Genomic DNA, 56,914 nt, shown 5'->3' on the forward strand with positions numbered 1-56,914 from the left:
GCGCGTCGCGCCCGGCACCCGCGACCTAGGGTGAGGGCATGCACCCGCTCGACGCCCAGGACCCGCTCGCGCACTGCCCCGAGCTGTTCGTCCGCACCCTCCGCCTCCTCCCGCCCGGAGCCCCGCGCATGAGGGTCACCGACACCAGCGACCTGTGGTGGCGCACCGCCGTCTTCTACAACCTCGACGTGAAGACGTTCATGGACTGGGACGACGACGGCGTCGGCGACCTCGAGGGCCTCGTCCACCGGATCGACTACCTGGCCGAGCTCGGCGTCAGCTGCCTCTGGCTCGCGCCGTTCTACCGGTCCCCCGGCCGCGACAACGGCTACGACATCAGCGACTTCTACGGAGTGGACGAGCGCTTCGGGCACCACGGCGACGTCGTCGAGGTGATCCGGACCGCCCACGACCGCGGGATGCGGGTGATCGTCGACCTCGTCGTCAACCACACCTCGGACCAGCACCCCTGGTTCCAGGCCGCCCGCTCCTCCCCCGACAGCCCGTACCGCGACTACTACGTCTGGCGCGACGAGCCGCCCGCCGATCAGCCCGCGAACGTGTTCCCGGACGCGGAGGACGGCGTCTGGTTCCGCGACGAGGAGGCGGGCCAGCACTACCTGCACCACTTCTACCGGCACCAGCCCGACCTCAACACCGAGAACCCGGCCGTGCGCGACGAGATCGCGAAGCTCATCGGGTTCTGGCTGCAGCTGGGCGTCGACGGCTTCCGGGTCGACGCGGTGCCGTACCTGATCGAGCCCGGCGCCCGCGACGAGCACGAGTGGCTGCGCCTGCTGCGCCGCTTCGTCTCGCGGCGCTCCGGCGAGGCGATGCTGCTGGGCGAGGTCAACGTGACCCGCGAGGAGCAGCTCGGCTTCTTCGGCGGCGAGGACGCGGACGAGCTGTCGATGCAGTTCGACTTCATCGGCAACCAGCGCCTCTACCTCGCGCTGGCCCGGGAGGAGGCGGCGCCGCTCGTCGAGGCGCTCGCGAGCCGCCCCGAGATCTCCGTCGGCAGCCAGTGGGCGAACTTCGCGCGCAACCACGACGAGCTCACCCTCGACCAGCTGAGCGACGACGAGCGCGACGAGGTCTTCGCGGCGTTCGCTCCGGAGCAGTCGCAGCGGATCCACGGGCGCGGCATCGTCCGCCGCCTCCCTCCGATGGTCGACGGCGACCCGCGCCGCGTCCGCCTGGTCCACAGCCTGGTCTTCTCGCTGCCCGGGACCCCGGTGCTCTACTACGGCGAGGAGATCGGGATGGGCGAGAACGCCGACATCCCGGGCCGCAGCGCCGTGCGGACCCCGATGCAGTGGAGCAGCGCCGCCAACGGCGGGTTCTCGCGCGCCGACGCCTCCGACCTGATCGCCGCCCCTCCCGGCGGCGGCTTCGGACCCGAGCACGTGAACGCGGCCGCGCAGCTCCAGGATCCGGACTCCCTCCTGGCCCACGTGAAGGGCCTCGCCTGGCTGTACCGGCGGTCGCCGGAGATCGGCTGGGGCGAGTTCACGCACCTCCCCTGCGACGAGCCGAGCGTGCTCGCGCACCGGATGTCCGCGTCGACCGGCACGACCGTCGCGGTGCACAACCTGGCGTCGAACCCGCGCACGGCGCACCTGACGCTCCCCGACACCCCCGCCGGGGCGCGGCTGGTCGACTCCCTCGGCGGCGAGTCGCTCCCGCTCGGCGAGGACGGCGCCGTATCGGTGCCCCTCGACGGCTACGGCGCGCGCTGGTTCCGCGTGGTCACGGAGGAGTCGCGCCGGCTGGTCTGAGCGGAGGGGCGGGGCTCTTCTCGACAGTCCAGGAGTCGTCGCAGTCGACCTCGAGTGCGGCGGCTCCTGCGTTCTCGCGCGAGCGAGCCGAGCGCGCGGCTCGAGAGTCCAGTAGTCGTCGCAGTCGCGCACGAGAGTGACAACTATTGGCGTTTCGAGGGGGGCGGGGCAGGAACGGAGGACGAAAGCACCCACCGCACGAAACGTTACGCTCATCGGTCCACAGCATCGTTGACGCCGCCACCCTCCCCCGCCTACCGTGAAGCGCAACGTTTCGCCCCCGCCGCCGCACCAGGAGGATCCGCATGGCCCCCACTCCGCCGAGCCACCGCGTCCTCGCCAGCGGCAGCCGCATCCCCGCCATCGGCGCCGGGACGTTCGGCTCCGACCGCTACGACGCCGAGACCGTCGGCCTCGCGGTCGAGCACTCCCTCCGCGCCGGCTTCCGCCTCCTCGACTGCGCCACCGTCTACGGCAACGAGCCGCGCGTCGGCCGGGCGATCGCCGACTCCGGAGTCGACCGCGACGAGCTCTTCGTCATGTCGAAGATCTGGAACGACGCGCACGAGCCCGCGGCGGCCGTCGCCTCCGTCGAGCGCTCGCTCGCCGATCTCGGCCTCGACGTGCTCGACGCCGTCTTCGTGCACTGGCCCTTCCCCAACCACCACCCGCCGCACGCCGAGACCGACGCACGCGATCCGCACGCCCGCCCGTACGTCCACGAGGCGTTCCTCGAGACCTGGCGCGCGCTCGAGAGCCTGGTCGACCGGGGCCTCGTCCGGCACCTCGGCACCTCCAACGTCACGATCCCCAAGCTCGAGCGGATCCTCGCCGACGTCCGCATCGCCCCGCAGCTGAACGAGATGGAGCTGCACCCCTGCTTCCAGCAGCCGGAGCTCTTCCGCTTCTGCCTCGACCACCGCATCCAGCCGATCGGCTACTCGCCGCTGGGCTCGCCGTCGCGGCCGGAGCGCGATCGGGTGGAGGGCGACATCGTCGACATCGAGCACCCCGCGGTGCGGGCGATCGCCGACGAGCGGGGCGTGCATCCGGCCGTCGTGTGCCTCGCCTGGGCGGTGAACCGCGGCCAGATCCCGATCCCGTTCGCGGTGAAGCCGGAGCAGATCGAGGCGAACCTGGCCGCCGCCTCCCTGGTGCTCACGGCCGAGGAGCAGGAGGCGCTGCGCGGCGCCGAGCGCAACAACCGCCTGATCAAGGGCCAGGTCTTCCTCTGGCCCGGCAGCACCGGCTGGCTCGACCTGTGGGACGCCGACGGCACGATCCCGGGCTGGAGCGGCTACGGCTCGCCCCGCGCCACCCTGTGACGTGGCCACCTACAAGGACCTGCAGCGGCTGACCGGCCTCTCGCTCTCGACCATCTCGAAGCACTACAACGGGCTCCCCGTGCGCCCCGAGAACCGGGCGGCGATCGAGGCGGCGGCCGCCGAGGTCGGCTTCCGGGTCAACGGCTTCGCTCGAGGCCTGCGCTCGCGGCGCTCCCGCACGGTCGGAGTGCTGCTGCCCGCCCTCGACAACGAGTTCCACCTCTCGATCATCGCGGGCCTCGAGCGGGCCCTGCGCGAGGAGGGCATCGGCGTGCTGGTCGGCGTGAGCCGCCCCGAGCCGGGAGCCGCGGTCGACCTGCTGCTCGAGAAGATGGTCGACGGGATCGTGGCGGTGCCGTCCGCGGGCGACGTCGACGCGCTGCGCCGCGCCTCCGAGCAGGGCACCCCCGTGGTGGCCGTCGACTGGATCGACGACGCACTGGTCACCGATCGCGTCGCGCTCGACAACGCGGGCGCCGGCGCCTCCGCCGCCCGCCACCTCCTCGACCACGGCCACCGCTCGATCGCGGTGCTCGGCGGGGAGGACGGAGTGTCCTCCACCCGGGAGCGGACCGCCGGCTTCCTCGCCGCACTGGCCGAGCGCGGCGTCCACCCCGCCGCCGACGCCGTGGTGCGCGGCCCGCTGACGGTCGAGAGCGGAGTCGCCGCCGTCGAGCGGATCCTCGCCCTGAGCCCCCGGCCGACCGCCCTGTTCGCGAGCAACCGCGAGCTGACGGTCGGCGCCCTGATCGCCCTCGGCGACTCCGGACTGCGCGTGCCGACGGACCTCTCCGTCGTCGGCTTCGACAACGTCGAGCTGGCCTGCGTGGTCCGCCCGCACCTGACCACGATCGCCCAGCCGACGGAGGCGATCGCCGCCGAGGCCGCCGCCCTCGTCCGCCTCCGCCTCGACTCCGGGGCGGAGCAGCCCGGTCCCCAGGAGCGGAGGCTCCCCGGCCGCCTGCTCGCCGGCTCGTCCGTCGCCCACCTCCACGACCTCTAGGAGCTCCTCTTGCTGACCACGACCCTCCTCCACCCCGAGATCCTGCACGCGCTCGCCCGCGCGGGCCACGGCTCCCGCGTCCTCATCGCCGACGGCAACCACCCCGTCGGCACCACGCTCGGACCGAACTCCGCGCTGGTGCATCTGAACCTCCGGCCCGACATGCTGACCGTCGACGAGATCCTCGACGCCCTGCTCTCGGCGATCGTCGTCGAGGAGGCGACGGTCATGACGCCCGCGCCCGGGATCGACGTCCCCGCGCAGGACGCCTTCCGCCGGTCCCTCGACGGCGTCCCCTTCACCTCGCTCGAGCGGCACGCCTTCTACGCCGAGGCGCGCACGCCCGACGTCGCGCTCACCATCGCCTCGGGCGACCGCCGCATCTACGCGAACCTCATCCTCACGATCGGCGTGCGCCCGGCCGACGCGTCCTGAGCGGGCGGACGGGCGGGCCTCGTCCCGCCCGACCCGCTCCCTGAGAGTCCACGAGGCGTTCTCACGGCCGGCATCCCTACTCTGGTCGGCGTGGATCTCGACACCCTCCTCAACATCGGCCTCGTCGTTCTGTTCGTCCTCCTCGGAGGCGTCTTCGCGGGCACCGAGATGGCCATCGTCAGCCTCCGCGAGAGCCAGGTCCGCGCGATCGAGGCCGGCAGCGAGCGCGGCCGGCGCATCGCCGAGCTCGTCCGCAACCCCAACACGTTCCTCTCCGCGGTCCAGATCGGAGTCACGCTCGCCGGCTTCTTCTCCTCGGCGTACGGCGCCTCGACCATCGCGCCCGACCTCGTGCCGCCGCTGCAGTCGCTCGGCCTCTCGGCCTCCGCCGCCTCGACCGTCGCCCTGATCCTGATGACCCTCGTCATCGCGTACCTCTCCCTGGTGCTGGGCGAGCTGGTCCCCAAGCGCCTGGCGATGCAGAAGTCCGTCGCGTTCACCAAGGCCCTCGCGCCCCCGCTCAACGCCCTCGCGCGCCTGATGCGCCCCGTGATCTGGCTGCTGTCCGTCTCGACCGACGCCGTCGTCCGCCTCCTCGGCGCCGACCCGCGCGAGAAGGGCGAGAGCGTCTCGGCCGACGAGGTGCGCGACATGATCTCCAGCAACACCGAGATCCACGAGGACAGCCGCCGGCTGCTCACCGACATCTTCCGCGCGGACGACCGCCGCGTCGCCGAGGTGATGCGCCCGCGCCCGGACGTCGACTTCCTCCGCGGCGCGCTCAGCGTGGCCGAGGGCTACGCGGCGGTCCTCGACCAGCCGCACTCGCGCTACCCGGTGGTCGGCGACGACTTCGACGACGTGCTCGGCTTCGTCCACGTGCGCGACCTGATGTCCGCGTTCCCGGAGGCGGGCCGCGCCGGCACCGCGAGCAGCGTCGCCGACATCACCCGCCCGATCCTCGCGGTCCCCGGCACGACGAAGGTGCTCGCGGCCCTGCGCACCATGCGCCAGGACGGCCACCAGATCGCCGTCGTCATCGACGAGTACGGGGGAACCGACGGCATCATCACGCTGGAGGACCTGCTCGAGGAGCTCGTCGGCGAGATCTACGACGAGTACGACGGCGCCCGCCAGGCGGTCGACGCGAAGGCGGCCGAGCAGCTGCACGACGTCGACGGCGGGATGATCCTCGAGGACCTGGCGGAGCAGCTGGGCATCGAGCTGCCCGAGGGTCCGTACGAGACGGTCGGCGGCTTCGTCCTCGACCGGATCGGCCGTGTGGCCGTCGTGGGCGACTCCGTGCTCGTTGGCGACCACCTGCTCCGCGTGGCCGAGACGGACCGCTACCGCATCTCGCGGCTGACCCTCGTGCCGCAGCCCGCGTCGGAGCCGAGCCCGCCGACGGCGCCCGCCGTCTGACGGGCGACCGGCCGCGCCTAGGGCAGAGGGCCCTCCACCCAGCGCGTGGCGGCGCGGCCGCGGGCTCCGGGCTGCGCGATCCACAGTCCGCCGGCGTGCGGATGACGCGCCCGCTCGTCCGCCGAGAGGTCGCGTGATGCGGAGGTGACGACCGCGAAGTCCAGGTCCTCGCCCGCGAAGGCGATGCTGGAGGAGTGCGGGGCGTCGATCCTGATGCCCTCGCCCTCGACCGGGCTGCCGTCGGCCTCGAACACGCGGACGCCGCTCCCGCCCCAGACCGCGACCCACACGCGGCCGTCGGCGTCCACGGTCAGTCCGTCGGCGAACACGCCCTCCTCGAGCTCGACGAACGGCTCGCGCGGGCCGTGCTCGGCGTCCGCGTAGGAGCGGCGGTGGATCACGCCCGACTCGGTGTCGGCCGAGTACAGCACAGAGCCGTCCGGCGAGAAGCCGAGTCCGTTCGAGAGCCGCAGGTCGTCGTCGAGCACGGTGACGGATCCGTCGTGCTCGATGCGCAGCAGGACGTCGTCGCCCGCCGACTCGCCGAGGGTCAGCGAGCCGACCAGGAGGCGCCCCTGCGGGTCGATCGTGCCGTCGTTGAAGCGGTGCCCCTCCGGCAGCAGCTCGGAGCCGCGCGTGAGGGAGCCGTCGACCTCCAGGATCGCGAGCCGCCGGGTCAGCGCGACGAGCGTCCGCCCGTCGCCCAGGGGCAGCGCGGCGCCGACCTGCTCGCCGACGTCGGTGCGCGAGATCGCTCCGATCCCCTCCGCGGTGACGGGGGCGGACAGGACCGCGCCGGCCTCGATGTCGACCCAGGTGAGGCGGGCGGTGTCCGGATCCCAGACGGGCCCCTCGCTGAGGACGTAGGTGGGGGTGCCCGCGGGCGTCGCGTCGATCATGCCTCCACGCTAGGCCGAGGAGGCGGGCGGTGTCAGGCCCCGCGGGACGGATCCGGGCTCGCGTCCACCGCGCCTCGCTCCGGATCCGTACCGACGAGCTCCGCGCCGCGCTCCGCCTCCGGGTGGGCACCGATCCCCGGGATACACCCGCTCGGCGGTCCCTGACAAGGGGTGAATAGCCCGGCGATATGGAGCCGCCCGCGGGTCTAGTGTCGTCTCGCCGCGCTCGGGACAGCGTTCCTCCGCAACGACGCCGGGGCGACAGGAAGGCGCTCGCCATGTCGACATCCACCAGTCCGCGCGGCCCGGTCCGGAGCCTCGTGCCCGCCCGCATCGACAGGCTCCCCTGGACCCGCTTCCACTGGTCGATCGTCGTCGGCCTCGGCTTCTCGTGGGTGCTGGACGGACTCGAGATCCAGATCGTCGCCTCCGCCGGCTTCGCGAAGGAGTTCGGGCTCTCGGCCTTCGAGGTCGGCCTGCTCGGCACGATCTACCTGTGCGGGCAGATCGCGGGCGCCCTGATCTTCGGGCGACTGAGCGACAAGCTCGGGCGGCGCAAGCTGTTCATCCTGACGCTCGTCATCTACCTGGTCGCCAGCGGCCTGGCGGGACTCGCGCCGAACTACGTCTTCCTCGCCGTGTTCCGCTTCTTCGCGGGCATGGGGATCGGCGGCGAGTACGCGGCGATCAACTCCGCGATCGACGAGCTCATCCCCTCCAAGTACCGCGGCCGCGTCGACATCGCGATCAACGGCACCTACTGGGGCGGCGCGGCTCTGGGTTCCGCGGCCAACCTATTCTTCCTGAACGACGCGCTCTTCGCCGAGAACGTCGGCTGGCGCCTCGGCTTCTTCCTCGGCCCGATCCTCGGACTGGCGATCATCTACCTCCGCCGCCACATCCCCGAGAGCCCCCGCTGGCTGATGACGCACGGCCGCGAGGAGGAGGCGGAGCGCACCGTCGACGAGATCGAGCGCCGGGTGAAGGCCGAGGGCGGTGTGCTCGAGCCGGTCGACGACGCGAAGGCGATCACCGTGAAGGCGACGGAGAGCATCCCGTTCCGCACCATCGCCCGGGTGCTGCTGCGGCAGTACCCCAAGCGGACGCTGGTGGGCGCGACGATGATGATCACCCAGTCGTTCCTCTACAACGCGATCTTCTTCACCTACGCGCTGGTGCTCGAGAACTTCTACGGAGTCGAGCAGAGTGCGATCTCGTACTTCTTCTTCCCGTTCGCGATCGGCAACCTCGTCGGGCCGCTGGTGCTCGGCCACCTGTTCGACGTGTGGGGCCGGCGGAAGATGATCTTCCTCACCTACGGCGTCTCGGGAGCGGTCCTGGCCGTCTCGGCGGTCCTCTTCAGCATGGACGTCCTGACCGCGACGACGCAGACGATCCTCTGGTGCGTGTCGTTCTTCTTCGCCTCCGCGGGAGCCTCGAGCGCCTACCTCACCGTGAGTGAGATCTTCCCGCTCGAGCTGCGCAGCCAGGCGATCTCGTACTTCTTCACCCTCGGCCAGATCGCCGGAGCGGTCGCCCCCGCCCTCTACGGCGCCCTGATCGGCGACGGCAGCGACCGCGGACCGCTGACGATCGGCTACTTCGTCGGCGCCGCCGTGATGATCCTCGGCGGCGTGATCGCCCTGATCTTCGGCGTGGACGCCGAGCGCCGCAGCCTCGAGAGCATCACCGAGCCCCTGTCGACCGTGAAGTCCTGAGGGCGGACCGCCGCCCGCCGGCCGAGCGCCGCCCGGAGCCGGCGTCTCGGAGCCGGCGTCTCGCAACCGGCCTTCCGGAGCCGACGTGAGCCGGCGTCAGTGGGCCGGGCGGTAGCCGGTCCGGTCGTCGGGGGTGATCGAGCGGAGGACGCGGGCGGGGACGCCGGCCGCGATGGTGAGCGGAGGGACGTCGCGGGTGACGACGCTGCCCGAGCCGATCACGGCCCCGTCGCCGATGGTGACGCCCTGGTTGATCGTGACGCCGCCGCCGATCCAGACGCCGTCGCCGACGACGACCGGCTTCGCAGTGCAGGCGCCGGCGGCGCGCTCGGCCGGGTCGAGGGCGTGGTTCGACGTGTAGATCGCGACGCGGGGGCCGAACAGCACGTCGTCGCCGATCGTGATGGGGGCGCCGTCGAGCAGGATGCAGTCGAAGTTCGCGTAGAAGCGGTCGCCGATCGTGATGTTGAACCCGAACTCGCAGCGGAACGTCGGCTCGAGGTGCGCGTCCGCGCCCACGGAGGCGACGAGCTCGCGGAGCAGTGCCTCCCGCTCGACCGGCGGACGCCCGAAGCTCGCGTTGTACGCGTTCGAGGCGAGGACCGCCCGCTCGCGCGCGGCGACCAGCTCGGGGGTCATGTCGTCGTACACGGCGCCGGTCAGGATGTGCGCGCGCTGGTCCTCGAGGGTCATCGTCGTCCGTTCGTCGGTGTCGACGCCCCGACGGGCGTCCGCGCCCACGCTACGGGGCCGCGCGCCGGGACACCGCTCCTCCGCCGACGCACCGCTCCTGCAGCGATGACTCGATGACGGAGCGGCGTCTCGGCGGAATCGCGCAGCAGGAGCGGCACCTCGGCGCCGCCACGCCCCGCCCCGCTGCAGGCGTCAGCCCACGTGCACGCCCGGTCGGCGGTCGCGGCGGGACTCCGCGCGGCGGAGGACCTCGCGGGTGACGGGGGCGACCTCGCCGGTGCCGGTGATGAGGAAGCGGAACATGTTCGAGATGGGGCCGCCCTCGGTCCACTCGAAGTAGACGTCCGGGATCACGCCGGTGAGGTCGCGGATCTCGAGCAGCACCGTGGCGATGGTGTTCGGGATGTTGCCGCTGGTCACCGTCAGCACGCGGAAGCCGTGGCAGACGCGGCCCTGCACGACCAGGTCCTCCTCGAAGTCGGAGGAGTCGGTGGTGTGCACCTCGAGGAAGAGCACCGGCCCGCGCATGGGCAGGTTGCTGTCGCGCTGCTCCTCCGCCAGCTTGTCCCGGTACTCCGCCTCGGAGCCGTCGTCGGGCTCGTTCGCGAGGATGCGGATCACGCCGTAGTCGTCGGCGTCCGTGGTGAGGAAGTCGATCGCGGCGGCGTCGAACACCACGGAGGTGGCGCGCAGCTGGAACGAGCGGTGCACCCGCGAGACGAGCGAGACCGCGAGGATGCCGACGATGAAGACCGCCGCGATCCGCACGCCGTCGGGCCTCTCGACCACGTTCACGACCGTCGTGTAGACGAAGACCAGCGCGATGACCGCGAAGCCCACGGCGCGCTTGCGCTGCTTCCTGCGCTTCGCCGAGAGGAACACGGCGACGGACGCGGAGGTGATCAGCACCAGCACGCCGGTCGCGTAGGCGCCGCCCTGCGCGTCGACGTCGGCGCGGAAGAGGATCGTGATGACGAAGGCCACGACGGTGAAGACCAGCACGAGCGGACGGACGGCGCCGGCCCACTGCGGAGCCATGCCGTAGCGGGGCAGGTAGCGCGGGACGATGTTGAGCAGGCCGGCCAGCGCGGAGGCGCCCGCGAACCAGAGGATGCAGATCGTCGCGACGTCGTAGACCGTGCCGAAGCCCTCGCCGAGGTACTCGTGCGCGAGGTAGGCCAGCGCGCGGCCGTTGGCCTCGCCGCCCGGCTGGAACTGCGCCTGCGGGATGAGCAGCGTGGTGACGAAGCTCGAGGTGATGAGGAACGCCGACATCGTGACGGCGGCGGTGATGAGCAGCCGCTTCGCCCCGCGGATGCGGCCGACCGGGGCGTCCTCGGTGTCGCCCGCGTCGCCGCGGATCTGCGGCATGACAGCAACCCCGGTCTCGAAGCCGGAGAGCCCGAGCGCGAGCTTGGGGAACACGATGAGCGCGATGCCGACCATGATCAGCGGATTCCCGTGCTGGGTCGTGAGCGCCGACCACCAGTCGCCGATGACGACGGGGTTCTCGGCCACGTGCCCGATCGCCACGGCGATCACGATCGCGTTGAGCAGGAGGAACACGGCCACGAGCACGACTGCGATCGAGATGGCCTCGCGGAACCCGCGGAGGAACACGATCCCCAGCAGGGCGATCAGCCCCAGCGTGAGCGGCACCTCCGCCCCGTGGAACCAGGCGGGAGCGAACGGGTTCTCGACCGCGTGCGCCGTCGCGTCGGCCGCCGAGAGGGTGATCGTGATCATGAAGTCGGTGGCCGCGAACCCCAGCAGCACCAGCACGAAGAGCTTGCCGCCCCACCAGGGCAGCAGGCGCTCGAGCATCGCGATCGACCCCTCGCCGCGGAAGCTCTCGCGGGCCACGCGGCGGTAGACGGGGAGCGCGCCGAGGAGCGTCAGCACCACCAGGACGATCGTCGCGAGCGGCGAGACCAGGCCCGCGGCGAGCGCCGCGATCGCCGGCTGGTAGCCGAGGGTGGAGAAGTAGTCGACGCCGGTGAGGCACATGACGCGCCACCACGAGTGCGTCCTGCCGGTGGCCGCGTGGGGGCCGGGGTGGGCTCCGGAGTCGTCGCGGAGGCCCTCGAGGAGCCACGCCTTCACCCCGCCCGCGCGCGCGGAGGAGAGAGGGGAGGGTTCGAGGGCGTCGGGGTCGCCACGGACGACGGAAGAGGTCACTGGATGTTTCTACTCGCCGTGAGGAGCGCGCCCGCCCGGAATGAGCGGATCCTCACGCTTTCCTCACGGGTAATCGGCTGGGGAGGGACGTCGACGCGCGATCCCGCGCCGTGAGGGCATCGTGAGCGTCGCGCGAGCGGACCGTGCGGATCGGCCCGGTACGCGTCCGCGTTCCGTCAGGATCCCCTCGCACCCGCCGTCGCGGGCCGACGATGGCGCTCGTGCACCTGCTCCTCCGCCTCCTCGACGCCGGCCCCCGCTGGGGCCGCCACACCGTCGGTGCGAGCCGCTACGGCGTCGTCCGGAGCGAGCTCGTCGTCTTCGCGCCCGGCACCTCCGTCGAGGAGCGGACGCGCCTCCGCCTGCACGCGGCCGGTCCGCAGCTGGTCGTTGCCGTGACGGCCGCCGGCGCCGTCGGGACGCTCGCGCTCGACCGGCTGCCGCTCCTCCTGCTGGCCGCGCTCGCCCTGCCGACCGCGTCGCTCCTGCTCCTCTCGGCCCGCGCGACCCGCCGCCTCCGCCGGGCCTGCGCCCGCCGGCTCGTGATCGCGGACGTCGACTCCCCCGCCGTCGCCGAGCAGGCGGCGATCGCGGCCGTGCTGCGGCGGGCCGACCGGCTGCTCGACGCCGGCGTCCTCACTCCGCTCGAGCACGAGGAGGTGTGGGCCTGCGCCCACGACCGGGTCGCGGGCCGCGTGGCTGACCGCCGCTCCCAGCCCCGAGCGGGAGGATCGGGGACGTCCGCCACCGATGGGAGCCCCTCATGACCACACCGCGCCGCGCACTGATCCTCGTCGACGTGCAGCAGGAGTACTTCAGCGGTCCGCTCGAGATCCAGTACCCGCCGCACGCGCAGTCGCTGCCGAGGATCGCCGCCGCCCTCGACTCCGCCGCCGCCGCGGGCCTCCCGATCGCCGTCGTCCAGCACAGTGCGGGCGAGGGAGCGCCGATCTTCGACCCGTCGGGCCCGTCCTTCGCGCTGCACCCGGAGATCGAGAAGCGCCGCTCGGACTCGTGGAAGAGCGTCACGAAGCGGTTCGGCACGGTCTTCGCGGGGACCGACCTGCTCGACTGGCTCCGCGAGCACGACGTCGACACGATCACCCTCGTCGGCTACATGACCAACAACTGCATCCTCGCCTCGGCCGCCGAGGCGGAGACGCACGGGCTCCGCGCCGAGGTCCTCTCGGACGCGACGGGCGCGATCGCGATCGCGAACGACGCCGGCTCCATCGACGCGCACTCCCTGCACACCACGCTGATGGCGCTGCTCAACTCGAACTTCGCCGCCGTCGCCCCGACCACCGTCTGGATCTCGGCGCTGAAGGGCGAGTACACGCTCCCGATGAGCAGCCTGCCCGAGTCGGCGACGGCGGGCGCCGCTCGCTGACCCCTCCGCGCGAGACGCCGCTCCGGTGCGGCCGGACACAGCGTGTCGCGGACCGGAGCGGCACCTCGCGGAGGGAGGACGGTGCGCCTCAGCGCAGCGACTCGAGCACGGCCTCCAGCTCGTCCACGGCGAAGTCGATCTCGGCGGCGGTGACCACCAGCGGCGGCGCCAGGCGGATCGTCGAGCCGTGCGTGTCCTTGGCCAGCACTCCGCGGGCCATCAGGGCCTCGCAGACGGCGCGGCCCGAGGCGAGCCCCGGGTCGATGTCGATGCCGGCCCAGAGTCCGGCGCCGCGGACGGCGACCACTCCGCGGCCGATGAGCGCCTCGAGGCGGGCGTGCAGCTGGGCGCCGCGCTCGCGGGCGAGGGCCTGGTACTCGCCGGTCGCGAGCATCTCGACGACCGCGAGGCCGACGGCGGCGGCGAGCGGGTTGCCGCCGAAGGTGGAGCCGTGCTGGCCCGGCTGCAGGACGCCGAGCACGTCGGCGTCCGCGACCACGGCCGAGACGGGGACGATGCCGCCGCCGAGCGCCTTGCCGAGCAGGTAGACGTCGGGGACGACTCCGCCCAGGTCGCAGGCGAAGGTGGCGCCGGTGCGGCCGAGGCCGGACTGGATCTCGTCGGCGATGAAGAGGACGTTGCGGCGCGCGGTGATCTCGCGGACGGCCGGGAGGTAGTCGGCCGGCGGCACGACGATGCCCGCCTCACCCTGGATCGGCTCGATCAGCACGGCGACGGTGTCGTCGTCGATCGCGGCCTCGAGGGCCTCCGCGTCCCCGAACGGGACCGTGCGGAATCCGGGCGTGAACGGGGCGAAGCCGTCGCGCGCCTCCGCGTCGTCGCTGAACGAGATGATCGTGGTCGTGCGGCCGTGGAAGTTGCCCGCCGCGACGATGATGTTCGCCCGGCCCGGAGCGACGCCCTTGACCCGGTAGCCCCAGGCGCGGGCGACCTTGATGCCCGACTCGACCGCCTCCGCGCCCGTGTTCATCGGCAGGACCATGTCCTTGCCGGCGAGCGCGGCGAGCGCCGTGACGAACGGGCCGAGGCGGTCGTTGTGGAACGCGCGGCTGGTCAGGGTGACGCGGCCGAGCTGCTCGCGGGCCGCCTCCAGCAGCACCGGGTGCGAGTGGCCGAAGTTCACGGCGGAGTAGGCGGCGAGGCAGTCGAGGTAGCGGACGCCCTCGACGTCGGTGATCCAGGCGCCCTCGCCGGTGGCCGCGACGACGGGCAGCGGGTGGTAGTTGTGGGCGGCGTGCTCCTCCTCCGCGGCGATGAGGGCGGTGGAGCGGGCGGTGTCGGTGTCGGTGTCGGTGATGCTCATGTCGTTCCTCCTGAGGGGACGATCGACTCTCCAGGAGTCGTCGCACTCGGCGTCGAGTGCGACGGATCGTGGACAGTGGAGGGTGGGTCGGCGCTGCGGGTCGCCGACCACGGGGAGTGGGTCAGCGGCGCAGCTCGAGCGTGCAGCACTTCACGCCGCCGCCGCCGAGCAGCAGCTCGGACAGGTCGACGCCGATCGGGTTGTAGCCGCGCTCGCGCAGCTGGCGCTCGAAGCCCGTCGCACGGGACGCGATGACGACGTTGAGGCCGTCGGAGAAGGAGTTGAGCCCGAGCACGGACGCGTCCTCCTCCGAGACGAGGATCGCGTCGGGGTAGAGCTCGCGGAGGGTGCGGTTGCCCTCCTCGCTGAACGCGCTCGGAAGGTAGGCGATGTTCGTGTCGTCGAGCACGGCGATCGCGGTGTCGAGGTGGTAGAACGACGGGTTCACGAGCTCGAGCGTGACGACCTCGCGGCCGAAGACGCGGGCGACCTCGGCGTGCGAGTCGGAGGCGGAGCGGAAGCCCGTGCCGGCGAGGATCCGCTCGCCGACGAGGAGGAAGTCGCCCTCGCCCTCGTTGACCTCCTCGGGGACGCGGACGTCGAAGCCGGCCGAGCGGAACCAGTCCATGTACGCCGGGCCCTCGGGCTGGCGCTCGGGGTAGGTGAAGGAGGCACCGTAGGCGATGCCGTCGATCACGAATCCGCCGTTGGCCGCGTAGACCATGTCCGGCAGTCCGGCCTCGGGCTCGATCAGCTCGATCGTGAAGCCGAGATCGGCGTAGGTGTCGTAGAGGGTCTGCCACTGCCGGACGGCGAGGGAGGTGTCGGTGGGGACCTGCGGGTCCATCCACGGATTGATGCGGTAGACGACGGTGAAGTGCTCGGGACGGCACATCAGGATCGTCTTCGCGACGGGAGTTCGGGCGGGTGCCTCTGCGAGCACGGCGGTATCGGTCATTCGAGTCCTCCTGCGAAAGGATGCGGATGAGCGGACCGGGTCCAGTGGCTCCGTGCCCCGCGCATGACGCAGCGGGATGGAGCACGCTCGCGCCCAGTCTTGCACGCGCCGATCGTGCGGTTCTCGCCGTAGAGCGCACGGAACGCGCGTGAACGGTGGGTGCAGCGCGGGAAACCACCGCGGCTCTCGCGCGGGGCACTGTGATGCCGCCGCGGATCCTCTTCCCCGCCCTGAGGCAGGGGCTTTCGGAGCAACGACGTTGCGCCTCTCGGCGAGAAGGCCTTATCCCTCTCTCTTGTCATCGCGCTGATGACATCTGTGGAATCCGCCGAATTCTGCCCTGAATGGGGGACTTAGTGCAGCGATAAGCGGCATGGGACGATCCCTCCGGCCCGACAGTCGTCGGCCTTCTCGCTCCGACGAATCCGGATGCCCTCCTCCATGCGAACGAAGACCCTCAGCGTCTCCCTTTTCCTCGCCCTGCTCCTCTCCCTCTTCGTCGCGACCCCGGCCCAGGCCGCGGGCTCGCCGGCTGCGCCGACGAACGTGACCGTGACCGACAACGACTGCACCGATGCGGTCACCGTCTCCTGGACGCCGTCCGCGTCGGCGACGGCCGGATATCGGATCCACGTGTCCGCCCGCTACTCGGCCTACTACTACGAAGACAACTACGGGAAGTCCTATTCGGTGAGCCTCGTCGAGACCGGGAAGACCACGACCGCCACGATCAACCTCCCCCGCTCGCAGAAGAACTATGCCTTCGAGGTGTCGAGCGTGACCGACCTCCGGGCGCCCTTCGCGGGCGGCACCGACGGCCTGCCGCTCGTTGCGTCGTCGACGCAGAGCTCGCCGAGCGAAGCCTCGTTCTTGCACTTCTGGGACGTCCCCGCACCGGGAGATTTGAGCGTTGCAGCGGACGCGTCCACGTATCTGGCTTCCGCCCGATGGGCACGACCGTCGGTCAATGGCCAGGCCTGCAACTTCGACGAGTACCGCTACACCATCAACGACTTGGCGTCATCCGACGACCCGACCGACCACGGCTACTTTGATGGCAGCCTTCCATTTACAGACACCTCCTACGACTTCCCGTACCTGCCCCACCACCGGTACGTCTTCTGCCTCTGGGCGACCTCTGAGAGCGAGGAGTCGTACGAAGGGGGAGACCACAACACCTATGCGGACTCTCCCGCCTCTTGCGCCACCTTCGGCGCCGACATCTCGGCGCCCTATTCGCCTGGCGGCGTGTACGCCGACTCCTCCGGCACCTCCATCACGGTCCAGTGGGACGCCCCGTACTACGACGGCGGCAGCCCCATCACGGGCTACAGAGTCAGCCGCAACGGCACAGACGCGGCCGGCAGCGGCCCCTGGTCGACCGTCGTCTCGGCCGACCGCCGCTCGCAGACCTTCACGAACCTCCGGCCCAACACGTCCTACTCCTTCACCGTCCAGGCCATCAACGCGCTCGGCAGCAGTTCACCGACGACCTTCGTCCAGACCGCCGACCCGTACGAAGCCCCGTCCGTTCCCACGCGCGTCGCCGGCACCACGAACGACAGCGTGCGATCCGCGACGATCTCCTGGGCGCCTCCGGAGTCGGCCGGCAACCCGGCGATCACCGGCTACCGCGTCTCGCGCAACGGCGTCGACAACGCGGGTGCCGGTCCGTGGTCGACGACGGTCGCCGCCACCGCCCGCTCCTTCACGTTCACGCACCTGGCTGCGGGCGCCACCTACACGATGAGCGTCAGCGCTATCAATGCCGGAGGCGACAGCGGGGCGGCATCGACCGTCGTGCGCATCGGCGGCACCGCCCTCACCGCCGCGACTCCGACCATCACCGGCACCGCCGCGGTCGGCTCGACGCTCACGGCGAGCGCCGGCACCTGGGGTCCCTCCCCCGTCGCCCTCGCCTACCAGTGGCGCGCGAACGGCACCGCGATCAGCGGGGCGACCGGCACCACGTACCGCCCGGTCGCGGGCGACGCGGGCAGGGTGATCACCGTCGCCGTCACGGGCTCGAAGTCGGGCTACGTCTCGACCACGCGGGTCTCCTCCGGGACCGCTGCCGTGACCGGCGGCGCGATCACCGCTGCGACGCCGACCATCAGCGGCACCGCGAAGGTCGGCTCGACCCTCACCGCCAAGCCCGGCACCTGGGGCCCCTCCCCCGTCGCCCTCGCCTACCAGTGGAAGGCGAACGGCACCGCTCTGAGCGGGGCGACGTCCGCGACGTACACGCCGACCGGCGCCACTCTCGGGAAGACGATCACCGTGACGGTCACGGGGTCGAAGTCCGGATTCACCGCCGTGACGAAGACCTCCGCGAAGACGAGCGCCGTGGTGGCGGGCACCCTCTCCGCCGCGACCCCGACGATCACCGGCACCGCGAAGGTCGGCTCCACCCTGACCGCCAAGCCGGGCACGTGGGGCCCCTCGCCGGTGGCCCTCACCTACCAGTGGAAGGCGAACGGCACCGCGATCTCCGGGGCGACCTCCGCCACCTACAAGCCGACCAGCGCCACGGTGGGGAAGAAGATCACGGTGACCGTCACCGGCAAGAAGGCCGACTACACGACGGCGACGCGCACCTCCGCCGCCACCGCAGCGGTCGTCAAGTAGGGGATCCGACCCGGGCCGCCGGGGGAGCCTGCTCGCGCGGACTCCTCCGGCGGCCCCGGGAATCCACCACCATCGTCCCCCGGACGGGGGCCCATCCCGCCGACACCCGCCCTCGCCCGGAGGCGGGCGGCGGCTAGCATTCAGACACCGTGTCCGCCGCGGCCTCCCGCGGATCCTGCCGAAAGGCCCGCCGTGCCCGCACGCCCCCTCGCCGCGATCGGCGTCTCCGCTCTCCTGCTGGCCGGCCTCGCCGCCGGTCCGGCCGTCGCCGCCCCCGACCTCCCGGGCGCGAGCGCCGCGCAGGAGGCGGCCGCCGAGGTCGTCCTGTCCGGCACCATCGCGCTCCGCGACGCCGATGAGGAGCACCCCGCCCCCGAGAACCCGTACTTCTACGTCCAGGTCGAGGACGCCGAAGGGGACGTGGTCGCCCAGGCGAACACGGGCGCGGACTTCTCCCTCCCCGTTCCCGGCGGCGAGCCCCTCACCGTCCGCGCGAACCTGATCGGCAGCGACGACTGGTACCCGACCTGGTTCGGCGACACCCCGGTCGCCGAGGCCGCGAGGACGACCCGGGGGACCGACGAGTCCGTCGCCATCTCCCTCCTGCGCAGCGCCGAGCTGTCCGGATCGGTCACCGCCGACGCGGTCCCGGGCGTCTCCTCCCCCTCCTTCGACGTGCAGGCCTGGTGGGTCGACGGAGGGACGTACTCGCTGCTCGACACCGTCCCCGTCACCGGAGCCCCCGGCGCCGCCCGCGCGTGGGACACGGGCGACCTCGCCCTGCCCGCCGGCGACTACCTCCTGCGCCTCGTGGAGCCGGGGTACCCCGCCTACGACGACCAGTACTTCTCGCGCCTGGCCCGCCTCGACGAGCGCGCGGTCGTCTCCGTGCCGCCGGGCGGCCGCAGCGGCATCGACTTCTTCCCGTCCGCCTACTCCTCCGACGTCGCCCGCCTCGCCGGGACCGACCGGTACGCGACCGCCGTCGCGGTGACCGCCTCCGGATTCGCCGACGGCGCCCCCGTCGTCTACCTCGCCAGCGGAGCGAACTGGCCGGACGCGCTGAGCGCCGGCCCCGCCGCCGCGAAGCAGGGCGGCGCCCTCCTGCTCACCGACCCGAGCGTCCTGCCCGCCGTGGTGGCGGCCGAGCTGCGCCGCCTCGCCCCGCAGCGGATCGTCGTGGTCGGCAGCGCCCTCTCCGTGAGCGAGTCGGTGCTCCAGCAGGTGAAGGCCCTCGGGATCCCGACCGAGCGCATCGAGGGCGTCGACCGCTACGACACCTCGCGCCGGATCGTCGAGGACGCCTTCCCCGACGGCAGCTACGAGAACGTCTTCGTCGCGACCGGCACCAACTTCCCGGACGCCCTCTCGGTCGCGCCGATCGCCGGCCGCCGCGCCGAGCCCGTCCTCCTCGTCGACGGCGCCCGCTCGCGCCTCGACCAGCCGACCCGTGACACCCTCGCCGGACTCGACCCCTCCTCCGTGCAGCTGCTCGGCGGTGCGCCGTCGATCTCGACCGCCGTGGAGGCCGACCTCCGCGCCGCGAAGATCGCCGACACCGTGTCGCGCATCGCCGGGACGGACCGCCACGACACCAGCCGATACCTCAACGACGTCTTCCCGCCGTCCGAGCTGGGCGACACCGTCTACCTCGCGACCGCCACCGGCTTCGCCGACGCGCTGGCCGTCGGCCCGGTCGCCGCGAAGCAGGGCGCCCCGCTCTACCTCAGCGAGCCGACCTGCCTGCCGCGCAGCACCCGTGTGAAGATGCAGGGCCACGACCTCGATCAGGTGCTGCTCCTCGGCAGCCCCCTGACCCTGTCGGCGCAGGTGCGCTCGCTGTCCGCCTGCTGAGACCCGAGACGCACCGCACGAGCCCTGGAGATCCATGAGCCCCACCGCCGACCGTCCCCTCCTCGTCGGCATCGAGACCGGGGGCACGAAGGTCGTCGCGGCGGTCGCCGACGCCGCTGATCCCGAGCGGATCCTCGCGACGACGACCCTGTCGACCCGCGGGCCCGCCGAGACTCTCGCCGATCTGGCCGGCTTCGTCAGCGGCCACGGAGTCGAAGGCACCGTCGCCGCGGTCGGCGTCGCCTCCTTCGGCCCGCTCGACATCGATCTCGGCTCGCCGACCTACGGGCACCTCACCTCCACGCCGAAGCTCGGCTGGGAGGGCACCGACGTCCTCGGCCCGATCGGCGCGGCCGCACCGGGCGCCCGGCTCGCGCTGGTCACCGACGTCAACGGAGCCGCCCTGGGCGAGGCCCGCTGGGGCGCCGGAGCCGGAGTCGACGACTTCGTCTACCTGACGGTCGGCACCGGAGTCGGCGGCGGCGTGATCGCGGGCGGACGGCTCCTCGCCGGCAGCGGCTGGCCCGAGGTCGCGCACCTGCTGCCCCGCCGCCACCCCGAGGACGGCTTCGCCGGCACCTGCCCGTTCCACGGCGACTGCCTCGAGGGCCTGGTCGCCGGTCCCGCGATCTCGGCGCGCTGGGGCGTCGACGGCTCCCGCCTCGGCCCCGAGGAGGCGGCCGCGAACCTCCGCTTCAGCTCCTACTACCTCGCGCAGCTCGTCACGACGCTCGCCTACGTCGCGGGCGTGCGGCTCGCGGTCGTCGGCGGAGGCGTGTCGAAGACGCCGGGGCTCGTCCCCGCGGTCGAGGCCGAGGTCGAGCGGCTGATGGGCGCGCCCGGAGCGACGGGGACGGGCGGCGGGCGGATCCGCATCGTGCGCCCGGCCCTCGGCGACGAGTCCGGGGTGCGCGGGGCGATCTCGCTGGCGGAGTCCCTGCTCGCCTGAGCTCTACCCTCGTCCCATGAGCGACCGACCCGTCGACCCCTCCGCCCCCGACTCCGGTCGCGACGAGACGGTGGAGGAGCGATCCGACCGCAACTGGAACGAGATCCTGCAGGAGCTGCGGGTCGTGCAGACCGGCACGCAGATCCTGGGCGGCTTCCTGCTGACGCTGTGCTTCCAGCAGCGCTTCGCCGACCTCGCGCCGCCGGACGTGGCGCTCTACCTCGTGCTCGTCCTGCTCGCCGCGTGCGTCACGATCCTGGCGCTGGCGCCCGTCATCGCCCACCGGCTGCTGTTCCAGCGGCGGAGGAAGGCCGAGCTGGTGCGGTTCGGCAACCGGGTGGTCACGGTGTGCCTCGCGGCGGGATCGCTGCTGTTCGTCGGAGTCGTGGGCTTCGTGTTCGACGTCGTGCTGGGCGGGCCGGCGGGCCTCTGGGCGGGCGGAGGCGTGCTGCTGCTGCTCGCCGTGGTCTGGGCGACCGCGCCGGTCCTCCTGCGGAGGCGCTGAGGGCGGCGGAGTCTGCCCGCCCCTCCCCCGCGAGTCAACGGGGTACCCGGCTCCGCCGCGCTCTTCCTACCGTGGCCGCGAGGCGCGCACCGCGCCGACGCGAGAGGAGCACCATGACCGACCGGACCGAGCAGCCGCAGGAGAACCCGCAGAACCACGACCACGTCGACGACGCGGGCGTCGACAAGCCCTCGCAGGCCGAGGGCGACGACACCGAGGGATCGGCCGGCTGATCGCCGCCTCGATCCCCGTCCTCCCCGCCGTTGACAGCAGCGCGGCCGTCCTCGCCGACGGCTACCTCTTCGGGACGCGGCGCTTCGACGACGTGGGCGCGGACGCGTTCCGCACCCGGATCCTCGGACGCCCCGTGATCATGGCGCGCGGCATCGAGGCGGCGCGCTTCTTCCACGAGGGCGGGCGCTTCGACCGCGAGGGCGCGCTGCCCGGCTCGGTGCTGCACCTCCTGCAGGACGAGGGCAGCGTGCAGACCCTCGAGGACGAGCCGCACCGGCGGCGGAAGCGGATGTTCCTGGATCTGGTGGAGGCGCCCGAGCAGCGGTCGAGGCTGGTCTCGGCCTTCGCGCGGGAGTGGCAGGCATCCGCCGCCCGGCTGACCGGCGAGCGGGTCCGCCTCCAGGACGTCGCCGCGGAGGTCCTGGGCCGCGCGGTCCTGTCGTGGGCCGGCATCGAGGCCGACGAGGAGGAGGTGCTGCGGCGCACGGACGAGCTCCGGGCGATGATCGACAACGCCGGGCGCTTCGGCCCGCCCAACTGGGCCGCACGACTCCGCCGCCGCTCGACCGAGCGGTGGGCGCGCGGCCTGATCGAGGCGAGCCGGACGGCCGGACCCTCCCCGACTCCCCTGCACCGGATCGCGCACGAGAAGGAGGACGGCGGCCTCCTGCCCGTCGAGGTCGCCGCGGTGGAGCTGATCAACCTGCTGCGGCCCACGGTCGCGGTGGGGCGCTTCGTGGTGCTGGCGGCGCTCGCGCTGCACCGGCATCCGGAGTGGCGGGAGCGGCTCGCCGACCAGGAGGAGCGCGTCGCGTTCGCGAACGAGGTGCGGCGCTTCTACCCGTTCTTCCCGATGGTCGGAGGAAGGGCCCGCCGGGAGCTGGACTTCCGCGGCGAGACGCTTCCCGCGGGGCAGTGGATGCTGCTCGACCTCTACGCGACGGACCACGGCTCGCACTGGGAGGCGCCGGGCCGCTTCGATCCGGAGCGGTTCCGGTCGCCGGTCGACCGCAACGGCTTCATCGCCCAGGGCGGCGGGCACTACGGAGGCGACCACCGGTGCCCGGGCGAGCCGGCGACCGTCGACCTGCTGTCCGCGGCGCTGGAGCTCCTGGCCGCGGGGCACCCGTACGACGTCGAGGACGGGCAGGATCTGCGCGTGAGCCTGCAGAGCTTCCCGACCGGGCCGGAGGACGGCTTCGTGGTGAGGTTCCGCTAGGGGCGGGCGGGCTCGGCGGGCGGCCTCGGCGGGGGCGGTCCTCCTCCACAGGCCGCGGTTCCGCGCGCTCTCCCCGGATCCGCTCGGGCACTCCCCGCCCGCCTCGCCCGACGAGCACGCTCGGGGGATGCAGAAGCCGAGTCAGTCCTCCGGAGCGTCGAGCTCCTCGAGCGCCCGCAGCGCCTCGCGGGCGCGCTCGAGCCGATCGGCCTCGGGCTCGTCCCACCATGCCGGTCCGCGCTCGCCCAGCCCGTGCTTGGCGAGCCCGACCCTCCTGCGCGCCAGCGCCTCCGCCTCCGCGTCCTCGTGCATCCTGGCCGAGCGCACTCCCGAGCGCCCGCGCCCGAGGTGCGAGGTGAGGACGGCGACCACGTCCTCCGGCAGCGAGGGGTCGGTGCGCCGCCACCGGCGGCCCTTCACCACGAGCCAGCGCTCGTCGTCCTCGTCGCTCACCCCGTCACCGCCGCCTCGGGTTGAGCCGGTCACCGGTGCTCGTGAGGTCCACCTGCTCCGGCAGCAGGAGCGCCTCGATCCGCCCCGCGGCGGAGAGCCGCAGCAGGTCGTCGACGAGGGCGCGCGAGCCGCCGATCAGCGTCGAGTCGAAGTCGACCTCGCTCGCGAGGTACCAGGCCCGGTCCTCCGGCCAGAGCGCGAGCGGAGTCTGCACGACGAGCCCGGAGGCGTCGGCGAAGCCCGCCGCGCGCGCCCACGCGGTGTCCTCGAGCACCCTGACGTCGAGCGAGAGCAGAGGCCCCTCCCGCCCCGGCAGCTCGACCGTCGCCGCGGCGGCGGTCTCGGGGTGCTCCCAGCCGGTCGGCCGGGTGTCGCTCATCCACTCGGGCAGCTCATCCGAGGCGTCCGAGCGGGAGATCAGGATCCGCGACCCGCCGCTCAGCACGCCGAACCCCTCCCAGAACACGGCGAGGCAGTCGTCGGGGGTGCTCGTGTGCTCTGCGAGCACGGCCGCGACGGCCGCGAGCTCGTCGAGCGGGAGCACTCCGAGGCGGGGCTCCGCGTACTCGTCGGGACGCTCGCCGGTGAGCGAGTACCACTGCGCGAGCGGATGCAGGAGCGTCCCCTCCCGCTCGGCGACCTCGCGCCAGCGCCGGGGCGGGTCGTCGGAGGGGTGCAGGATCCGCACGGCCGCCTCGAACAGCGGAGGGACGATCCCCTCGAAGCGCCCGAACGGGCCGAGAGCAGCCAGCATCGGCTCCGCCCGCGCGGCGTCCCGCTCGGCGCGCAGGGGCGCGTCCCGGGGTGTCGGCTCGACCATCGGCCCAGGCTAGCGCTGGACGGTCGCTCCGCTCAGGGCGGAGAGGGCCCGCTGCGGTCCCGTCTCGCGGGCGAGGGCCTCGGCGAGCGCCGTCAGCCGTTCCCGGGCGGGAGCGTCGAGTGCGAGCATCCGCCGCGCAGCCTCCGCGAGCTGTCCCGCGGATGCGGCGTTGGGGTCGAGCACGGCGGCGAACCCGGCGTCCTCGAGCGCGGCCGCCCCCGCGAACTGGTCCGTCGAGAACGGCAGGACGACGAGCGGCACGCCCGCGGTCATCGCCTCCGTGACGCTGTTGTTGCCGCCGTGGCTGACCGCGAGCACGGCCCGGCGCAGGAGCGCGACCTGCGGCAGGAAGCCGCGGACCAGCCAGCCCTCGGGGATTTCGCCCAGAGCCGAGCGCTCGGTCGCGCCGGAGGCGAGAGCCACCCGGACGGGCCTGCGCCCGACCTCGACGCCGGCCAGGGCCTCGACGACCCGGGCGAGCACGTCGTCGCGCACCGAGAGGAAGCTGCCGAAGCTCACGTAGACGACCGGATCCTCGGACGCGGCGAGCCACTCCTCGACCTCCGCGTCGTCGGGCTCCTCGCGGACGGCGGAGCCGAGGAACGCGTGCGGCGGCAGCTGAGCGGTGCGGGCCGAGTCGTGGAGCTCGCCCGGGTAGTTGAGCAGCAGGACGTCGCCGCTCTCGGCGAAGGCGTCGGCGCTGGGCGCCGCCCCGGGGTCGAGGGTGGTGAGGGCGGCGTTCCACTCCGCGGTGAAGGAGTCGCGCACACGCTCGCAGAGGGCGCGGAGCGTATCGAGGTCGTCCGGCTCCGGAGCGAAGGCGTCCGGCCAGACCGGAGGGAAGCCGTAGACCTCGCCGGGCACCGTGAGCGCGCTGGGGTGGCCGAGAACGACGTCGCCGTAGGGCACGCGGAGTGCCTTCAGCGCCACGCGCGCGGTGAAGGCGAGGTGGTCGACCACGATCGCGTCGGGCTGCACCTCGTCGAGGATCACGCGCAGGCGCGCGGCGACGCCGGACGGATCCCAGAGCAGGTCGGTGAGCCGCTCCCGCGCCTGGGAGGCGAGAGTGGGGACCATCCCGCGCCGGGTGGCGTCGAAGAAGCCGCGGAGGGACGCGCCCTCATCGGGCGCCTGCTCCTCCGCGCGGATCGTGCCCGGGTTGGAGCCGCGCCCCAGCCGGAGTGCGATGTGCTCGAATCCGAAGCCGTCCACGATGGAGCGCGTCGCGTCGCCGGTCGCCACGACGACGCGCTCGCCCGCCTCCTGCCAGGCCGTGCCGAGGGTCGCCAGCGGCAGCAGGTGCGACGCGTAGTCGGGGCTGATGATCAGCAGGGTCACGAGGCCCCCAGCACGAGCGGCGAGCGGAGGGGACGCTCCTGGTCCGCGGTCGCGTGCGCGTAGACGCCCGAGAGGGCATGAGCCATGGCCTGCACCGTGTAGCGCTCGGCGACCATCGCGCGCCCGCGGGCCGCGGCGTGCTCGCCGAGAGGCCCTCCTGCGAGATCCAGTGCGGCGGCGGCGCCGGAGGCGAGCGCCGCGGGGTCGGCGGTGTCGACCAGGAAGCCGGTCTCCCCCTCCTCGACGTACGTCGCGGGCCCGCCTGTCGCCGGAGCGACGACGACCAGTCCCGCGGAGAGCGCCTCGAGGAGGGCGATGCCGAACTCCTCCTTGACGCTCGCGCAGACGTACGCGCCTCCCGGAGCCGAGAGCCCCGGTCGGCCGTGCCGGATCGCGCCGAGCCAGCGGGCCACGGTCCCGTTCGGGCGGTGGCCGGCCAGGAGCAGCCCGTCGGACGCGACGGCCTGGATGCGGTCGAGCTGCTCGCGCTCGTCGGGACTCGGGTCGGCGAGGTCCCCGCCGACCAGGAGCAGGTTGGCGCGCTCCCGGAGCGAGGGGTCGGACGCCCAGGCCTCGGCGAGCGCCGCCATCCCCTTCACCCGGTGCAGGCGGCCCACGCTGAGCAGCAGCGGGAGGCCGCGGCGGTGCTCGGGCAGCTCCTCCAGCAGGAGGTCGAGCGAGGCCAGGTCCCCGCCCTCGTCCAGCGCGACCGGCTCACCGGCGGCGGAGGCCCGTGCGGCCGCCTCGCCGCGCTCGACCAGGCCGACGTCGATCCCCTCCGGGACGATCGTGTGCCGCTCCGGGTGCGCGGTGATGTCGACGCCGATCAGCTCGCGGATGGTCGCCGCCAGCTCATCCCGCGGGAACAGGACGGTGTGCGCGGCGTCGGCGGCCAGGCGCTGCACCAGGCGCACGCGGAACCAGAAGTGCTCGGCGGCGTCGCGCTCGCCGAAGTCCGCGCGGGTGAGGGCGCCGGAGGCGTCCAGGCCCGCGATCAGGGCGTGCGGGTCCGGAGCGAGGGTGAACACGACGGGGATCTCGAGCTCCCGGGCGACCGCGGCCGCCGCGAGGGATCCGACGTCCGCCATGCGCAGGTGCAGCACGTCGACCCGGCCGGCCGCGCGCAGGATCCGGCGGATGCCGCGCTCGGCGGCGATGCGACGGCTCCACGCCTGAGGCATGGCCACGGGCGGCCCCACGAACGGGACCGGAGCGAAGCCGTGGCCGGAGTCGGGCAGCTCGCCGAGCGCGCGCTCGGCCTCGGCCGGGGTCCCGCGCGAGAGCGTGAGCACCCGGTCGATGCCCTCCTGCTCGACGAGGGAGTCGCCCAGGCGCACCAGCAGGGTCGCGATGCCGCCGTTGTCGCCGGCGCCCACCCGCGTCAGGGTGCCGTCGATGTCGGCGTGGACGAAGAGCTGCGCGACCGTCGGCCCGGCCTCCACGGCCGGTGCGGGGGCGAGGTCGCCGAGGGCGAGCCGGGCGAGGGGCCCGATCGGCGCCGCCTCCTCGGCCAGGCCGGTGAGCAGGAGCTCGGCGTCGTCGGAGCCGCGCTCGCCGAGCGCGTCCGTCGCGGCGGCCCGCGCCTCCAGCCCCTCCGCGCGATCGGCGGCCACGTGCAGGAGGGTGCGATCGGCGATCGCGCCGGGCACGAGGCCCAGGGTCTCGACGAGCCGCGCCCGGGCCGCCGCTTCGCGCTCGCCGAGCAGCGCGCCCTCGAGCGCGACGGCGACGAGGTCGGGGGTCGAGGAGGCCCAGAGCAGGACGGTGCGCTGCGCGAGCATGCCGGAGAAGCCGCCGTCGCGGACCAGGCGCAGCAGCGGCCCGAGCGCGGCGGGGCGGGGCAGGCGCCCGCCGAAGGCCCAGGCGGCGTGCTCGCGGAGGTACGGGCGCTCGTCCTCGAGCAGCATCAGCAGCGCGAGGTCGGCCTCCTCGTCGAAGACCTGCGCGAGCGAGTGCACGGCCGCGATCGCGGTGAGCTGGTCCGAGGGGTCCAGAGCGGCGCGGGTGAGCAGGCGCACCGCGCGGCCGCCGCCGTCGCTCACCGCGGCGACCGTCAGCTCATCGGCCATCCGGACGGCCTCGAGCAGAGTGGGAGCGGCGCGCACGGCGTCGAGAGCGGTCTGCGTGGCCATGGTTCACCTGGTCTGTCGGAGCGGAGAGTACGACGGAGCGCGACTCCCGACCGCTGGAGCGGCCCAGGAGGAGCGGACCGGTACCGAGCATGCCGCGTGGGCGGCTGGGATTTCGCCACTTGCGTCGGATCTCCTCCCGCGGTACGGCCTCCTGTCAAGGGGGTGATGGCCGCAGTTCGTTTGCGCAACGCGCGAGGATCCTCAGCCGCGGGTCCACTCCAGGAGCCGCTCGACCGGCCAGGTGGTCACGATCCGCTCCTCCGGGACGCCGAGCCGCTCCGCCCGCTCGGCCCCGTAGTCGAGCAGGCCCAGCTGGCCCGGAGCGTGCGCGTCGCTGTCGATCGAGAACAGGCAGCCCTCCTCGAGCGCGAGCGCGATCAGCTCGTCCGGCGGGTCCTCGCGCTCGGGGCGGGCGTTGATCTCGACCGCGGTGGAGTGGTCGGCGCACGCCCGGAACACGGCCCGGGCGTCGAAGGTCGACGGCGGGCGGGTGCCGCGCTCGCCCGACACCAGCCGCCCCGTGACGTGGCCGAGGACGTCGGTCCGCGGATCCGAGGCCGCCGCGACCAGCCGGGCGGTCATCTCGCGGGAGGGCAGCCGCAGCTTCGAGTGGGCGCTCGCGACGACCACGTCGAGGCGGTCCAGCAGCTCGTCCGTCTGGTCGAGCGCGCCGTCCTCGAGGACGTCGACCTCGATCCCGCTGAGCAGCCGCAGGGTCCCGGTGTCGAGGCCCGCGAGATGGGCGAGCTGCTCCTCCAGCCGCTCCGCGCTGAGACCGTGGGCGACCCGGAGCCGCGGCGAGTGGTCGGTGAGCGCCAGGTACTCGTGGCCGAACGCGCGGGCCGCGTCCGCCATCGCGAGGACGGGCGTCGCCCCGTCGGACCACTCGCTGTGGCTGTGGAGGTCGCCGCGCAGCCGTCCCCGCAGCGCGCTCGCGGGCGGAGGAGCCGAGCCGCGCAGCTCCGCGAGGTAGTCGGGCACCCGGCCCGACCGCGCCTGCTCGATCACCGTGAAGGTCGTGTCGCCGATCCCGGAGGCCCGCCGCACGAGGGCGAGGTCGTCCCGCTCGGCGGACGCCATCCCCTCCAGCACCGCGGCCGCCCGGCGGAACGCCTTCGCCCGGTAGCGGGAGGCCCGCTCCCGCTCGAGCAGTGCTGCGATCTCCTCGAGTGCCGCGATCGGGTCCATGCGCCCGGTCTACCACGGCGCCCGCCGCGGCCTCACCCCCTCGACGGCGGCCTCGGCTCCGGCCCCCGGCCTCATCCCGCCTCGGCCCCGCCCCGGTCCCGGCCCCTCGACGCTGGGAACCCGCCGAGCCCCGTTGCCGACCGCAACGATCGAGATATATCGTGACTCTCGTCCACTCGCGATGTATCGCGTTTCAGAAAGGCACCCCGGTGCAGGAGGAGGAGCTCATGTCCCTCGAGAAATGGCTCGTACAGGCCGGCGAGACGAAGGTCATCGACCTCGACGTCGTCCGCTCGGTCAAGGTCGCCCTCGTCGGCGGCCAGATCGACGTCATCGCCCACGACGAGCCGACCGCTCGCGTGGAGGTCCACAGCGTCGACGGCCGCCCGCTCAAGGTCTCGATGGACGGCGACCGCCTCGAGATCGACCACGTCCAGCTCCGCTGGGACACCATCGTCGACGTCGTGAAGGGCCTCGGCCGCCGCGGCGACCGCGCCGACATCAGCCTCCTCGTCCCCCGCGGCGTCGACCTCAAGTTCGACACCGTCTCGGCCGACGGCCTGGTCTCGGGCCTCCACAGCGACGCCCGCGTCTCGACGGTCGGCGGCGACATCGTCGTCGACGGCCTGCACGGCGACATCGAGGTGAACACCGTCCACGGCGAGCTCTCGGTCCGCAGCCACACCGGCCGCGTCACCGCGCGCACCGTCTCCGGCGACGTCACCGCGACCGGCGAGCTCACCCGCTTCACCGTCGACGGCGTCTCGGGCAGCGTGTTCGTCGACGCCGAGGGCACCCCCGACCGGATCCAGGCCAACACCGTCAGCGGCGACCTCACGATCCGCGTCGACGAGGGCCTCGGCGCCCGCTACCGCATCAACACCGTCTCGGGCACGCTCCAGCTCGACGGCTCCGTCGTCAAGGGCACCTTCGGCCGGGGCTTCACCTCGACCACGGGCTCGCTCGACTCGAAGTGGGTCGACGTCGCCGCCAACTCCGTCTCGGGAGACGTGGTCGTCGTCCGCCGGTCCGTCGCCGCGTCCTCCGCCTCGGTGGGCGAGGGCTGGGGCTCCCCCGGCACCGGCCCCGCCGACGACCGCCGCCCGATGGACGGGAGCTCGCTGTGAGCCCCGTCTTCGCGCACGGCCGCCTGCGCCTCTACCTGCTCAACCTCCTCGCCGAGTCGCCGCGCCACGGCTACGAGCTGATCCAGGCGCTCAGCGAGCGCTTCGGCGGCACCTACGCGCCCAGCGCCGGCACGGTCTACCCACGCCTCGCGAAGCTCGAGGAGGAGGGACTCGTCACGAAGGAGGCCGACGGCCGCAAGACCGTCTACTCCATCACCGACGCCGGCCGCGCCGAGCTCGCGAACCGCGCGACCGACCTGGGCGACATCGAGGAGGAGCTCACCGACTCCGTCCGCCGGCTCGCCGACGAGGTCCGCCTCGGCGTCGCGGAGGCGATGAAGAGCCTCCGCGCCGACCTGGCCAGCGCTGCGCGCGACTCGCGGGAGCCCGGACGCCGACCGGAGCACTCCGCCGAGGAGCCGCGCCCGCAGGACACGTCCGGCACCCCCTCCGAGCACCCCGCGCCGGAGCAGGCCGCGCCGGCCTCGCCCGACGCGCGCACCGCCTCGCGGATCGCCCTGCGCGACGCCGAGGTGCTGCTCACCGAGTTCCGCGACGAGCTGCGCGCGGAGCTGCGCACCGCCGCCTCCTCGGGATCCGTGACGACCGCGAGCGTCGACGCCCTGCGCGCCGCGCTCGACGAGGCCCGCGCCTCGGTCCGCTCCACCCTGGACTGAGCCCGGACACCGTACCGCCGGGAGGGCGGGGATCCCGCCCGGGGTCCCCGCCCTCTCGGCGCTACTGCCGCCCGACCGCCAGCGCCTCCTCCTCCACGTCGAGGAACGCCAGAGCGCTCACCACCGCCGGCTCCTGGTACCGCCCCTCGGAGCGCGCGCGGAGCACCGCCTCCCGCTCGGCCGCGATCATCACGCGCCGGAGTCGGTTGTAGGCCTGCGGGAGCGGCTCCACGCCCTCGCCCTCCGGCGGGTTCTCCAGGGCGTCGGCGAGGAACGTCGCGTTCCGCCGCAGCCGGTCGAGCACGCGGTCCTCCACTCCGTCCTGCGGCTCCGCGTCGAGCCGGGCGAGCCCGGCGGCCTGCGCCTCGGCGAGCAGCATCTGCTTCTCGACGTGCTCCTGCATCTCGTTCGGGGCCGGCAGCTTCAGGGCGCGGACGAGCCGCGGGAGCGCGAGCCCCTCGACGAGCGTCCCCGCCACCACGATGAAGGCGAGGAACTGCAGGAACGCGCGCTGCGGCGTCTCCGCGGGCAGGAGGAACGCGGCGGCGAGGGTGACCACGCCGCGGATGCCCGCGAATGACACCCCGATCGCGGTCGGCCAGGTCCACCCGCGCTGCTGCAGCCGGCGCGGACCGTGCCGGAACAGCAGCGTCGTCATGCACATCCAGGCCACGCGGCTCCCGACCAGCGCCGCGAGCACGGCCGCGCCGATGCCGACCGTCTGCCAGACCCCGATGCCCGAGTCGGCCGTCGCCTCCACCACCGACGAGAGGCTCAGCCCGATGAAGAGGAACACCGCGTTCTCGAGCAGGAACTGGATCGTCCGCCAGTTGAGCGACTCCGCGATCCGCGCCTGCGCCGACTGGATGACCGGCGCCCGGTAGCCCAGGTAGAGCCCCGCGACCACGACCGCCAGCACCCCGGAGCCGTGCAGCAGCTGCGCCGGGATGAACGCGACGTAGGGCGTCACCAGCGAGAGGCTCGTGTCCAGCACGGACGACTGCACCTGCTTGCGCACGAACCCGAGCAGCACGGCGATGCCGATCCCGACCCCGCCGCCCACCGCCACGGCCAGCACGAAGTCGAGCGCGATGCGCCCGGGAGTCACCGTGCTGACGATCGCCAGGAGGGAGGCGTTCAGCGCCACCAGCGCGGTCGCGTCGTTGAGGAGGCTCTCGCCCTCGAGCACCGTGAGCATGCGCCGCGGCAGGCGGAGCCGGCCCGCGATCGCCGTGACCGCCACCGCGTCCGTGGGCGCCACGATCGCGCCGAACGCGAGGGCCGCGGCGACCGTGATCGCCGGGACGACCATCCAGGCCACCGCGCCGACCACCGCGACCGTGAAGACGACGAGCCCGACCGACAGCAGGAGGATGCTGTCGCCACGAGCGCGGACGTCGAGGACGGAGGTGCGGATCGCCGCCGCGTAGAGCAGCGGCGGCAGGATCCCGAACAGCACCACGTCCGGCTCGACCACCACCTCCGGGATCCCGGGGACGAAGGAGGCGAGGGCTCCGACAGCGACGAGCGCCACGGGAGCGGACCAGTTCACCCGCCCCGACAGCCCGGTGACCAGGACGGTCACCACCACGAACGAGACGATCCAGACGATCGCGACGACGGGCTCCTCCATCGCGTCACTCCTCCCGGGCGTCCGCGCGCCACGGCCCCATTGTGGCCGCCCGGAGAGCAGCCCGGACAGCCGCCGGGAGGGTGCGGCTAGCGGCCGGCCTCGTGGATGTCGCGCGCCTTGGTGACCTTCGCCGGGTCCACCGGGTTCATGCCGAGGACGATCTTGCCGCGCGAGTGCCGCTTCTCGAGGTCGTCGAAGGCGTCCTGCACCTGGTCGAAGGGGTAGAAGCCCGAGACGAGCACCCGCAGCTTCTGCTCGCCGACGAGGCCGACCAGCTCGCCGAGGATCTCCGTGTCGCGCTGGGCGGTCTCGGCGTCGGGCCAGACGGCGCGCAGCTCGATCTCCTTGCGGTCGTCGCTGGAGTGGAAGCGGCCCGCCGCGATGCCGAGCTCGTCGGCGAGGGCGTCGTTCTCCCCGCCGAAGTTGTCGAGGAACACCGTGACCCCGCCGGGCGCCGCGGCCCGGATGCGGTCGGCGATCCCGTCGCCGTAGACCACCGGCTTCACGCCGATCTGGCGGAGGTAGTCGAAGTTGCGCTCGCCGCAGGTGCCGATCACCGTCGCGCCGCGGAGCTTCGCCAGCTGGATCTCGAGGCTGCCCACTCCTCCGGCCGCGGCGGAGACGAGGACGGTGTCGTCCGGTCCGACGTGCGTGGCCTCGAGCGCGCGCCACGCTGTCACTCCGGCGAGGAACAGCGCGCCGCCGACCTCCCAGCTCACGGAGGCGGGCTTGGCGACGAGGTTGCGGCGCGGCACCACGACGTGGGTCGCGTGCGAGCCGACGAGCGCGTGGCCGACCACGTCGCTGCGGAGCTTGATGTCGGTGACGCCCTCGCCGAGGGCGACGACGACGCCCGAGAAGTCGGTGCCCTGGCGCATCGGGAAGGCCGCGGAGTGGTCGGAGTCGAACTGGCCCTGCCGGATGAACGCCTCCATGTGGTTCACCCCGGCGGAGAGCACCTCGACCAGCACCTCGCCCGCCCCGGGCTTCGGCCGCTCGACCTCGACGATCTCGAGGACGTCCGCGTCGCCGAAACGGCTGTACTGGACGACGCGGGCGGCGGTGGGGCTCAGACGGGACATGCGCTCATCATCCGCCCCTGCCGCCCGAAGCCCCCGACCCCCGAACGGGGGCGTGCGACTCAGGAGGGGTCGCTCGGGCAGTACAGCTGGGTGCGCGGACCGGAACGGTCGATGACGTGCTCGGACATCGGCCGGCCGCAGAGCGGGCACGCCTGCCCCGCCGGCGCCTCCTGCTCGGGCTGGTCGTACGGGCCGAGCGGCGGCGGGCCGATCCAGGGGAACAGCCGCGCGTTGAAGCGCTGGTAGAGGGAGCCGGTCTTCTTGCGCGTCATATCCTTAGTGTACTAACCATCAGGGCACGATGAGAGGATGACGCCGTGGAAACCGACCCGCTCGCCCTCCAGAACCAGGTCTGCTTCTCCCTCGCCGTCGCGGCGCGCACCGTCATCGGGCTGTACCGCCCCGTGCTCGAGCCGCTCGGACTCACGCATCCGCAGTACCTCGTGATGCTCGCGCTCTGGGAGCGCAGCCCCCGCTCGCTCGCCGACCTCGGCTCCGCCCTCCGCCTCGAGCCGGCCACGCTCAGCCCGCTCGTGAAGCGCCTGGAGGCGAGCGGCCACGTCACGCGCGCCCGGAGCAGCGACGACGAGCGCCGCCTCGACGTCGCGCTGACCCCCTCCGGAGCGGCCCTCCGCGAGCAGGCCCTGCAGGTTCCTCCGCAGATCGTGGAGCGGCTCGACGTCCCCCTCGAGGAGCTCACCGCGCTCCGCGACAGCCTCACCGGCCTGATCGGAGCCGCGACCCGCGACGGCCGCTGACCCCCCGCTCGGGGCGCCGGCCGCGAGCACGCCGGCCGCCGCTCCCCGCCGCACCGGGAAACTCCCGGTCACAGCGCGAGATCAGCCTCCGCTCGGCCCGCTCCCGGCCGTCTTGACTGCCCCCTCGCACGGAGTAGTGTCATCGCTCGTGACACACGAGGGCCCCCCGTCCGCCGCGGACGGATCGTCGGCCGACGCGACCGAGCTGCGCACCGCCAAGCACTTCTTCATCGGCGAGCCGCTCCCCAGCGACAAGCTCGAGGGACAGCTGCTGCAGAAGCGGCTCGCGCTCCCCATCTTCGCCAGCGACCCGCTCTCCTCCGTGGCCTACGCGCCGCAGGAGCTGCTGATGATCCTGCTGCTCGGCGGACTCTCCTTCCTCACCTTCGCCCCCTGGGTGGCCGCATGCGTGGTCGTCCTCCTGGTCGTGGTGGTGCTGAGCTACCGCCAGCTGATCCGGGCGTACCCGTCCGGCGGCGGCGACTACGAGGTCGCCCGCACCAACCTGGGCGAGACGGCGGGCCTCACGGTCGCCGCCGCCCTCCTCGTGGACTACGTGCTCACCGTGGCCGTGTCGGTCGCCTCCGGAGTCGACAACATCATCTCCGCGGTGCCCGAGCTGGCGCCGCTGCGGGTCGAGCTGGCCATCCTCTTCGTCGTGCTGCTGGCGGCCGTGAACCTCCGCGGCGTCTCGGAGTCGAGCCGCGCCTTCGCCGTCCCGACGTACCTCTTCGTCGCGAGCGTCTTCGTGATGGTCGTCGTCGGCCTGGTCCGCACCGCCTTCGGCGACACCCCGGTCGCGGAGTCGGCGGGCTTCACCGTGCAGGGCGAGCAGCTCACGCAGGCGGCCGTCGTCCTCCTGCTGCTGCGCTCCTTCGCGAGCGGCTGCGCGGCGCTCACGGGCGTCGAGGCCATCTCGAACGGCGTGCCCGCGTTCCGCGCCCCGAAGGTCAAGAACGCCCAGCGCACCCTCGTCGCGATGGGCACGATCGCGATCGTGCTCTTCGTCGGCCTGACCGCCCTCGCCCTGCTCTCGAACGTGCACTACGCCGAGAACGCCTGCCACCTGGTGGGCTTCGCCGACTGCGCCACGACCCCGCAGCGCTCCGTGATCGCGCAGGTCGCCGCCGCCACGTTCGGCAACAACACGATCCTGTTCTTCATCATCCAGGCCGCGACGGCCGCCGTCCTGCTCCTCGCGGCGAACACCGCGTTCAACGGCTTCCCGCTGCTGGGCTCCGTGCTGGCCCGCGACGGCTACGCGCCCAAGTCGCTGAACACCCGCGGCGACCGCCTCATCTACTCCAACGGAGTGATCATCCTGGCGCTCGTCGCCGCGATCATCCTCCTCGTCTACCAGGCCTCGCTCACGAGCCTCGTGCAGCTGTACATCATCGGCGTCTTCGTCTCGTTCACGCTCGGGCAGTCGGGCATGGTCAAGCACTGGGTGCGGATGATCCGCAACGGCGAGGGCTCGCGCACCGTCTACACGAGCCTGGCCATCAACCTGTTCGGCGCGACGCTGACGTTCGCGGTGCTCGTCGTCGTCACGATCACGAAGTTCACCCACGGCGCCTGGCTCGTCTACCTGGTGATGCCGATCCTCGGTGTCCTGATGGCCGGCGTCTACCGCTACTACCGCGACGTGGAGAAGGAGATCGAGGTCGACCCGACCACGACCTTCGGCGCCAACGGCGACCACGCGATCGTGCTGGTGGGCCGGATGAACAAGCCCACGCTGAAGGCTCTCGACTACGCCATCGCGGCGCGGCACGAGACGCTGGAGGCGGTGCACTCCTCCATCGACGACGCGCAGACCGCGCAGCTCAAGGCCGACTGGGCGCAGATGGACATCGAGGTGCCGCTGCGCTGCGTGGCCTCTCCCTACCGCGACATCTCGTACCCGCTGATCAAGTACATCAAGGCCCACCGCCTCGAGCACGGCTCCGAGATCACGACGGTCTACATGCCGCAGTACATCGTCGGGCACTGGTGGGAGGCGTTCCTCCACAACCACAAGTCGCGGCGGATCCGCCAGAAGCTCCTGCTGGTGCACGGAGTGACGGTGGCGCTGGTGCCGTGGCTGCTCGACTCGTCCGAGCTCATCTACGGGCGCCGCTCCCGGCCGATCCCCGGCCAGACGCGCCGCGGCGAGCCGGTGCGCCCGGTGACCCGCCGCCCGATCCCGCCCGCGTCCTCGCTCCCCCAGGGTGCCGCCGGCGAGGGCGCTCCGCGCATCCCGCAGCGCCCGGCCGCGCAGAACCGGCCGCGCTCGAAGCGGCGCTGAGGCGGCGGCGGCCCGGAAACGGGTAGAGGGCCCGCGGCGTGTGCCGCGAGCCCCCGATTTCCCCTTAGTGCCTTCCCCCGAAGGCGGCCCGCCCCAACGGGCCGTGTCCGACGCTATCGGTGGGCTATGCACCGGCGCATCCTCCTCGCGACGGATGCCCGTGCTCCCTTGAGACGACAGGCTCGTCCTCCGTCGTCTCAGACGACGGCCCCGCGCACCCCTCGGCCGGTGAGCCACCAGACCGCCGCGACGGCGACCGCGGCCGCAGCGCCGCCGCCCACGAGCAGGATCGCCGCCCGCACCACGTGCGCCCGGTAGGCGGCGTCGAGCGGATCGATGCCCGCCCCCGCCAGCACGATCCCGGCGGGAACCACCGCGGCCGCGAGCACCACGGCCGCGGCCGCGATGCGCACCGGCTGCCGGCCGTCGGAGCGGAGCTTCCGGGGACGGCGGCCGACGTACCAGACCACCGCGCCGATCCCGAGCCCGAGCAGCCCGAGCACGCCGCTCGCGTACTGCGCCCATCGGAAGCCGGGGAAGGGCCCGAGCTCCTGCTGCAGCAGCGGGATCGCCGAGACGAAGAGGCCGCCCCTGTGGGTGAAGCCGTCCCACATCACGTGGCTGGCGGCTCCGATGGCGATGCCGGCGGCCGCGAAGACGAGCACGCGGATCCACTCGGCGGCCCCGCGGGGCGGCGAGCGCCGGGGACGCAGGCGCGAGCGGACCAGCGCGGGCGCGAGGTCGCGCCAGGCCGGAGCGACGACCGCGCTCCACAGCGCGAGGCCGAGCATTCCGAGCAGCAGGTCGACGGTGACGACGCCGAGGAGGGAGTGAGTGGACTCGCGGGCGACGGCGATCGGGAGGTACATGCCGATGTCCGGGACCATCGCGCCGATGGCCACGGCCGCGGCGGGGATCCGGCCGTTCGAGAACGCGAGCGCGACGACGGCGTGGCTCGGCGTGAAGGGCATGACACGCACGCTATCCCGGCGACGCGACCGGCGAGTGTCCGCGTCGCGAAGCGCGCGTCACCGATCGCGGTCCGGCTCCTGCGCCCCACTCCGGCTCGTCGGCCTCCCGGGGCCGGCGGTCAGCCCGAGGAACGTGATCCCCAGGACGAGGAACACCGGCCAGACCGGATTCCCGAGGACCGCGAAGACCGCTCCCGCCGCGAGGAACAGCGGACCCGTGACCGCGTTCCAGCGCCGGGACGCCTCCTCCGACGACATCCGACCCGAACCCTTCCCGTCCTGTGCGCGCGCCATCCCTCCACGCTAGATCGCCTCCGCGGAGCCCGCCTCCCCCGTCCGGCGGAGCCGCGCGCTCGGGGAGCTCCGAGCGCGGCGACCGTAGAATCGTCCGGAAGTCCGGCCCTCCGGGCCCAGCGGCGACGGATCGGAGCGGGTGTGCGGAAGGCGTTCGCGATCCTCCGCCTGGCCCTCGCCGGGCTGGGCGCGGTCGGACTCGTCGGCGACTTCTTCTACACACTGGGCTTCCGCGCGTTCCAGATCGACAACTTCTTCGCCTACTTCACGACGCAGTCGAACATGGCCGGGGTCGTGGTGCTGGGCCTGTCCGGCCTGGTCGCCCTCGCGCGCGAGCGGGAGCCGCGCTGGCTCAGCACGGTGCGGGCGCTCGTGCTCACCTACATGGTCGTGTCGGGGATCGTCTTCGGGCTGATCGCGGTCGAGGCCAACAACCGCGGCGTGCGGGTCGACGTGCCCTGGTCGAGCGCGCTCCTGCACTTCGTGATCCCCACGCTCGCGATCCTCGACTGGATCCTCGGACCCGGCCGCCGCCCGGTCGCCTGGCGCGGGGCGCTGACCGTGCTCGGCTTCCCGATCGTCTGGGGCGTCATCACCCTGGTCCGCGGGGCCCTCATCGGCTGGTACCCGTACTTCTTCCTCGACCCCGGCCAGGTCGACGGCCCCGTGATGTTCGTGCTCTACGACGTGATCGTGCTGAGCCTGATCTCCGGCATCGCCGCGTTCGTCCTCGCGCTCAGCCGGGTGCGGCCGCTCGGGGCGGCGCACGCGTCGGAGTGGAGGGGCCCGCTGGCGCGGCTCCGCGAGCTCGTCAGCCGGGGACGACGGCGAACGGCTCGAGCGCCGTCTGCGCGAGGGTGACCAGCTCGTCGTCGCTGAGGTCCTGCAGCGAGAGGGCCTGATCCGCTCCGACCAGCCCGACGAGCACCGCCTCGCCGGTCGACGGCTGGAGGTTGAGCCACTCGGTGATGCCCGCCTCGGAGCCGACGAGCGACCAGCGCGCGGGGGCGTCGGCCTCCCAGAACGCCTCGTCGAAGCGCAGCCACAGCGTCTCGACGACACCGGAGCCGAGGGCCGCGACGGCCGCGCGCTGCGCGAACGGGAGCGGCGGGTCGAAGGCGATCGCGTCCGTCTGGAGCACCCCGATCGGCACGGTGACCAGCACCCGGTCGGCTGTGAACGACTCGCCGGTGCCCAGGCGGATGCTGACGCCGGTGTCCGTGTAGCCGATGCCGCTCACCACGGCGCGCAGCGAGACCTCGACGTCGGCGAGCAAGGTGTCGACCAGGGGCGCGAGCCCGTCGGTCAGCAGCGCGTCGCCGGAGTCGTCGCTCAGCTCCTCCGCGGTCGTGGCGGCGGAGGCGTCTCCCAGTCCGTACCAGGAGGAGAGCTCCTCGGGAGCGGCGCCGGTGCGCAGCGCCGTCGTTCCGGCGAGGTGCGCCGCCACGCGGGCGGCGTCGCCGTCGCCGGAGCCCGGCTCGGCCTCGGCGGGATCGGGCGCTCCGGAGCCGGCGAACGACTCGGCGAGCGCCAGATCCTCCGGCTGCTCCGCTCCCCACTCGAGAGCACGGGTCCGGGCGTCGGCACCCGTGGTGCCGGTGTCGAGAGCCGCGCCGTCGGCGTCGCTCGAGCGGACGTCGGCGAGGTCGACCGCGGTCGTGACCACGCCCGCGTCCGCGATGCTCTCGCGCAGGGCGGCTCCTGCGCCGGTGAGGGCCCATGCGCCGGTCTCGACGGCGATCGGCCAGCCGTCCGGAGTCGCGGTGGCGATGCGGCCGCCGGTGCGCTCGCGCGCCTCGACCACGGTGACGTCGAAGCCCGCGTCGGACAGGCGCCGCGCGGCGACCGCTCCGGCGAGACCGGCCCCGATGATCGCGATCCGCTCGCCCTCGTCGGCGACGGCGCTGATCTCGGCGGCCGCGCGGACCCCGGAGCTCCAGGCGCCCTGGAGCGTGCCGGGCGCCTCCGTGTCGGTGGCCTCGCCCGCGAGGAAGACGCGGTCGAGGACCGCGGTGCCCAGGTCGGTGCGGTGCTGCGGCGTCGCGCCGACGGGCAGGTACGAGACGGAGCCGAGCGCGTACGGATCCTCGGCCCAGGCGGAGCGCACGAAGGCGGCCGGCGCGGGGACGGCGGTGGTGCTCGGCGTGGGCACGGGGGCCTTCGTGACCGAGCGGGTCGGCGTCGGACGCGACGGCGTGCAGCCCGCGAGGGCCAGGAGCCCGACTCCCGTGGCGGCTCCCGAGAGGAAGAGGCGGCGTCCGATCGTCATCCCGGACATCCTACGTTCTCGGCGTTCGGCCGGGGCGGCGCGGTGCTGACGCCACCCGGGCACGCGGCCCGCTCAGAGGTGTGGGGTGACGGCGGGACGGCGAGCGGATAGCGTCGGGGCAGCGCGGACCGGACCGCGGCGACGGGGGACGCGGCATGGACACGACTCGGACGCGGACCGCGACGACGACGGCCGGGGCCCCTCCCCGCAGTCACCTCCACGCGGTGCTGCTCGGCGCGCTGGGCATGATCGTGGTCCCGCTGCTGATCGTCCTCGCGACCACGGCCTGGTCCTCCCCCGGACCGGAGGAGTACGTCCGCATGGCGCTCGGCTCGGTGGTCGCGGCGTGCGTCTCGGTGGTCGGCGCCTGGTGGCTCGCCTTCGAGCGGCGCAGCGCCGGGGCACCCGGTCGCACCTGGTTCTGGGGAATCGCCTGCCTCGTCACGGTCAGCGCGGTCTCGACCGTCGGAGCCGCCGCCGACCGCCTCACCGGCCTGATCGCGGGCTGAGCGGGTGGACGTCCCGGCGCGGTCACCGCGCTCGCCTCACTCCTCTGCGACCGCCCCGATGGTCCCGGATCCCTCCTCGAGCGAGCGGCAGCAGCATCGGCGCCGGTGATCGCCCCGACGAGACGACCGAGCGGCTCCGGCTGTTCCGTCCCGCCGAGAGCGATCTGGACGAGCTGTGGCGGCTGTACTCCGACGAGCGGATCGCGGCGGGCGACCCCCTCCTCCGACACGGCTCCGTCGAGCAGACCCGGGCGGTGCTCGCCCGCCGAACGGCGCAGTGGGAACGGGACGACCTCAGCAGCTGGGTCGTCCGGCTGCGGAGTCCCGAGGGCGGCTCGGACGGTGCGATCGGGATCGGCGGATGCACCCTCCTCACCGACACGGCCTGGAACGTCGCGTTCACCGTCCATCCGGACCACTGGGGCAGGGGGTACGCCAAGGAGGTCGCCTCCGCAGGGATCGCTCGGGCGCGGCGGCTCCGGCCGGAGCTCCCCGTGACCGCGGTCGTCGCGGAACGGAACGAGCGATCGCACCGCACGGTCGCTCGACTCGGTCTCGAACGGAGGTGGGCGGGCCCCGACGCGCACAGCCCTGACCCCGCGGCCCGCATCGCGCTCTACTCCGACCGCCTCCTCTCCGAGGACGAGATCGGCCGCCTCACGAGCTGAAGGCGCCGCGTGGCGCTGATCGCCGCAGGCAGCAGCGGAGCCGAGACGCCTGCGCGAGACCGGGACGTCACGTTCCGGTGCGCCTCCTGGCCCCATCTTTCTTCCCGGCGGCCGGCGCTGCGCGCGAGTGGGTGGGCGGCGCGGCACTCGCGCTGACCCTCCTCGCGATCGCGCTCGGCGGCCGGCTGGCGAAACCGGGCGGGAAGGGCGCGTAGGCCCTCACCCCGCGGTGCATCCGCGGCCCGTCACCGCGAGGGGCATTAGCGTCGTCGGATGGCGAGCATCACGTACCCCGCACCCCTCCGCGCCGGAGGCCGGGTGGAGGTGCCCGCGCCCTCGATGGGAGTCCCCGCGCACCTGCACGACCGGCTGCAGGACGCCGCGCGCCGACTCGGCTCGGCGGGATACGACGTCCGGGTCCGGCCGCACGCCCTCCTCGGCGGACTCGCTCCGGCGTCCGCCGCGGATCGGGCGGCCGACCTGCACGACGCCTTCCGGAGCGGGGACGCGGTCCTTCCTCCGTGGGGCGGCGAGCTCGCCGTCGAGCTGCTGGAGAGGCTCGACTGGCACGCCCTCGCGGAGGCCCGGCCCTGGTTCGTCGGCTGGTCGGACGTCTCGACGCTGCTCCTGCCCCTGACGACGACGACCGGGCTCGCGACGATCCACGGCGCCAACCTGATGGACGAGCCGTGGGAGCTGCCGGTCAGGTTCCACCGCTGGACGGAGGTCGCCGGCCTCGAGCCCGGAGCCGCGTTCACGCAGCACGCCGCGCCGCGACGCCGGAGCCGTCCGTGGGGTGCGTGGGCGGACGAGCCGCTCGACCGCGATCGGGCCTACGAGGAGCCGACCCGCTGGCGCTCGCTCGACGGGGCAGCGGACGCGGCGATGTCCGGCCGCTTGATCGGCGGATGCCTCGAGACGATGTCCCTGCTCGCGGGCACGCCCTACGGCGACGTTCCGGGCTTCGCTCGCCGGCACGCGCCGGAGGGCACCGTCGTCTACCTGGAGGCGGCCGGGTCCGACTCCGTCTCGGTGCTCCGGATGCTCACCTCCCTCCGCCTCGCGGGCTGGTTCGAGCAGGCGACCGGCGTCCTGATCGGCCGGACCGAGGGCGCCTCCCTGCCCGAGCTGAGCCAGGAGGACGCGGTGCGGCGCGCTCTCGGCGACCTCGGCGTGCCGGTGATCCTCGACGTCGACACCGGGCACCAGCCGCCGCAGATGCCCCTGGTCAACGGCGCGCTCGCCGAGATCGCGCTGAGCGGGCCGACGGCCTCGATCACGCAGCGGCTCGTGCCCTGACGGGTCGTCGAAGTACCGCGCCGCCACCCAGATACACAACGCTTCTTGCACAATCTTTCTTGTGCTTTAGGCTGAGCGCATGGTCGACCGATCGAATCTGCACGACGCAGCTCACATGCGCGTCCTTGCTCACCCCACCCGCCTACGCCTGCTCGGGCTGCTCCGAGAGCTCGGCCCACGAACCGCCGCGCAGCTCTCGGAGCACATCGACGAGGCGCCGGGGACGCTGAGCTACCACCTGACGAAGCTGGCGGGAGCCGGGCTGATCGAGGAGGCGCCGGAGTCGGGCCGGGATCGGCGGGAACGCTGGTGGAGGGCGAAGCACCTCGAGACCGTGTGGGACGAGAGCGAGGTCGCACGCGACCCGGAGAAGCTCGGAGCCCTCCGTGAGATGGCGGCGGCGATCTCCCGCGTCTACGCGCAGCAGTACGACGAGTACCTCGCGTCGACGCCGACGCTGCCGGAGGAGTGGGTGAGCGCCGGCACGAGCAGCGACCGCCGCTGGCGCCTGAGCGCGGATCAGCTGTGGGAGCTGCGCGACGAGCTCGCGCAGCTCGACCGGAAGTGGGCGCGGATCAGCGACGACCACCGGACCGACGACGGGTCGGAAGAGGTGTTCTTCCTCGTCCAGGCCTACCGCCGGCCGCGATGAGCGCGGCGGAGCGCTCCTCGCGGCCCCTCGCCGCACTCCTCGTCGGGCACGTCCTCTCCAGAACCGGCAACGTCGTCACCCTGTTCGCCGTGCCGTTCCTGGTGCTGAGCGCGGGCGGAGGACCGGTGGAGGTAGGGACAGCGGCCGCCGCGGCGACCGCACCCGTCCTCCTCGGCGGGCCGCTCGGCGGCGCACTCGTCGATCGTGTCGGCCTCGTGCGGTCGTCCGTGCTCTCCGACGCGGTGAGCGGCACGAGTCTCGCGCTCATCCCGCTCCTGACCGCGCTCGACGCGCTGCCGTTCCCGGTCCTCCTGACGATCGTCTTCGTCAGCGGCCTCCTCGACGTCCCCGGGGAGACCGCCCGACGCGTCCTCCTCCCCCGCCTCTCCCAGACGGCGGGCATCCCGCTGGAGCGCTCGGTCGGCTTCCTCGACGCCACCACCCGCCTCTCCACCATGCTCGGCGCGCCGCTCGCGGGGGTGATGGTCAGCACTCTCGGCGCCGATGCGGCCCTCCTCGCGACCGCAGTGTCCTTCGCCGCGTCCGCGATCCTCACGGCGGCACTCGTCCGGGCACCGTCGACCACCCCCGAGGGGCCGGAGGAGAGCTCGACGGGCTACTGGTCGGACCTCCGGGAGGGTCTGCGCTTCATCCGCCGGGATCCCCTCCTGCGCTGCATCATCGCCCTCGTCCTCGTCACCAACACCCTCGACGCCGCCCGGTCGAGCACGCTCCTCCCCCTCTACGCCGAGCGGCACCTCGAGGGCGCGTCGTCCCTCGGCCTCGTCTCCGGCGTGTTCGGCGCGGCCGCCCTGACCGGAACGCTCGCCTTCGGCCTCGTCGCGCACCGCCTGCCGCGCCGGATCCCCTTCGCCGCCTGCTTCCTCGTCGCCGCCACCTACGGAGCCGCGCCGGCTCTCGGTCTCGGTGTCGTGGGGCTGGCCGCCTCGGCCGCCGTCTGCGGGCTCGCCGCCGGAGCCCTGAACCCGATCCTCGGCGCGGTCTTCCTCGATCGCATCCCGACCGCCCTCCAGGCGCGCGTGCTCGGACTCGTGTCCGCCGGGACCTGGGCAGGGATGCCGCTCGGCGGAGTCCTCGGAGGGCTCGCCGCCGACACGCTCGGCCTCCGCCTCACCTTCGCCGTCACCGCCGTGGTCTACGTGGTCGCCGCCGGCACTCCGCTGCTCGGCGGAGCCTGGCGCCGGATGGAACGGTCGGCCTCCTGACCCCGGCCGCGGAGCCGAGAACGACCGGCGTGAGGAATGCGGCGCCCCGGCCCTCCTCCGCCCGCCGAGCGCAAGGCCGAGCGGCGGGGAGGCGCCGAGTGGTAGACCTGGGGGCATGAGCAACGACATCCGCGCACTCGCCGAGGGCGAGAGCTACCTCGCCTTCTTCCAGGGCGGGCCGTTCGACGGCCAGACCGAGAACCGCGTCAGCACCGAGGGGGGCTACGAGAAGGAGGTCGACGTCTACGCCGCCGTCGACGGCCAGGAGACGCACCTCGTCTACAACGCCGTCTCCGCGAAGGAGGTCGGCGAGGCGGTCCACGTGACCTACTCGATCGACACGCCCGACTCCGACCCGATCGAGGACCCGGAGGACCGCGGCGGCGGATTCCAGTAGTCCGCACCACTCTTCCGATGCCGCTCCGGCGTCGCGCTCAGCGCGGCCGGGGCGGCATCGGCATGTGAGGACGCGCCACTCCGGGGACGACGCCTCCCGCCGCTCCTAGGATGATGGTTCCTCACTGTCTCGGCCGATTCAGGTCCGCGTTCCTCGGGAGCCGCCGTGTCCGATCCGCTGATCCGCCCGATGCCCCTCCGCGGCGACTCCGCCCGGTACTGGCTGCGGGCCCGCCACGCCGAGGCCGGGCCCGACCCCGCCTTCGCCGTCACCGGTCAGGAGGCCGCCACCGAGGGCGTGCTCCTCCGGCGGATCTGGCACACGGCCGGCACGATCGACTTCCGCCCGAGCCCCCGCGCCGACCCGGGGTCGGTGGTGCTCCTGCTCCCGCTCGAGGGCGCGTTCACCGTCGCCAGTCGGGAGGAGCGCGAGTTCGTCGGCCGCGGCACCCTCGCGGTGCTGCCCGCCCGATCGGGAGCGACGATCAGCACGAGCGCACCCAGCTCCCGGCTCGTCCTGGTCGTGCGGCCCTCGGGCGACGCGGATCCGCCCGCCGGCCTCACCGTGGTCTCCTCCCCCGCGGCACCGGTGCTGGTCGCCGCCGCGAACGCGGTGCTCGACGCCGGGCTGCCCATGAGCCCCGGGCTGCACACCGCGCTGCGGGGCCTCGCCGCGGCCGTCGTCGCGGAGTGACGGGAGCTGTCAACCCTCCCCGCCCCGGCCATCCGCTCGCAGGGACGTCCTCGAACATCGAGTGACGCCGATCGTCGGCGCCGGAAGGAGCACTCGCCATGGCCGAGATCACCGCCCACCACGGACTCTTCAAGGACACGGACCTGCACGTCGACGACACCGGCGGATCGGGCCGCCCCGTGGTCCTCATCCACGGCTGGCCCCTCTCGGGCGAGTCGTGGAAGGAGCAGGTCCCCGCGTTCGCCGAGGCCGGCTACCGCGTCGTCACCTACGACCGCCGCGGCTTCGGGCGCAGCGACAAGCCGCTCACCGGCTACAGCTACGACACGCTCACCGAGGACCTGCACACCCTCCTCACCGAGCTCGACCTGCAGGACGTCACCCTGGTCGGCTTCTCGATGGGCGGCGGCGAGGTCGCCCGCTACTTCACGAAGCACGGCGCCGAGCGCCTGCACAGCGTCGTCTTCGCCTCGGCCGTCCCGCCGTACCTGATGAAGACGGACGACAACCCGGACGGCCCGCTCGAGAAGGCGCAGGCCGCGCAGATGACCGCGGGCCTCACGAAGAGCGAGGACGACTTCTACGACCAGTTCACCACCGACTTCTTCTCGGTCGACGGCGTGCTGAAGGTGACGGAGGAGCAGCGCCAGGAGGCGATCGCTCTGGCGAAGCAGTCGGCCAAGCACGCGGCTCTCGCCTGCATGACGGCGTTCGCGACCACCGACTTCCGCGAGGACCTGCCCAACGTGTCGGTGCCCGCGCTCGTCATCCACGGCGACGGCGACGGCACGGTTCCGTTCGAGGGCTCCGGCGCCCGCACCCACGCGGCGATCCCCGGCTCCGAGCTGCACGTCGTCCACGGCGCCCCGCACGGAGTGACCGTGAGCCACCCCGAGGAGTGGAACCGCGTCGTCCTGGAGTTCCTCGCGAAGTAGCGGCGGCACCCCCGCATGCTGGTCGAGCAGCCCCGCAGGGGCGTATCGAGGCCCGTCGCACGGACACGGATCTCGATACGCGCCCTGTGCGCTGCTCGATCAGCAGGAAACGGTCACCCACGCGCGATGCTCGCTCAGCAGGAGCCGGAGCCCCCGCGTCAGCCCTTCTCCGCGCCCTCGGTCGTGTTCATGATCCGCCGCTGGAAGACGAAGAACAGCACGGCCACCGGGATCGACATCAGCACCGCGGCCGCGAGCTGCAGCGGGTACTGGTTGCCGGTGCCCAGCTGCCCCGACACGAGCGACGCGACTCCGGTCGTCAGCGTGTTCAGCTCCGGCGACTGCCGCGACACCACGAAGTGCGAGAACTCGTTCCACGAGCCCTGGAACGACAGGATGAACAACGTCACGATCGCCGGACGCGCCATCGGCACCACGATCGAGCGGAAGGTCCGGAACACTCCGGCCCCGTCGATCCGCGCGGCTTCCTCGATGGAGAGCGGGATCGAGTCGAAGAACTGCTTCATGATGAAGATCCCCGCCGCGTCCACGATCAGCGGGACGATCATCCCCGCGTAGCTGTCATAGAGGCCGAGCTGCTTGAGGATCAGGAACCGCGGGATCAGCAGCACCACCGCGGGCACGCTCATCACTCCGATGAACAGCGCGAACAGCAGGCCCCGTCCGCGGAAGCGCAGCCGCGACAGCGCGTAGCCGGCCAGCGAGTCGAAGAAGACCCGGCCGACCGTGACGAACACGGTGACGATCACCGAGTTGAGCGTCCACAGCGGCAGCGGGACGTCGGTGAACAGCCGCTCGTAGGAGGCGAACGACCAGGTCGCGGGCAGCAGCGACAGCGGGTTCGCGGTGGCGTCGGCGTCCGACTTGAACGACGAGGCGACCGAGATCAGGAACGGGTAGATGTACACCAGCGCCAGCGCGATCAGCAGCAGGTAGCCGCCGATCAGCGACGCGCGGCCGCGGGCGCCGAGGCGGATGCGGCGGTGCGGGACCGGCGCGGCGGGCTCGGGGCTCTCGGGGGCGCGGGTGCCGGGCTCGGTCAGCGTGCTCATCGGATGCCTCCCGTGGTGAGGGTCGTCGCGGCGTCGGCGCGGGCGGCGCGGCGGGGGCGCCGGCGCGGCTCCCCCTTCTCGCGGAGGAGCGCCCGCTGCAGGAGCGTCAGCACGACGATGATGAAGAAGAGGATGAAGGCGATCGCGGCGCCCTGACCCCAGCGGAGGTCCGTGAACGAGGACTCGTAGGCGAGGTACGCCGGGGTGAGCAGCGTCTTGCCCGGCGCCCCTCCTCCGGTGAGGTAGATCTGGTCGAACACCTGCCAGGTGCCGATCAGTCCGAGGGTCAGCACGGTGAAGAGCGTGGGCTTGAGCATCGGCAGGGTGACCGAGAAGAACTTCCGGAGCGGGCCGGCGCCGTCCATGAGCGCCGCCTCGTCGATCTCGGCGCCGATGTTCTGCAGCGCCGCGAGGAACAGCAGCATGAACGTGCCCGAGGTGGTGAAGATCGCCATCGTGATCAGCACGCACATCGCGACGGACGGGCCGGACAGCCAGTCCCACCAGGTGAGGCCGAGCGGGGCGCCCGCGGCCAGCGGCCCGGAGCCGTCGACGCCGACGGCGCCCAGGAGCGAGTGCAGGACGCCGGTCGGGTCGGCCATCCAGGTCGGCCCGTCGGCGCCGAACCAGCCGAGCACCGCGTTGACGACGCCCGAGGCGGAGAAGAGGAACAGGAAGATCACGGTGATCGCGATCGAGGAGGTGACGGAGGGGAAGTAGAAGGCGGTGCGGAAGAAGCCCCGGCCCCGCAGGATCCGCCGGTTCACCTGCACGGCGAGGAAGAGCGCGAGCGCGGTCTGCAGCGGCACCACGAGCAGCACGTAGTAGACGTTGTTGCGGATCGCGGTGCCGAAGTCCTTCTGCGCCAGGCCGGAGTCGGTGAGCACCGCGCGGTAGTTGTCGGCTCCGACGAACTGCGCGGTCGGCCCGAGGGGCGAGCCGAGCCCGTTCCAGTTGCTGACGCTGACCCAGAGGGCGAGGCCGATCGGGACGACGAGGAACACGCCGATCACGACGATCGCCGGGAGGGTGAAGAGCCAGCCGTAGCGGGCCTCGTGCCCGCGGATGCCGGAGCGGCGGCTCCGGGGGGCGGCGGTGGTGCTCATCGATGCGTCTCCTTCGACTCACGTGCGCGGGGTGGGGCGTGCCGGTCGGGCACGGGGAGGCGGCGGTCGGGTCCGCCGCCTCCCGGCCGGGCTACTTCGCGTTCGCGGTGTCGAGCGCGTCCTGCAGGTTGGTCTGTAGGTCGCCGAGGATCGACTCCGGGTCGCCGGTCGCGAGGCCCTCGAGCGCCGAGTTGAAGTCGGTGATGACGGTCGCCGCGCCGGCGAAGGCCACCGGGCTCACCGCGTAGTCGTTGCCGGAGACGAAGGCGGCGTTCTCGGGGTACTTCGTCGCGTACTCGGCGGCTCCGGTCTCGGTGGAGGGGATGACTCCGAAGGCGTCCGAGAAGGCGAGCTGCTGCTCGTCAGAGGTCAGGGCCGTCACGAGCGACTCCGTCTTCTCGGCCGTGGCGCTGCCGACGGGGATGCCCCAGCAGTTGCTGAAGGTGAAGGTCGACTTCCCGCCGGGGCCGGCGGGGAGCTCGGCGACGCGGTAGTCGACGTCGGGGTAGTCGGCCGCGAGCGCTCCGTTGATCCACGGGCCCTCGATGACCATCGCCGCCGCGCCCTTGCCGAACGCCTCGCCGGACCAGCCGGAGTCGAGCGCGGCCGGGAACTTCAGCACGCCGTCAGTGAGCAGCGTCTTCACCTCGGTCAGGCCCGCGACGTTCTCGGGGGTGTCCGCGGTGACCGTGGTGCCGTCCTCCGAGAGGAGCGATCCGCCGGCCTGGTTCATGAAGGTGCCGATGCGCGCGTACTCGGCGCCGAAGGAGAGCCCGGTCACTCCGTTCGCGGTCAGCTTCGTCGCCGCCGACTCGAGCGAGGCCCAGTCGGTGGGGACGTCCGCGTCGGTGAGGCCGGCCGCCGCCCAGAGGTCCGTGTTGATCACGAGGCCGAGCGTGGAGAAGTCCTTGGGCTCGCAGTAGAACCGGTCGTCGTAGCTGAACGCGTCGCGCAGCGCCGGGTAGAAGGCGTCGGCGTTCCCGGCGTCCTGGGCGTACGGCTCCAGGTAGCGGTTGCTCGCGTAGGTCTGGAACTGGTCCCAGCTCATGTAGAAGAGGTCGGGCGGGTTGCCGCCGGAGAAGCCCTGCCCGAGCTGCTGCGTCAGGTCGCTGGCGGCGACCACGTCGACCGTCGTGCTGTTCTGCTCGCCCCAGGCGTTCACGGCGTCGGTGACGGCGGTCGTCTCGGCGTCGCCGGACGAGCCGATCATCACGGTGAGGGCGGAGTCGCCGCCCGCGTCACCGGAGTCGGAGCCGCTCGAGCAGGCGGCGAGCGGGAGCAGCAGGCCTCCGGCGAGGATCGCGGCACCCCAGCGTGCCGCGCGGTGGGTGGGGGTCATGGTCTGGCCTTTCGTGGGGAGGGGCGCCGGTCGGAGTGACGGCGCCTCAGTCGGCGGGGTGGTGGAGGGGTGTGCGGAGCACGAGGTGGGGCTCGATCAGGCGGTGGGCCTCGCCCGGAGCGAGCGAGCGGTGGACGACGTCGTCGCCGCGCTCGCCCAGCAGGAGCTCGAGCGCGCCCGCGGCCACCGCGTCGAGGTCCTGCTCGATGCTCGGCAGGCCGACGGCCGCGGCGACGGGGGTGTTGTCGAAGCCGACGATCGGGAGGGAGGGCCGGCCGACGGCCACGGCGGCCATCGAGGCGCCGAGCGCGAGCGAGTCGGAGACGCAGACCAGCCCGTCGAGCTCCGGGGTCGCGCGGAGGAACTCGATGGCCGCGATGCGGGCCTGCTGGACGTCGTCCTCGGAGGAGGCGGCGAGCAGGGGCGCGTCGGGGAACCGCTCGCGGTGCACCCGCTCCCAGCCGCTGCGGCGGTCGTCGCCGGTCGCGGATCCGCTCGGCCAGCCGAGGAAGCCGATGCGGGAGCAGCCGCTGTCGGCGAGGTGCGCCGTGGCCTGGGCGAGCCCGGCGGCGCCGTCGACGTCGACCCAGAGGTGCTGCGGGTCGTTGCGGTCGTCGACGCCCCAGGGGCGGCCGAAGGTGACGAAGGGCACGGCCTGCTCGATCAGCCAGGCGGTCCGGGGGTCGCCGTAGAAGGTGGAGGTGAGTACGAAGGCGTCGACGTCGGCTCCGTCGCGGAGGCGTCCGATCCGCTCGATCTCCTCCTCCGGGCTCTTCGCCGTGTAGAGGAGGATGCGCATGCCGCGCGCGTCGGCCTGCTCGGTGACGGCGTGGAGGAAGCGGTCGAGCAGGCTGCCGGAGATGCCGTCGAGCACGCGGTCCATCCGGACGCCGATGGTGCCGGACTTGCGGGTGCGAAGGCGGCGGGCTGAGGCGTGCGGCCGGTAGTTGAGGTCGCCGATCGCCTTCTCGACGCGCTCGCGGGTGCTGTCGCGGACGATGTGCGGGCTGTTGAGCACGTTCGACACGGTCTGGCGCGAGACGCCCGCGGCACGGGCGACGTCCTCGACGGTCGGCAGTGCCATGCGTCCTCCTCGACGTGCTCTTGATCGTTCCAACCTGGCGGGATCCACCGGTTTGATCGATCAAATCCTTCGGTAAGGTTACCTCCGACGACGACGCTGTCAACCGTCCGCCCCGCTCCGGCACTCCCGGGGCCGGCGGCGGACGATCGGCGGCACGCCCCCAGCACCGACGATCCAGTGAGGAGTCGACCGTGACGACCGAGCGCGACGACCGACAGACCCCGCCCCGCCAGCCCCTCCTCCACGACTCCCTCGTCCTGCTCCGCGCACCCGTGCAGCTGTGGTCGGACGAGGCGGGCGAGGTCGGCTCCCGCCCCGTGCACGGGCTCTACCTCGGCGACGTGCGCGTGCTCGCGGGCGCCTCCCTCCGGGTGGGCGGCGCGGCGCTCGAGGCGATCGCGACCGGCCGCGACGGCGCCTCTTCCGCCCGCTTCACCGCGCTCGCCCGCCATCTCGACGACGCCGCCGCGGACCCGCGGATCCGCGTGGTCCGCTCGCGGGAGGTCTCCGCCGGCGGCGTCCGCGAGAGCATCCGCCTCGAGTCGGCGCTGCCCGACGAGGTCGCGACCACCGTCGAGCTGACCCTCGACCCCGACTTCTCGCTCGTGCACGTGGTGAAGGCGGGGCTCCGCGACGAGCCCTCCTTCGCGACCGCTCCGGTGGACGGCGGCCTCGACTGGACCCACGGCCCGGTCCGCGCCGAGCTGCGCGCACCCGGCGCCTCGATCTCGGGCACGGTGCTCACCTGGAGCGTCGTGGTCCCGGCCCGCGGGAGCGTCGAGGTCGTGTGGAGCGTCGCCGCGGAGGACGCCTCCGCCGTGGTCGCCGCCGCGTCCGGACCGGCCGAATGGGCGGGGACCGCGCTCGAGACCGGCGACTCCCGCCTCGCCTCCTGGTGCCGCGCCGCGCTCGACGACCTCGACGCCCTGCGCATGGTCACCGTGGAGCGCCCCGGCGAGCCGTTCCTCGCCGCGGGAGCGCCGTGGTTCTTCACCCTCTTCGGCCGTGACTCGATCTGGGCGGCGCGGATGCTCCTCCCCCTCGGGACCGGGATCGCCGCCTCCACCCTCCGCGTCCTGGCCGGCCTGCAGGGCACCCGCCACGTCGCGGACACCGCCGAGCAGCCGGGCAGGATCATGCACGAGCTGCGCGCCACGACCCTCGAGATACCCGGCGAGGGCGTCTCGCTGCCCCCGCTCTACTTCGGCACGGTCGACGCCACCGCGCTCTGGGTCTGCCTCCTCCACGACGCCTGGCGCTGGGGGCTCCCGGACGACGAGGTCGAGGAGCTGCTGCCCGCTCTGGAGGCGGCGCTGCGCTGGCTCCGCGATGACGGCGACTCGGACGGCGACGGGTTCCTCGAGTACGTGGACACCACGGGGCACGGCCTCGCCAACCAGGGCTGGAAGGACTCGGGCGACTCGATCCAGTGGCGCGACGGCACGCTCGCCGAGGGTCCGATCGCGCTCTGCGAGGTGCAGGCCTACGCCCACGAGGCCATGGTCGGCGGAGCGGCGCTGCTCGAGCACCTCGGCCGCGACGGCTCGGGGTGGCGCGAGGCGGCGTCGACGCTGAAGGCGCGCTTCGCGGAGGCGTTCTGGATCGACGACGCCGACGGCGGCTACCCGGCGATCGCGCTCGACGCGGCCGGGCGCCCGGTCGACACGATCACCAGCAACCTCGGCCACCTCCTCGGTACCGGCATCCTCTCCCCCGAGCACGCCGCCCGGGTCGCCGAGCTGCTGGTCTCCCCCGGGCTCGACTCGGGCTTCGGCCTGCGCACCCTGGACACCGGCTCGGGCGGCTACTGGCCGCTGTCGTACCACGGCGGCTCCGTCTGGGCCCACGACACCGCGATCGCCGTCACCGGGCTCGCCCGGGAGGGCTTCGGGGCGGAGGCGACGACCCTCTCGCGCGGACTGATCGCCGCGGCCGAGGGCTTCGGCTACCGGATGCCCGAGCTGCACTCGGGCGACCCCGCCGCCGAGGTGCACGCGCCGGTGCCGTACCCGGCGGCCTGCCGACCGCAGGCCTGGTCGGCGGCCGCCTCCGTCGCCGTGCTGTCGGCGGCGCTGGGGCTCGCTCCCGGAGGCGACACCCTGGTCGTCGCGCCACTCTCGCCCGCGCTCGCCGGGCCGATCCGCGTGGACGGGATCCGCTACCGCGGCTCCGTGGTGCCGGTGGACTGGGACGGCAGGATCTGAGGCGCCGCGCCGCTCAGGGCGGACCGGCTCAGATCAGGCCGGCTCAGGGCAGGCGCGCTCAGGGCAGGCGCGCCACGACCGCGCGCGCGATGCGCCGGCCCGAGCGGTTCGCCCCGATGGTCGAGGCCGTCGGGCCGTAGCCGGCGAAGAAGACCCGCGGATCCGTCAGTGAGGCTCCGTCGGCGACCGCGATGCCGCCCTCGCGCTCGCGCAGCCCGAGCGGACCGAGGTGGCGCAGCTCCGGCCGGAAGCCCGTCGCCCAGATGATCGCGTCGGCGCGCGTGAAGGAGCCGTCCGGCCAGCGCACGCCCTCCTCCTCGATCGACGAGAACATCCCCCGCTCGTGCAGGAGCCCGCGCTCGATCCCGGCGACCACCCGGCGGGTGCGCTGCACGCCCGTGCCGCCGACGATGCTCGGGAGGGGCAGGCCGGCGCGGGCGGCGCGGTCCTGCTCGGCCACCGCCTCCACCGCCGACTCCATCGCCAGCTGCTCGCCGTCGTGGTAGACCACCGGTCGCCGCGTCGCCCACGTCAGCGAGCGCGCCACCCGCTCGAGCTCCAGCAGGAAGCCGATCGCCGAGGTGCCGCCGCCGACCACGAGCACCTGCTTCCCGGCGAAGTCCTCGGCGCGGACGTACTCGGTCGGGTCGATCTGCACGCCGCGGAAGCGGTCGCGCCCGGGGTAGTGCGGGACGAAGGGCGATCCCCAGGTGCCGGTCGCGTTGACGAGCAGACTCGCGCGCTCGACCGCGCGGTCGGACTCGACGACGAGCGGCGACCCCGTGTCGTGCGGCGTCGCACTCGTGACGCGCCGCACCGACTCCGGACGGCGGATCTCGAGACCGAGCTCCTCCTCGTAGCGCCCGTAGTACTCGCGGACCACGTCCCGTGCCGGTCGCCGGTGATCGGCCGTGCGGAACGAGAGCCCCATCCGCTCCATGCCCGGGAGATCGTGCACGCGGTGCGCGGAGCCGAGCCGCAGGGCCTCCCAGCGGAACTGCCAGGCCCCGCCGGGCTCCGGACCGCGGTCGAGGACGATCAGGTCGCGCCCGGGGACGAGGCCGAGACGGCGCAGGTAGTAGGCCACGGACAGACCCGCCTGGCCCGCGCCGATCACCACGACGGGACGCGGTGGGGCGACGCTGTCCACGGTGCTCCTGACGCGGTCGAGGATGGGCGGCCGTCCGGCAGATCGAGGCCCGGGGTGGCGTGTCCCCCGTCTGCTAAACTACCGCGTAGATTTCAACTTTCCCTGTCTGCTCTTTTCCCCAGCCGGCTCACTGCCCGTCTGGCCTGTCATCGTGAGGGGGTCACCCATGGGGCGCGGCCGTCAGAAGGCGAAGAACACCAAGATCGCCCGTGAGCTGAAGTCGTTCAGCCCGGCGGTCGATTACAGCGCGCTCGAGCGCGAGCTCAGCCACCCGGACGAGCCGGACTACTCGAAGTGGATCGACGCCGAGGACGACGGCGACGACACGGACCTCGTCGAGGAGCCGCACCAGAAGCGTGCGTGACTCCTCCCGTGAATCGGGGCCGCTCCCTCGGGGCGGCCCCGATTCGCGTGCGGGCGGTGATCCGGCGGGTGAGGGACTCGACCTGGAGCGCGGGTCGCTCGGCTGAGCACGTTCTCCCGCTTTCCGCCACTGAGTGCAGAATGTCGGTGCCCCCTGGGACACTGACCGGATGAGCACTTCCCCGCCCGCACGGCTGCCCGTGTGGCAGTCGGAGCGTCGCGGGAACGACCTCGACGAGGCGCGCGACTTCTACGCCGGCTCGTACAACGGCTCCGGCTTCCGGGCCGAACGCTCGGTCGTGCCGTTCGCGTTCCGCTACACGACGACCGGGCCCGGGCCCGTGAGCCTCCACTCCGCCTCCTTCCTGGGCCGGGTGCGCGGCACGGTGGCCCCGAGCGACGTCTACGTCGCCCTCTGGCTGACCGCGGGGCGCGCCTCCCTCGACCTGGGGCGCGACGAGCACCGCCTCGTCGTCGGGCGCCCGGCCATGTTCCCGAGCGGCCGGCCCTTCGGCTTCGAGGCCCTCGAGTACCGCGACGCGCTCGTGCACTTCGAGGCCGCCCACCTCGAGGCGATCGCCGCCGAGCTGCACGGCACCGAGCCCGGCCCGCTGCGGTTCGCCCCCGTGGCGCGCGACACGACCGCCTGGTGGGCCGCGATCCGGCTCCTGCGCGACACCCTCGCCTCCCCGCACACGCCCACCGTGCTGCAGCGCGACGGCGTCGCCCGCATCGCCGCGCTCGCCGCCCTGCAGACCTTCGCCCACCGCATCGCCCCGCTGCCGGCCGTGCCGCCCTCGGTCAGCGCTCGGCGCCTCCGACGGGCCGTGGAGTTCGTGCAGGCCAACGCCGACCTGCCCCTCGGAGTGGCCGACATCGCCGACGCGGCCGGGCTCACGGTCCGCGGCGTGCAGCTGGCGTTCCAGCGCGCCTTCGGCGAGACCCCGCGGCACTACCTGCGCGACGTCCGCCTCGAGCGCGCGCACGAGGAGCTCTCGGCCGGATCGATCGGCTCGCTGGTGGTCGGCGACGTCGCCGCACGCTGGGGGTTCATCAGCGGCGGCCGCTTCGCCCAGCACTACGCGACGCGGTTCGGCGAGCTCCCGAGCGAGACCCTCCGGCGCTAGTCCCGCCGATCCCCGACGGCGGTTCCGCCGAGGGGCGTTCGGGCGTACTGTCCGAGGACCGCCCGCTGCCCCGCGGGCCGCGTCGATGGAGCCGCGAATGTTCGAACCCGGAGGATCCGCGCGGCCTGCCGCGCGGGTCGGCTACGTCACCGCCGCCCTGCTGGTCGGCGCGATCCTGGTGGGCGGCGCGGTCGGCGCCGCCGTCGCCCTGGTCCTCTACCTGCCCGGCGTCCTCGCCGCCGACGGCCCGCCCGGGCTGGTGAGCTTCGGCCTGCTCATGGGAGCGGCCTCCGGCGCGGGCATCGGAGTCGTCGGAGGCGCGGGAGCGGTCGCCGGCATGGTCGCGGTGCGCGTCGCGAGCCGCCGCGACGGCCCGTTCGTGCTCGGCACCAGCGCGGGCGCCGGTCTCGGCGTGCTGGTCGCCTCCGCGAACCTGCTCGTCAGCCGCGATGCCCCGACCTGGGCGACCGCCCTGCTCGCCACCGCGGCCGCCTGCGCCCTCTGCGCGGCGGGCTCGTGGCTGCTGACCCGGCACGAGCACTCCTGGGAGCGCGCGCACGCCGCACCGCGCTGATCCGCGGCGCCTCCGGGGATCAGCCCGCGTAGGACCCGACCAGGCGGACCGCTCCGCCGTCGACGCCCTTCGCGCCCTGCTCGAAGCCCTCGAACCCGCGCGCGGCCGTCGAGACGCGGCCCGCGACCCACGACGGGACGCCCGAGCGCTCGAGGCGTGCGATCACGCCGTCGGCCGCCTCCGCCGCGACCACGGCGAACATGCCGATGCCGAGGTTCCAGGTGCCCTCGGTGCTCTCGAGCGTCGCGCCGGACATCCCGGCGAGCGCGCGGAACACGTCGGACGGGCTCCAGCTCGCCCGCTCGACCTCGACCCAGGAGCCGCGCGGCAGCACCCGGGCGAGGTTCGCCGCGATCCCGCCGCCGGTGACGTGGCTGATGGAGTGGACGGCCGGGCCGAGCTCGGCGTCGTCGAGCAGGTCGAGGAGGGGCCGGGTGTAGAGGCGGGTCGGCTCCAGCAGCACCTCGCCGACCACGCCGCCCAGCTCCTCGGAGCGGTCGGTGAAGCCGATGCCGCGCTCGGCGAGGATGTGGCGCACGAGCGAGTAGCCGTTCGAGTGCAGTCCGGAGGAGGCCATCGCCACCACGACGTCGCCGTCGCGCACGCGGTCGGCGCCGCGCACCTGGTCGGCCTCGATCGCGCCGACCGCCGCGCCCGCCACGTCGTAGTCGTCGGGTCCGAGCAGGCCCGGGTGCTCGGCCGTCTCGCCGCCGACGAGCGCGGTGCCCGTCTCGGAACAGGCGCGCGCGATGCCGGCGACGATGTCGGCGATGCGGGCCGGGACGACCTTGCCGCACGCGATGTAGTCGGTCATGAAGAAGGGGCGGGCGCCGACCACGACGATGTCGTCGACGACCATGCCGACGAGGTCCTGCCCGATGGTGTCGTGCTTGTCGATCGCCTGGGCGAGCGCGACCTTGGTGCCGACGCCGTCGGTCGAGGTCGCGAGGAGGGGGGCTCGGAAGTCGCGGAGG

Annotated in this window: 52 protein-coding genes (1 of these 52 cut by a window edge); 30 read left to right on the plus strand and 22 right to left on the minus strand. The window is 73.3% G+C overall.

The features are described from left to right. Positions 1-128: 128 nt before the first annotated feature. The 5 genes from C5D36_RS08935 (at position 129) to C5D36_RS08955 (ending at position 5,963) form a co-directional block, all read left to right on the plus strand. Positions 129-1,778 carry an alpha-amylase family protein gene (locus tag C5D36_RS08935; protein ID WP_104295695.1) on the plus strand — a complete coding sequence of 550 codons (1,650 nt, stop codon included), beginning with the start codon at positions 129-131 and terminating at the stop codon, positions 1,776-1,778. 305 nt (positions 1,779-2,083) lie between these two features. Continuing rightward, positions 2,084-3,103 carry an aldo/keto reductase gene (locus C5D36_RS08940; protein WP_104227328.1) on the plus strand — a complete coding sequence of 340 codons (1,020 nt, stop codon included), beginning with the start codon at positions 2,084-2,086 and terminating at the stop codon, positions 3,101-3,103. Position 3,104: 1 nt separating this feature from the next. Continuing rightward, positions 3,105-4,106, plus strand: coding sequence for a LacI family DNA-binding transcriptional regulator (locus C5D36_RS08945; RefSeq protein ID WP_104295655.1), 1,002 nt, complete (start codon positions 3,105-3,107; stop codon positions 4,104-4,106). A gap of 9 nt (positions 4,107-4,115) precedes the next feature. Continuing rightward, positions 4,116-4,541: an RbsD/FucU family protein gene (locus C5D36_RS08950; RefSeq protein WP_104295656.1), complete on the plus strand. Its 426-nt coding sequence runs from the start codon at positions 4,116-4,118 to the stop codon at positions 4,539-4,541. Between the two features lie 90 nt (positions 4,542-4,631). Continuing rightward, on the plus strand, positions 4,632-5,963 hold the full coding sequence (locus C5D36_RS08955; protein WP_104233863.1) for a hemolysin family protein: 1,332 nt from the start codon (positions 4,632-4,634) through the stop codon (positions 5,961-5,963). A gap of 17 nt (positions 5,964-5,980) precedes the next feature. Here C5D36_RS08955 and C5D36_RS08960 read toward each other — a convergent pair whose 3' ends face one another. Continuing rightward, positions 5,981-6,862, minus strand: coding sequence for an SMP-30/gluconolactonase/LRE family protein (locus C5D36_RS08960; RefSeq protein ID WP_104295657.1), 882 nt, complete (start codon positions 6,860-6,862; stop codon positions 5,981-5,983). Positions 6,863-7,140: 278 nt separating this feature from the next. On the opposite strand from C5D36_RS08960, the gene C5D36_RS08965 reads away from it, so the two are divergent. Then, entirely contained in the window at positions 7,141-8,580 is a 1,440-nt protein-coding gene (locus tag C5D36_RS08965) for an MFS transporter (protein ID WP_104227324.1), read from the plus strand. 96 nt (positions 8,581-8,676) lie between these two features. On the opposite strand, the gene C5D36_RS08970 is transcribed toward C5D36_RS08965, so the two are convergent. Then, a complete protein-coding gene (locus tag C5D36_RS08970) occupies positions 8,677-9,273 on the minus strand; it encodes a sugar O-acetyltransferase (protein WP_104258293.1) in 597 nt (198 codons plus the stop codon). Positions 9,274-9,465: 192 nt separating this feature from the next. Beyond that, positions 9,466-11,451, minus strand: a complete 1,986-nt coding sequence (locus C5D36_RS08975; protein ID WP_374953291.1) for an amino acid permease — start codon at positions 11,449-11,451, stop codon at positions 9,466-9,468. A gap of 221 nt (positions 11,452-11,672) precedes the next feature. Between C5D36_RS08975 and C5D36_RS08980 the strand changes: the two genes are divergently transcribed. Beyond that, positions 11,673-12,218, plus strand: coding sequence for a DUF6611 family protein (locus tag C5D36_RS08980; RefSeq protein WP_146083722.1), 546 nt, complete (start codon positions 11,673-11,675; stop codon positions 12,216-12,218). Then, the gene (locus C5D36_RS08985; protein ID WP_104295659.1) at positions 12,215-12,841 is read left to right on the plus strand and encodes an isochorismatase family protein; all 627 of its coding nucleotides are present in this window, start codon (positions 12,215-12,217) and stop codon (positions 12,839-12,841) included. Before C5D36_RS08980 ends, C5D36_RS08985 begins: the two co-directional genes overlap by 4 nt. 88 nt (positions 12,842-12,929) lie before the next feature. Here C5D36_RS08985 and rocD read toward each other — a convergent pair whose 3' ends face one another. Together rocD and ddaH are read right to left on the minus strand one after the other, a co-directional pair. Further along, positions 12,930-14,165 (minus strand): ornithine--oxo-acid transaminase, encoded by a 1,236-nt coding sequence (gene rocD, locus C5D36_RS08990; RefSeq protein ID WP_104295660.1) that lies wholly within the window; start codon positions 14,163-14,165, stop codon positions 12,930-12,932. Between the two features lie 121 nt (positions 14,166-14,286). Continuing rightward, positions 14,287-15,123, minus strand: coding sequence for a dimethylargininase (ddaH, locus tag C5D36_RS08995; protein WP_104226838.1), 837 nt, complete (start codon positions 15,121-15,123; stop codon positions 14,287-14,289). A gap of 441 nt (positions 15,124-15,564) precedes the next feature. On the opposite strand from ddaH, the gene C5D36_RS09000 reads away from it, so the two are divergent. The 5 genes from C5D36_RS09000 to C5D36_RS09020 all read left to right on the plus strand — a co-directional run bounded on the left by C5D36_RS09000 (position 15,565) and on the right by C5D36_RS09020 (position 22,512). After that, positions 15,565-17,751, plus strand: a complete 2,187-nt coding sequence (locus C5D36_RS09000) for a fibronectin type III domain-containing protein (RefSeq protein WP_181072831.1) — start codon at positions 15,565-15,567, stop codon at positions 17,749-17,751. Between the two features lie 192 nt (positions 17,752-17,943). Beyond that, positions 17,944-19,605, plus strand: coding sequence for a cell wall-binding repeat-containing protein (locus C5D36_RS09005; protein WP_104295662.1), 1,662 nt, complete (start codon positions 17,944-17,946; stop codon positions 19,603-19,605). Between the two features lie 34 nt (positions 19,606-19,639). Continuing rightward, positions 19,640-20,554, plus strand: coding sequence for an ROK family protein (locus C5D36_RS09010; RefSeq protein WP_104295663.1), 915 nt, complete (start codon positions 19,640-19,642; stop codon positions 20,552-20,554). 16 nt (positions 20,555-20,570) lie between these two features. Continuing rightward, a complete protein-coding gene (locus C5D36_RS09015; protein WP_104223741.1) occupies positions 20,571-21,059 on the plus strand; it encodes a DUF6328 family protein in 489 nt (162 codons plus the stop codon). Between the two features lie 325 nt (positions 21,060-21,384). Continuing rightward, positions 21,385-22,512, plus strand: coding sequence for a cytochrome P450 (locus tag C5D36_RS09020; protein ID WP_219812588.1), 1,128 nt, complete (start codon positions 21,385-21,387; stop codon positions 22,510-22,512). A gap of 141 nt (positions 22,513-22,653) precedes the next feature. On the opposite strand, the gene C5D36_RS09025 is transcribed toward C5D36_RS09020, so the two are convergent. The 5 genes from C5D36_RS09025 to C5D36_RS09045 form a co-directional block, all read right to left on the minus strand. Beyond that, complete coding sequence (locus C5D36_RS09025) at positions 22,654-22,965, minus strand: biopolymer transporter Tol (protein WP_104273215.1); 312 nt, start codon at positions 22,963-22,965, stop codon at positions 22,654-22,656. A gap of 4 nt (positions 22,966-22,969) precedes the next feature. Further along, positions 22,970-23,785 (minus strand): hypothetical protein, encoded by an 816-nt coding sequence (locus C5D36_RS09030; RefSeq protein ID WP_104295665.1) that lies wholly within the window; start codon positions 23,783-23,785, stop codon positions 22,970-22,972. 9 nt (positions 23,786-23,794) lie between these two features. Next, on the minus strand, positions 23,795-25,123 hold the full coding sequence (locus C5D36_RS09035) for a glycosyltransferase (RefSeq protein ID WP_104295666.1): 1,329 nt from the start codon (positions 25,121-25,123) through the stop codon (positions 23,795-23,797). Continuing rightward, the gene (locus C5D36_RS09040) at positions 25,120-27,255 is read right to left on the minus strand and encodes a glycosyltransferase (protein WP_104295667.1); all 2,136 of its coding nucleotides are present in this window, start codon (positions 27,253-27,255) and stop codon (positions 25,120-25,122) included. Before C5D36_RS09040 ends, C5D36_RS09035 begins: the two co-directional genes overlap by 4 nt. 201 nt (positions 27,256-27,456) lie before the next feature. Next, positions 27,457-28,443, minus strand: a complete 987-nt coding sequence (locus C5D36_RS09045; RefSeq protein ID WP_104295668.1) for a PHP domain-containing protein — start codon at positions 28,441-28,443, stop codon at positions 27,457-27,459. A gap of 227 nt (positions 28,444-28,670) precedes the next feature. On the opposite strand from C5D36_RS09045, the gene C5D36_RS09050 reads away from it, so the two are divergent. Further along, on the plus strand, positions 28,671-29,570 hold the full coding sequence (locus tag C5D36_RS09050) for a hypothetical protein (protein ID WP_244230533.1): 900 nt from the start codon (positions 28,671-28,673) through the stop codon (positions 29,568-29,570). Beyond that, positions 29,567-30,247, plus strand: coding sequence for a PadR family transcriptional regulator (locus C5D36_RS09055; RefSeq protein ID WP_104295669.1), 681 nt, complete (start codon positions 29,567-29,569; stop codon positions 30,245-30,247). The genes C5D36_RS09050 and C5D36_RS09055 overlap by 4 nt, the downstream gene beginning before the upstream one ends. Positions 30,248-30,308: 61 nt before the next feature. Here C5D36_RS09055 and C5D36_RS09060 read toward each other — a convergent pair whose 3' ends face one another. The 3 genes from C5D36_RS09060 to C5D36_RS09070 form a co-directional block, all read right to left on the minus strand. Next, positions 30,309-31,880, minus strand: coding sequence for a sodium:proton antiporter (locus C5D36_RS09060; RefSeq protein WP_104223748.1), 1,572 nt, complete (start codon positions 31,878-31,880; stop codon positions 30,309-30,311). A gap of 86 nt (positions 31,881-31,966) precedes the next feature. Beyond that, positions 31,967-32,962 carry an NADP-dependent oxidoreductase gene (locus C5D36_RS09065; RefSeq protein WP_104223749.1) on the minus strand — a complete coding sequence of 332 codons (996 nt, stop codon included), beginning with the start codon at positions 32,960-32,962 and terminating at the stop codon, positions 31,967-31,969. Between the two features lie 59 nt (positions 32,963-33,021). Beyond that, on the minus strand, positions 33,022-33,234 hold the full coding sequence (locus C5D36_RS09070) for a hypothetical protein (protein ID WP_104223750.1): 213 nt from the start codon (positions 33,232-33,234) through the stop codon (positions 33,022-33,024). Positions 33,235-33,279: 45 nt separating this feature from the next. Here C5D36_RS09070 and C5D36_RS09075 point away from each other — a divergent pair, with 45 nt between their 5' ends. Continuing rightward, positions 33,280-33,720 carry a MarR family winged helix-turn-helix transcriptional regulator gene (locus tag C5D36_RS09075; RefSeq protein ID WP_104223751.1) on the plus strand — a complete coding sequence of 147 codons (441 nt, stop codon included), beginning with the start codon at positions 33,280-33,282 and terminating at the stop codon, positions 33,718-33,720. A gap of 148 nt (positions 33,721-33,868) precedes the next feature. After that, positions 33,869-36,007, plus strand: a complete 2,139-nt coding sequence (locus C5D36_RS09080) for an APC family permease (RefSeq protein WP_374952928.1) — start codon at positions 33,869-33,871, stop codon at positions 36,005-36,007. A 197-nt stretch (positions 36,008-36,204) separates the two neighbouring features. Here C5D36_RS09080 and C5D36_RS09085 read toward each other — a convergent pair whose 3' ends face one another. Both C5D36_RS09085 and C5D36_RS09090 read right to left on the minus strand, forming a co-directional pair. Then, a complete protein-coding gene (locus C5D36_RS09085) occupies positions 36,205-36,978 on the minus strand; it encodes a DUF4184 family protein (RefSeq protein WP_104256060.1) in 774 nt (257 codons plus the stop codon). 57 nt (positions 36,979-37,035) lie between these two features. Beyond that, positions 37,036-37,272: a hypothetical protein gene (locus tag C5D36_RS09090; protein ID WP_146076574.1), complete on the minus strand. Its 237-nt coding sequence runs from the start codon at positions 37,270-37,272 to the stop codon at positions 37,036-37,038. Between the two features lie 141 nt (positions 37,273-37,413). Here C5D36_RS09090 and C5D36_RS09095 point away from each other — a divergent pair, with 141 nt between their 5' ends. Beyond that, positions 37,414-38,133, plus strand: coding sequence for a Pr6Pr family membrane protein (locus C5D36_RS09095; protein ID WP_104233845.1), 720 nt, complete (start codon positions 37,414-37,416; stop codon positions 38,131-38,133). Here the strand turns inward: C5D36_RS09095 and C5D36_RS09100 are convergent. Next, on the minus strand, positions 38,084-39,541 hold the full coding sequence (locus tag C5D36_RS09100; protein ID WP_181072833.1) for an NAD(P)/FAD-dependent oxidoreductase: 1,458 nt from the start codon (positions 39,539-39,541) through the stop codon (positions 38,084-38,086). The two genes, C5D36_RS09095 and C5D36_RS09100, sit on opposite strands and share 50 nt — an antisense overlap. Before the next feature lie 155 nt (positions 39,542-39,696). Between C5D36_RS09100 and C5D36_RS17160 the strand changes: the two genes are divergently transcribed. The 8 genes from C5D36_RS17160 (at position 39,697) to C5D36_RS09135 (ending at position 45,920) form a co-directional block, all read left to right on the plus strand. Next, positions 39,697-40,050 carry a hypothetical protein gene (locus tag C5D36_RS17160; RefSeq protein WP_258062900.1) on the plus strand — a complete coding sequence of 118 codons (354 nt, stop codon included), beginning with the start codon at positions 39,697-39,699 and terminating at the stop codon, positions 40,048-40,050. 140 nt (positions 40,051-40,190) lie between these two features. After that, a complete protein-coding gene (locus C5D36_RS09105) occupies positions 40,191-40,718 on the plus strand; it encodes a GNAT family N-acetyltransferase (RefSeq protein ID WP_258062907.1) in 528 nt (175 codons plus the stop codon). A gap of 273 nt (positions 40,719-40,991) precedes the next feature. Further along, positions 40,992-42,017, plus strand: a complete 1,026-nt coding sequence (locus C5D36_RS09110; protein ID WP_104295672.1) for a S66 peptidase family protein — start codon at positions 40,992-40,994, stop codon at positions 42,015-42,017. 79 nt (positions 42,018-42,096) lie between these two features. Then, positions 42,097-42,669 carry a winged helix-turn-helix domain-containing protein gene (locus C5D36_RS09115; RefSeq protein WP_104295673.1) on the plus strand — a complete coding sequence of 191 codons (573 nt, stop codon included), beginning with the start codon at positions 42,097-42,099 and terminating at the stop codon, positions 42,667-42,669. Further along, positions 42,666-43,895, plus strand: coding sequence for an MFS transporter (locus C5D36_RS09120; RefSeq protein ID WP_181028792.1), 1,230 nt, complete (start codon positions 42,666-42,668; stop codon positions 43,893-43,895). The genes C5D36_RS09115 and C5D36_RS09120 overlap by 4 nt, the downstream gene beginning before the upstream one ends. Positions 43,896-44,010: 115 nt before the next feature. Next, on the plus strand, positions 44,011-44,292 hold the full coding sequence (locus C5D36_RS09125) for an oligoribonuclease (RefSeq protein ID WP_104223758.1): 282 nt from the start codon (positions 44,011-44,013) through the stop codon (positions 44,290-44,292). Positions 44,293-44,457: 165 nt separating this feature from the next. Beyond that, positions 44,458-44,985: a hypothetical protein gene (locus C5D36_RS09130; protein ID WP_104295674.1), complete on the plus strand. Its 528-nt coding sequence runs from the start codon at positions 44,458-44,460 to the stop codon at positions 44,983-44,985. A 98-nt stretch (positions 44,986-45,083) separates the two neighbouring features. Then, positions 45,084-45,920, plus strand: a complete 837-nt coding sequence (locus C5D36_RS09135) for an alpha/beta fold hydrolase (protein WP_104238712.1) — start codon at positions 45,084-45,086, stop codon at positions 45,918-45,920. 158 nt (positions 45,921-46,078) lie between these two features. Here the strand turns inward: C5D36_RS09135 and C5D36_RS09140 are convergent, their stop codons facing one another. From C5D36_RS09140 to C5D36_RS09155, 4 genes are all read right to left on the minus strand, one after another. Next, complete coding sequence (locus C5D36_RS09140; protein ID WP_104238713.1) at positions 46,079-46,993, minus strand: carbohydrate ABC transporter permease; 915 nt, start codon at positions 46,991-46,993, stop codon at positions 46,079-46,081. Beyond that, positions 46,990-48,099, minus strand: a complete 1,110-nt coding sequence (locus C5D36_RS09145) for a carbohydrate ABC transporter permease (RefSeq protein WP_104238714.1) — start codon at positions 48,097-48,099, stop codon at positions 46,990-46,992. Before C5D36_RS09145 ends, C5D36_RS09140 begins: the two co-directional genes overlap by 4 nt. A 91-nt stretch (positions 48,100-48,190) precedes the next feature. Next, on the minus strand, positions 48,191-49,438 hold the full coding sequence (locus C5D36_RS09150; RefSeq protein ID WP_104295675.1) for an extracellular solute-binding protein: 1,248 nt from the start codon (positions 49,436-49,438) through the stop codon (positions 48,191-48,193). 46 nt (positions 49,439-49,484) lie between these two features. Beyond that, positions 49,485-50,522: a LacI family DNA-binding transcriptional regulator gene (locus C5D36_RS09155; RefSeq protein WP_104282651.1), complete on the minus strand. Its 1,038-nt coding sequence runs from the start codon at positions 50,520-50,522 to the stop codon at positions 49,485-49,487. Between the two features lie 191 nt (positions 50,523-50,713). Between C5D36_RS09155 and C5D36_RS09160 the strand changes: the two genes are divergently transcribed. Next, entirely contained in the window at positions 50,714-52,726 is a 2,013-nt protein-coding gene (locus tag C5D36_RS09160) for a glycogen debranching N-terminal domain-containing protein (RefSeq protein ID WP_104295676.1), read from the plus strand. A gap of 58 nt (positions 52,727-52,784) precedes the next feature. Here C5D36_RS09160 and C5D36_RS09165 read toward each other — a convergent pair whose 3' ends face one another. Further along, a complete protein-coding gene (locus C5D36_RS09165; protein ID WP_104295677.1) occupies positions 52,785-53,876 on the minus strand; it encodes an FAD-dependent oxidoreductase in 1,092 nt (363 codons plus the stop codon). A 166-nt stretch (positions 53,877-54,042) separates the two neighbouring features. Between C5D36_RS09165 and C5D36_RS09170 the strand changes: the two genes are divergently transcribed. From C5D36_RS09170 to C5D36_RS09180, 3 genes are all read left to right on the plus strand, one after another. After that, on the plus strand, positions 54,043-54,240 hold the full coding sequence (locus C5D36_RS09170; RefSeq protein WP_097167615.1) for a DUF3073 domain-containing protein: 198 nt from the start codon (positions 54,043-54,045) through the stop codon (positions 54,238-54,240). Positions 54,241-54,409: 169 nt separating this feature from the next. After that, complete coding sequence (locus C5D36_RS09175) at positions 54,410-55,366, plus strand: AraC family transcriptional regulator (RefSeq protein WP_104328995.1); 957 nt, start codon at positions 54,410-54,412, stop codon at positions 55,364-55,366. A 97-nt stretch (positions 55,367-55,463) separates the two neighbouring features. Further along, positions 55,464-55,940: a hypothetical protein gene (locus tag C5D36_RS09180; protein ID WP_104250791.1), complete on the plus strand. Its 477-nt coding sequence runs from the start codon at positions 55,464-55,466 to the stop codon at positions 55,938-55,940. Between the two features lie 19 nt (positions 55,941-55,959). Here C5D36_RS09180 and purM read toward each other — a convergent pair whose 3' ends face one another. Further along, positions 55,960-56,914: the 3' portion of a phosphoribosylformylglycinamidine cyclo-ligase gene (gene purM / locus C5D36_RS09185; protein ID WP_104223764.1), read on the minus strand. Its footprint extends 155 nt past the window's final position; only the last 955 of its 1,110 coding nucleotides appear in the window; its start codon lies off the right edge, out of view; its stop codon occupies positions 55,960-55,962.

The organism is Rathayibacter sp. AY1C6 (assembly GCF_002931535.1).
In the GTDB taxonomy this organism is placed as follows: domain Bacteria; phylum Actinomycetota; class Actinomycetes; order Actinomycetales; family Microbacteriaceae; genus Rathayibacter.

Excerpts from the sequence above, each read along its gene's own strand:
- C5D36_RS09045 (WP_104295668.1), bottom strand. The coding sequence starts at position 28,443 with ATGGACCCGATCGCGGCACTCGAGGAGATCGCAGCACTGCTCGAGCGG.
- rocD (WP_104295660.1), bottom strand. The coding sequence starts at position 14,165 with ATGAGCATCACCGACACCGACACCGACACCGCCCGCTCCACCGCCCTC.
- C5D36_RS09100 (WP_181072833.1), bottom strand. The coding sequence starts at position 39,541 with ATGACGATCGGACGCCGCCTCTTCCTCTCGGGAGCCGCCACGGGAGTC.
- C5D36_RS09170 (WP_097167615.1), top strand. The coding sequence starts at position 54,043 with ATGGGGCGCGGCCGTCAGAAGGCGAAGAACACCAAGATCGCCCGTGAG.
- C5D36_RS09150 (WP_104295675.1), bottom strand. The coding sequence starts at position 49,438 with ATGACCCCCACCCACCGCGCGGCACGCTGGGGTGCCGCGATCCTCGCC.
- C5D36_RS09140 (WP_104238713.1), bottom strand. The coding sequence starts at position 46,993 with ATGAGCACGCTGACCGAGCCCGGCACCCGCGCCCCCGAGAGCCCCGAG.
- C5D36_RS09115 (WP_104295673.1), top strand. The coding sequence starts at position 42,097 with ATGGTCGACCGATCGAATCTGCACGACGCAGCTCACATGCGCGTCCTT.
- C5D36_RS08935 (WP_104295695.1), top strand. The coding sequence starts at position 129 with ATGAGGGTCACCGACACCAGCGACCTGTGGTGGCGCACCGCCGTCTTC.
- C5D36_RS09040 (WP_104295667.1), bottom strand. The coding sequence starts at position 27,255 with ATGGCCACGCAGACCGCTCTCGACGCCGTGCGCGCCGCTCCCACTCTG.
- C5D36_RS09110 (WP_104295672.1), top strand. The coding sequence starts at position 40,992 with ATGGCGAGCATCACGTACCCCGCACCCCTCCGCGCCGGAGGCCGGGTG.
- C5D36_RS09180 (WP_104250791.1), top strand. The coding sequence starts at position 55,464 with ATGTTCGAACCCGGAGGATCCGCGCGGCCTGCCGCGCGGGTCGGCTAC.
- C5D36_RS09155 (WP_104282651.1), bottom strand. The coding sequence starts at position 50,522 with ATGGCACTGCCGACCGTCGAGGACGTCGCCCGTGCCGCGGGCGTCTCG.
- C5D36_RS09030 (WP_104295665.1), bottom strand. The coding sequence starts at position 23,785 with ATGGTCGAGCCGACACCCCGGGACGCGCCCCTGCGCGCCGAGCGGGAC.
- ddaH (WP_104226838.1), bottom strand. The coding sequence starts at position 15,123 with ATGACCGATACCGCCGTGCTCGCAGAGGCACCCGCCCGAACTCCCGTC.
- C5D36_RS09065 (WP_104223749.1), bottom strand. The coding sequence starts at position 32,962 with ATGTCCCGTCTGAGCCCCACCGCCGCCCGCGTCGTCCAGTACAGCCGT.
- C5D36_RS09125 (WP_104223758.1), top strand. The coding sequence starts at position 44,011 with ATGAGCAACGACATCCGCGCACTCGCCGAGGGCGAGAGCTACCTCGCC.
- C5D36_RS09145 (WP_104238714.1), bottom strand. The coding sequence starts at position 48,099 with ATGAGCACCACCGCCGCCCCCCGGAGCCGCCGCTCCGGCATCCGCGGG.
- C5D36_RS09135 (WP_104238712.1), top strand. The coding sequence starts at position 45,084 with ATGGCCGAGATCACCGCCCACCACGGACTCTTCAAGGACACGGACCTG.
- C5D36_RS08965 (WP_104227324.1), top strand. The coding sequence starts at position 7,141 with ATGTCGACATCCACCAGTCCGCGCGGCCCGGTCCGGAGCCTCGTGCCC.
- C5D36_RS09000 (WP_181072831.1), top strand. The coding sequence starts at position 15,565 with ATGCGAACGAAGACCCTCAGCGTCTCCCTTTTCCTCGCCCTGCTCCTC.
- C5D36_RS09010 (WP_104295663.1), top strand. The coding sequence starts at position 19,640 with ATGAGCCCCACCGCCGACCGTCCCCTCCTCGTCGGCATCGAGACCGGG.
- C5D36_RS09050 (WP_244230533.1), top strand. The coding sequence starts at position 28,671 with ATGTCCCTCGAGAAATGGCTCGTACAGGCCGGCGAGACGAAGGTCATC.
- C5D36_RS08960 (WP_104295657.1), bottom strand. The coding sequence starts at position 6,862 with ATGATCGACGCGACGCCCGCGGGCACCCCCACCTACGTCCTCAGCGAG.
- C5D36_RS09085 (WP_104256060.1), bottom strand. The coding sequence starts at position 36,978 with ATGCCCTTCACGCCGAGCCACGCCGTCGTCGCGCTCGCGTTCTCGAAC.
- C5D36_RS09015 (WP_104223741.1), top strand. The coding sequence starts at position 20,571 with ATGAGCGACCGACCCGTCGACCCCTCCGCCCCCGACTCCGGTCGCGAC.
- C5D36_RS09120 (WP_181028792.1), top strand. The coding sequence starts at position 42,666 with ATGAGCGCGGCGGAGCGCTCCTCGCGGCCCCTCGCCGCACTCCTCGTC.
- C5D36_RS08970 (WP_104258293.1), bottom strand. The coding sequence starts at position 9,273 with ATGACCCTCGAGGACCAGCGCGCGCACATCCTGACCGGCGCCGTGTAC.
- C5D36_RS09070 (WP_104223750.1), bottom strand. The coding sequence starts at position 33,234 with ATGACGCGCAAGAAGACCGGCTCCCTCTACCAGCGCTTCAACGCGCGG.
- C5D36_RS08940 (WP_104227328.1), top strand. The coding sequence starts at position 2,084 with ATGGCCCCCACTCCGCCGAGCCACCGCGTCCTCGCCAGCGGCAGCCGC.
- C5D36_RS17160 (WP_258062900.1), top strand. The coding sequence starts at position 39,697 with ATGGACACGACTCGGACGCGGACCGCGACGACGACGGCCGGGGCCCCT.
- C5D36_RS09175 (WP_104328995.1), top strand. The coding sequence starts at position 54,410 with ATGAGCACTTCCCCGCCCGCACGGCTGCCCGTGTGGCAGTCGGAGCGT.
- C5D36_RS09060 (WP_104223748.1), bottom strand. The coding sequence starts at position 31,880 with ATGGAGGAGCCCGTCGTCGCGATCGTCTGGATCGTCTCGTTCGTGGTG.
- C5D36_RS08985 (WP_104295659.1), top strand. The coding sequence starts at position 12,215 with ATGACCACACCGCGCCGCGCACTGATCCTCGTCGACGTGCAGCAGGAG.
- C5D36_RS09090 (WP_146076574.1), bottom strand. The coding sequence starts at position 37,272 with ATGGCGCGCGCACAGGACGGGAAGGGTTCGGGTCGGATGTCGTCGGAG.